49 protein-coding genes (1 of these 49 only partly in view) are annotated in these 57,671 nt (G+C 37.3%); 25 read left to right on the forward strand and 24 right to left on the reverse strand.

The genetic code is table 11. The annotated features are described in order from the left end of the window. Positions 1-331: 331 nt before the first annotated feature. From ABN217_RS02885 to ABN217_RS02905, 5 genes are all read left to right on the forward strand, one after another. On the forward strand, positions 332-1,405 hold the full coding sequence (locus ABN217_RS02885; RefSeq protein WP_340896575.1) for an HlyD family secretion protein: 1,074 nt from the start codon (positions 332-334) through the stop codon (positions 1,403-1,405). After that, positions 1,402-4,170, forward strand: coding sequence for a ribosome-associated ATPase/putative transporter RbbA (rbbA, locus tag ABN217_RS02890; protein WP_349438997.1), 2,769 nt, complete (start codon positions 1,402-1,404; stop codon positions 4,168-4,170). The genes ABN217_RS02885 and rbbA overlap by 4 nt, the downstream gene beginning before the upstream one ends. Continuing rightward, positions 4,171-5,298, forward strand: coding sequence for an ABC transporter permease (locus ABN217_RS02895; protein ID WP_196552983.1), 1,128 nt, complete (start codon positions 4,171-4,173; stop codon positions 5,296-5,298). Between the two features lie 818 nt (positions 5,299-6,116). After that, positions 6,117-7,421 carry an insecticidal delta-endotoxin domain-containing protein gene (locus tag ABN217_RS02900; RefSeq protein ID WP_349459034.1) on the forward strand — a complete coding sequence of 435 codons (1,305 nt, stop codon included), beginning with the start codon at positions 6,117-6,119 and terminating at the stop codon, positions 7,419-7,421. A gap of 11 nt (positions 7,422-7,432) precedes the next feature. Beyond that, positions 7,433-7,738 carry a hypothetical protein gene (locus ABN217_RS02905; protein WP_072068145.1) on the forward strand — a complete coding sequence of 102 codons (306 nt, stop codon included), beginning with the start codon at positions 7,433-7,435 and terminating at the stop codon, positions 7,736-7,738. 478 nt (positions 7,739-8,216) lie between these two features. Here ABN217_RS02905 and kdpE read toward each other — a convergent pair whose 3' ends face one another. The 6 genes from kdpE to ABN217_RS20620 are packed head-to-tail and all read right to left on the reverse strand — an operon-like array spanning position 8,217 to position 16,066. Then, a complete protein-coding gene (gene kdpE / locus ABN217_RS02910; RefSeq protein ID WP_349438995.1) occupies positions 8,217-8,900 on the reverse strand; it encodes a two-component system response regulator KdpE in 684 nt (227 codons plus the stop codon). Then, complete coding sequence (gene kdpD, locus ABN217_RS02915; RefSeq protein ID WP_349459035.1) at positions 8,897-11,599, reverse strand: two-component system sensor histidine kinase KdpD; 2,703 nt, start codon at positions 11,597-11,599, stop codon at positions 8,897-8,899. Before kdpD ends, kdpE begins: the two co-directional genes overlap by 4 nt. 1 nt (position 11,600) lies before the next feature. Then, on the reverse strand, positions 11,601-12,197 hold the full coding sequence (kdpC, locus tag ABN217_RS02920; RefSeq protein ID WP_340896570.1) for a potassium-transporting ATPase subunit KdpC: 597 nt from the start codon (positions 12,195-12,197) through the stop codon (positions 11,601-11,603). A 10-nt stretch (positions 12,198-12,207) separates the two neighbouring features. Further along, positions 12,208-14,265, reverse strand: coding sequence for a potassium-transporting ATPase subunit KdpB (kdpB, locus tag ABN217_RS02925; RefSeq protein ID WP_349459036.1), 2,058 nt, complete (start codon positions 14,263-14,265; stop codon positions 12,208-12,210). Positions 14,266-14,276: 11 nt separating this feature from the next. Then, positions 14,277-15,980, reverse strand: a complete 1,704-nt coding sequence (kdpA, locus tag ABN217_RS02930) for a potassium-transporting ATPase subunit KdpA (protein ID WP_349459037.1) — start codon at positions 15,978-15,980, stop codon at positions 14,277-14,279. Between the two features lie 2 nt (positions 15,981-15,982). After that, positions 15,983-16,066 carry a potassium-transporting ATPase subunit F gene (locus ABN217_RS20620; protein WP_115349781.1) on the reverse strand — a complete coding sequence of 28 codons (84 nt, stop codon included), beginning with the start codon at positions 16,064-16,066 and terminating at the stop codon, positions 15,983-15,985. A gap of 226 nt (positions 16,067-16,292) precedes the next feature. On the opposite strand from ABN217_RS20620, the gene ABN217_RS02935 reads away from it, so the two are divergent. Both ABN217_RS02935 and ABN217_RS02940 read left to right on the forward strand, forming a co-directional pair. Next, positions 16,293-16,979, forward strand: coding sequence for an ankyrin repeat domain-containing protein (locus ABN217_RS02935; RefSeq protein ID WP_349459038.1), 687 nt, complete (start codon positions 16,293-16,295; stop codon positions 16,977-16,979). Then, positions 16,979-17,440: a nucleoside deaminase gene (locus tag ABN217_RS02940; protein ID WP_072068138.1), complete on the forward strand. Its 462-nt coding sequence runs from the start codon at positions 16,979-16,981 to the stop codon at positions 17,438-17,440. Before ABN217_RS02935 ends, ABN217_RS02940 begins: the two co-directional genes overlap by 1 nt. Positions 17,441-17,541: 101 nt before the next feature. Here the strand turns inward: ABN217_RS02940 and dmsD are convergent, their stop codons facing one another. The 4 genes from dmsD to dmsA form a co-directional block, all read right to left on the reverse strand. Beyond that, on the reverse strand, positions 17,542-18,153 hold the full coding sequence (gene dmsD / locus ABN217_RS02945) for a Tat proofreading chaperone DmsD (RefSeq protein WP_340896566.1): 612 nt from the start codon (positions 18,151-18,153) through the stop codon (positions 17,542-17,544). 173 nt (positions 18,154-18,326) lie between these two features. Then, positions 18,327-19,184 carry a DmsC/YnfH family molybdoenzyme membrane anchor subunit gene (locus ABN217_RS02950; RefSeq protein ID WP_197269172.1) on the reverse strand — a complete coding sequence of 286 codons (858 nt, stop codon included), beginning with the start codon at positions 19,182-19,184 and terminating at the stop codon, positions 18,327-18,329. A 1-nt stretch (position 19,185) separates the two neighbouring features. Further along, a complete protein-coding gene (locus ABN217_RS02955) occupies positions 19,186-19,803 on the reverse strand; it encodes a DMSO/selenate family reductase complex B subunit (RefSeq protein ID WP_023582154.1) in 618 nt (205 codons plus the stop codon). An 11-nt stretch (positions 19,804-19,814) separates the two neighbouring features. Continuing rightward, positions 19,815-22,253, reverse strand: a complete 2,439-nt coding sequence (dmsA, locus tag ABN217_RS02960) for a dimethylsulfoxide reductase subunit A (RefSeq protein ID WP_196552993.1) — start codon at positions 22,251-22,253, stop codon at positions 19,815-19,817. A gap of 676 nt (positions 22,254-22,929) precedes the next feature. Between dmsA and ABN217_RS02965 the strand changes: the two genes are divergently transcribed. The 13 genes from ABN217_RS02965 (at position 22,930) to ABN217_RS03025 (ending at position 35,983) form a co-directional block, all read left to right on the forward strand. Further along, complete coding sequence (locus ABN217_RS02965) at positions 22,930-24,300, forward strand: sucrose-specific PTS transporter subunit IIBC (protein WP_196552994.1); 1,371 nt, start codon at positions 22,930-22,932, stop codon at positions 24,298-24,300. After that, a complete protein-coding gene (locus tag ABN217_RS02970; protein ID WP_349459039.1) occupies positions 24,301-25,707 on the forward strand; it encodes a sucrose-6-phosphate hydrolase in 1,407 nt (468 codons plus the stop codon). It abuts the gene before it with no gap. A gap of 44 nt (positions 25,708-25,751) precedes the next feature. Continuing rightward, the gene (locus tag ABN217_RS02975) at positions 25,752-26,762 is read left to right on the forward strand and encodes a LacI family DNA-binding transcriptional regulator (RefSeq protein ID WP_197269175.1); all 1,011 of its coding nucleotides are present in this window, start codon (positions 25,752-25,754) and stop codon (positions 26,760-26,762) included. Between the two features lie 88 nt (positions 26,763-26,850). Further along, on the forward strand, positions 26,851-27,702 hold the full coding sequence (locus tag ABN217_RS02980; protein ID WP_197269176.1) for an AraC family transcriptional regulator: 852 nt from the start codon (positions 26,851-26,853) through the stop codon (positions 27,700-27,702). A 98-nt stretch (positions 27,703-27,800) separates the two neighbouring features. Then, the gene (locus tag ABN217_RS02985; RefSeq protein ID WP_349459040.1) at positions 27,801-28,514 is read left to right on the forward strand and encodes an AzlC family ABC transporter permease; all 714 of its coding nucleotides are present in this window, start codon (positions 27,801-27,803) and stop codon (positions 28,512-28,514) included. Continuing rightward, positions 28,511-28,825 carry an AzlD domain-containing protein gene (locus ABN217_RS02990; RefSeq protein WP_072068130.1) on the forward strand — a complete coding sequence of 105 codons (315 nt, stop codon included), beginning with the start codon at positions 28,511-28,513 and terminating at the stop codon, positions 28,823-28,825. The genes ABN217_RS02985 and ABN217_RS02990 overlap by 4 nt, the downstream gene beginning before the upstream one ends. 314 nt (positions 28,826-29,139) lie before the next feature. Then, a complete protein-coding gene (locus tag ABN217_RS02995) occupies positions 29,140-30,384 on the forward strand; it encodes a PfkB family carbohydrate kinase (protein ID WP_196552998.1) in 1,245 nt (414 codons plus the stop codon). Then, positions 30,384-31,328: a tripartite tricarboxylate transporter substrate binding protein gene (locus ABN217_RS03000; RefSeq protein ID WP_072068128.1), complete on the forward strand. Its 945-nt coding sequence runs from the start codon at positions 30,384-30,386 to the stop codon at positions 31,326-31,328. The genes ABN217_RS02995 and ABN217_RS03000 overlap by 1 nt, the downstream gene beginning before the upstream one ends. 31 nt (positions 31,329-31,359) lie before the next feature. After that, positions 31,360-31,797, forward strand: coding sequence for a tripartite tricarboxylate transporter TctB family protein (locus ABN217_RS03005; RefSeq protein ID WP_196552999.1), 438 nt, complete (start codon positions 31,360-31,362; stop codon positions 31,795-31,797). Positions 31,798-31,812: 15 nt separating this feature from the next. Continuing rightward, the gene (locus ABN217_RS03010; protein WP_196553000.1) at positions 31,813-33,303 is read left to right on the forward strand and encodes a tripartite tricarboxylate transporter permease; all 1,491 of its coding nucleotides are present in this window, start codon (positions 31,813-31,815) and stop codon (positions 33,301-33,303) included. A gap of 146 nt (positions 33,304-33,449) precedes the next feature. Further along, complete coding sequence (locus ABN217_RS03015) at positions 33,450-34,445, forward strand: dihydroxyacetone kinase subunit DhaK (RefSeq protein ID WP_197269179.1); 996 nt, start codon at positions 33,450-33,452, stop codon at positions 34,443-34,445. A 2-nt stretch (positions 34,446-34,447) separates the two neighbouring features. Continuing rightward, positions 34,448-35,053 carry a dihydroxyacetone kinase subunit L gene (locus tag ABN217_RS03020; protein ID WP_340896547.1) on the forward strand — a complete coding sequence of 202 codons (606 nt, stop codon included), beginning with the start codon at positions 34,448-34,450 and terminating at the stop codon, positions 35,051-35,053. Positions 35,054-35,071: 18 nt separating this feature from the next. Continuing rightward, entirely contained in the window at positions 35,072-35,983 is a 912-nt protein-coding gene (locus tag ABN217_RS03025) for a dihydrodipicolinate synthase family protein (protein WP_349459041.1), read from the forward strand. Between the two features lie 124 nt (positions 35,984-36,107). Here the strand turns inward: ABN217_RS03025 and ABN217_RS03030 are convergent, their stop codons facing one another. From ABN217_RS03030 to ABN217_RS03045, 4 genes are all read right to left on the reverse strand, one after another. Next, positions 36,108-37,076, reverse strand: a complete 969-nt coding sequence (locus ABN217_RS03030; RefSeq protein WP_349459042.1) for a threo-3-hydroxy-L-aspartate ammonia-lyase — start codon at positions 37,074-37,076, stop codon at positions 36,108-36,110. 4 nt (positions 37,077-37,080) lie between these two features. Beyond that, positions 37,081-37,470 (reverse strand): RidA family protein, encoded by a 390-nt coding sequence (locus tag ABN217_RS03035; protein ID WP_349459043.1) that lies wholly within the window; start codon positions 37,468-37,470, stop codon positions 37,081-37,083. Between the two features lie 80 nt (positions 37,471-37,550). Beyond that, entirely contained in the window at positions 37,551-38,315 is a 765-nt protein-coding gene (locus ABN217_RS03040) for a type III secrection system effector, WxxxE family (RefSeq protein WP_196553004.1), read from the reverse strand. Between the two features lie 139 nt (positions 38,316-38,454). Next, positions 38,455-39,870 (reverse strand): MFS transporter, encoded by a 1,416-nt coding sequence (locus tag ABN217_RS03045; RefSeq protein WP_349459044.1) that lies wholly within the window; start codon positions 39,868-39,870, stop codon positions 38,455-38,457. A gap of 93 nt (positions 39,871-39,963) precedes the next feature. Between ABN217_RS03045 and ABN217_RS03050 the strand changes: the two genes are divergently transcribed. Then, positions 39,964-40,614: a helix-turn-helix transcriptional regulator gene (locus ABN217_RS03050; protein WP_196553006.1), complete on the forward strand. Its 651-nt coding sequence runs from the start codon at positions 39,964-39,966 to the stop codon at positions 40,612-40,614. Between the two features lie 80 nt (positions 40,615-40,694). Here ABN217_RS03050 and glgP read toward each other — a convergent pair whose 3' ends face one another. From glgP to ABN217_RS03080, 6 genes are all read right to left on the reverse strand, one after another. After that, positions 40,695-43,145, reverse strand: a complete 2,451-nt coding sequence (gene glgP / locus ABN217_RS03055) for a glycogen/starch/alpha-glucan family phosphorylase (RefSeq protein ID WP_196553007.1) — start codon at positions 43,143-43,145, stop codon at positions 40,695-40,697. 44 nt (positions 43,146-43,189) lie between these two features. Next, a complete protein-coding gene (gene glgA / locus ABN217_RS03060; protein WP_349459045.1) occupies positions 43,190-44,623 on the reverse strand; it encodes a glycogen synthase GlgA in 1,434 nt (477 codons plus the stop codon). Then, on the reverse strand, positions 44,620-45,969 hold the full coding sequence (gene glgC, locus ABN217_RS03065) for a glucose-1-phosphate adenylyltransferase (RefSeq protein ID WP_072068116.1): 1,350 nt from the start codon (positions 45,967-45,969) through the stop codon (positions 44,620-44,622). Before glgC ends, glgA begins: the two co-directional genes overlap by 4 nt. A gap of 21 nt (positions 45,970-45,990) precedes the next feature. Next, positions 45,991-48,060 carry a glycogen debranching protein GlgX gene (glgX, locus tag ABN217_RS03070; protein WP_349459046.1) on the reverse strand — a complete coding sequence of 690 codons (2,070 nt, stop codon included), beginning with the start codon at positions 48,058-48,060 and terminating at the stop codon, positions 45,991-45,993. A gap of 1 nt (position 48,061) precedes the next feature. Next, the gene (gene glgB / locus ABN217_RS03075; RefSeq protein ID WP_349459047.1) at positions 48,062-50,245 is read right to left on the reverse strand and encodes a 1,4-alpha-glucan branching protein GlgB; all 2,184 of its coding nucleotides are present in this window, start codon (positions 50,243-50,245) and stop codon (positions 48,062-48,064) included. A gap of 364 nt (positions 50,246-50,609) precedes the next feature. Next, positions 50,610-51,491, reverse strand: coding sequence for a LysR substrate-binding domain-containing protein (locus ABN217_RS03080; protein WP_231619295.1), 882 nt, complete (start codon positions 51,489-51,491; stop codon positions 50,610-50,612). Positions 51,492-51,635: 144 nt separating this feature from the next. Here ABN217_RS03080 and ABN217_RS03085 point away from each other — a divergent pair, with 144 nt between their 5' ends. Next, complete coding sequence (locus ABN217_RS03085; protein WP_231619296.1) at positions 51,636-52,361, forward strand: sulfite exporter TauE/SafE family protein; 726 nt, start codon at positions 51,636-51,638, stop codon at positions 52,359-52,361. Positions 52,362-52,387: 26 nt separating this feature from the next. Here ABN217_RS03085 and ABN217_RS03090 read toward each other — a convergent pair whose 3' ends face one another. Then, on the reverse strand, positions 52,388-53,011 hold the full coding sequence (locus tag ABN217_RS03090; protein ID WP_349459048.1) for a TetR/AcrR family transcriptional regulator: 624 nt from the start codon (positions 53,009-53,011) through the stop codon (positions 52,388-52,390). 85 nt (positions 53,012-53,096) lie between these two features. Between ABN217_RS03090 and ABN217_RS03095 the strand changes: the two genes are divergently transcribed. Continuing rightward, positions 53,097-53,855 (forward strand): DJ-1/PfpI family protein, encoded by a 759-nt coding sequence (locus tag ABN217_RS03095; protein ID WP_197269188.1) that lies wholly within the window; start codon positions 53,097-53,099, stop codon positions 53,853-53,855. An 80-nt stretch (positions 53,856-53,935) separates the two neighbouring features. Further along, on the forward strand, positions 53,936-54,532 hold the full coding sequence (locus tag ABN217_RS03100) for a maltose acetyltransferase domain-containing protein (RefSeq protein WP_196553014.1): 597 nt from the start codon (positions 53,936-53,938) through the stop codon (positions 54,530-54,532). A 47-nt stretch (positions 54,533-54,579) separates the two neighbouring features. Here ABN217_RS03100 and ABN217_RS03105 read toward each other — a convergent pair whose 3' ends face one another. Together ABN217_RS03105 and ABN217_RS03110 are read right to left on the reverse strand one after the other, a co-directional pair. Continuing rightward, complete coding sequence (locus ABN217_RS03105; RefSeq protein ID WP_349440347.1) at positions 54,580-55,347, reverse strand: GNAT family N-acetyltransferase; 768 nt, start codon at positions 55,345-55,347, stop codon at positions 54,580-54,582. A gap of 9 nt (positions 55,348-55,356) precedes the next feature. Continuing rightward, positions 55,357-55,902 carry an NAD(P)/FAD-dependent oxidoreductase gene (locus ABN217_RS03110; protein ID WP_331459176.1) on the reverse strand — a complete coding sequence of 182 codons (546 nt, stop codon included), beginning with the start codon at positions 55,900-55,902 and terminating at the stop codon, positions 55,357-55,359. A gap of 567 nt (positions 55,903-56,469) precedes the next feature. Between ABN217_RS03110 and leuE the strand changes: the two genes are divergently transcribed. After that, positions 56,470-57,117 carry a leucine efflux protein LeuE gene (gene leuE, locus ABN217_RS03115; protein WP_196553017.1) on the forward strand — a complete coding sequence of 216 codons (648 nt, stop codon included), beginning with the start codon at positions 56,470-56,472 and terminating at the stop codon, positions 57,115-57,117. A 71-nt stretch (positions 57,118-57,188) separates the two neighbouring features. On the opposite strand, the gene ABN217_RS03120 is transcribed toward leuE, so the two are convergent. After that, on the reverse strand, positions 57,189-57,671 hold the 3' end of the coding sequence (locus ABN217_RS03120; RefSeq protein ID WP_231619297.1) for a methyltransferase. 537 nt of this gene lie beyond the right edge of the window; only the last 483 of its 1,020 coding nucleotides appear in the window; its start codon lies off the right edge, out of view — the gene reads right to left on this strand; the stop codon is at positions 57,189-57,191.

Genomic DNA, 57,671 nt, shown 5'->3' on the forward strand with positions numbered 1-57,671 from the left:
TTAATGCAATAAAAGGGTGTTTTTATATACAATTTGTGTGCTTCTTCGAATAATCAAAAAGGGATAATGGATTCTGTGATAAATGCACTACATTAATTTGAGTTAAGGCTCTATTATTAATGACATAATATTTATAATTCATAAGGTTAGCTTTTAATATTTTATTTTTTTATTAGGCATAAGTTAGCTTTATTAATACAAATGAACTATTTTTAAATATAGATAAAATAAAAAATTAATCAGTTTTAACTATTTAACTATTTTCTGACATACAGCAGATAAACACATTTTGGGTATTATTTTATGGCTAAAGGAAGGTTAAATAATTTATATGAAAAATCAAAAAAATAGTCGTTTTTTTGTTTATGGTATTATTCTTGTCGCGATAATTGTTGCTGGTGTTTTTTGGTGGAAATCTCAAGCACCGGCACTTCCTTCTGGATTTGCTCAAAGTAATGGGAGAATAGAAGCAACCGAAATTGATATATCAACAAAAAGTCCAGGAAGAATAGACTCTATTTTAGTTCAAGAAGGTGATTTTGTTAAAGCGGGTGAAGTTTTAGCCAAGATGGATACTCGTACACTTAAAGAACAACTGCATGAAGTTCAAGCACAATTAAATCAAGCAAAAAGTAGTGTTGTTACTGCTCAATCTGCATTATCACAACGTAATAGTGAACAACTTGCTGCCCAAGCAGTGGTTCGTCAACGTATTGCCGAACTGGATGCAGCACAAAAAAGACTCAATCGTTCTCGTGCACTAGTAAAAACTAATGCTATTTCTATTCAACAATTAGATGATGATATCGCCAGAACTGAAGGAGCAAGAGCGGCCGTTGAAGCTGCCAAAGCGCAAGAAACGGCAACCATAGCTGCTATTGAATCTGCAAAAGCGGGTATTATTCAAGCAAATACAAAAGTAGATGCCGCAACAGCAACAGAAAGACGCATCATGGCTGAATTAGATGACAGTATTTTAAAAGCCCCTCGTAATGGTCGTGTTCAATATCGAGTTGCTGAGCCAGGCGAAGTTTTAGGCGCTGGTGGTCGTGTGTTAAATATGGTTGATCTAAGTGATGTTTATATGACCTTCTTTTTACCAACTGAAGCGGCAGGTCAAGCTGCTTTAGGCAGTGACGTTCATATTATTTTAGATGCAGCCCCTCATATTGTTATTCCTGCAAAAACGACTTATGTCGCTAGTGTTGCCCAATTTACGCCTAAAACGGTTGAAACAGATAATGAAAGGCTGAAATTGATGTTTCGTGTAAGAGCAAGAATTTCACCTGAGTTACTCGAAAAACATCTTGAATATGTAAAAACTGGATTGCCTGGTCGTGCTTATATTCGATTAGATAACAATCAATCTTGGCCAACTGATTTAGAGGTGAAATTACCACAATGAGTCAAACAATGAGAACGCAAAGTCATTCTCATATCATTGAATTGACTCATGTATCCCAACATTATGGTGATACCAAAGCACTTGATGATGTGACATTGACTATTCCAGCAGGAAAAATGGTCGGCCTAATAGGCCCTGACGGTGTAGGTAAATCGAGTTTAATTTCTCTTATTTCAGGAGCAAGAGAAATTCAAACAGGGCAAGTGATTGTTTTAAATGGTGATATGACCGATGTTGAACATCGAAGGGCTGTTTGTCCTCGTATTGCTTATATGCCACAAGGATTAGGTAAAAATCTTTATCACACACTTTCTGTTTTTGAAAACGTTGATTTTTTTGGCCGTCTGTTTGGTCAATCAAAACAAGAACGAGCAGAACGTATAAACGACTTACTTGAAAGCACCGGGTTAGCGCCGTTTCGTGACAGACCTGCAGGCAAACTTTCTGGTGGGATGAAACAGAAATTGGGTTTATGTTGTGCATTAATTCATGATCCTGAATTACTTATTCTAGATGAACCGACAACAGGGGTTGACCCTTTATCACGTGCTCAATTTTGGGATTTAATTAATCGTATTCGTAAACGTCAAACAAACATGAGCGTGTTAGTTGCGACTGCTTACATGGAAGAAGCCGAGCGTTTTGATTGGCTGGTTGCTATGGATGCCGGTAAAGTTTTAGCAACGGGTCATGCCAATGAGTTAAAAGTACAAACTCAGACGAATGAATTAGAAGCCGCTTTTATCGAGTTGTTACCTGAAGAAAAGAAAAAGAATCATCAAAAAGTTATTATTCCTCCTAGAGATAAAAGTGACGATGACGTGATTGCCATTGAAGCTAAAGATCTAACCATGCGTTTTGGTCAATTTGTTGCGGTTGATCATGTGAGCTTTCGCATTCCTAAAGGTGAAATTTTTGGTTTCTTGGGATCAAATGGCTGTGGTAAATCAACCACAATGAAAATGCTGACGGGATTATTAGAAGCCAGTGAAGGGCGAGCTTGGTTATTTGGTCAAGAAGTTGATCCTAAAGATATCGAAACTCGTCGTCGGGTGGGATATATGTCGCAAGCTTTTTCACTTTATAGTGAATTAACAGTACGACAAAATCTAGAATTACATGCCAAACTTTTCCATATTCCTGAAGAAGAAATTCCTCAGCGAGTCAAGGCGATGAGTGAACGTTTTAATTTAACCGATGTTGAAGATGTCCTTCCTGATGGTTTGCCATTAGGTATTCGCCAACGTTTATCCCTTGCAGTTGCAGTTATTCATAAACCCGAAATGCTGATACTGGATGAACCAACTTCAGGTGTTGACCCAATTGCACGAGATATGTTCTGGAACTTGATGGTTGACTTATCAAGACGTGACGGTGTCACTATTTTTATTTCAACCCATTTTATGAATGAAGCCGCACGCTGTGATCGAATGTCACTTATGCATGCGGGTAAAGTTTTAGTCACTGATACCCCAAGTAATTTAGTCAAAAATAGTCAATTTGATACCCTTGAAGAAGTCTTTATTGATTATCTTAAGAAGGCATCAGGTGAACAAGAAAACTCTGAACTTAATGAAAAAACACTACAACTTCCCGCATCTAGCGATGAAAGTGCAGAAAAAGCCTTAAAGCAAAGATTTAGTCTGCGACGTTTATTTAGCTATAGTATTCGTGAAGGCATGGAGTTGCGCCGTGATCCTGTGCGTCTAACATTGGCGTTATTAGGAACTGTTATTCTCATGTTTATTATGGGATATGGAATTAGCATGGACGTTGAAAACTTACGCTTTGGTATTATGGATAGAGACCAAACGGGTTTAAGTCAAGCATATAGCCAAAATCTATCAGGCTCTCGTTATTTTATTGAAAAAGCACCAATCACTGATTATGACCAACTTGAACGTCGGCTACGTAGTGGAGATATCACAGTTGCAATTGAAATTCCGCCTAACTTTGCCCGTGATGTTGCTAAGGGAAATACTGTAAAAATAGGAGTTTGGATAGATGGAGCTATGCCAAATCGAGCTGAAACAGTACGTGGTTATATTCAGGCGATGCACTTAACATGGATGCTTGATATGGCAATGCGTCAACCAACAAATGTAGTTGATAAATTATCACCGATTAATATCGAAACACGTTATCGTTATAATCCTGATGTAAAAAGTTTACCTGCTATTGTGCCTGCTGTTATCCCACTTTTATTAATGATGATCCCTGCGATGTTAAGTGCATTGAGTGTGGTACGTGAAAAGGAGCTGGGTTCTATTATTAACCTTTATGTTACACCTGTTACCAAGGCTGAATTTTTATTAGGTAAACAATTTCCTTATATTTTATTGGGAATGTTTAACTTTTTTATGCTCTGTGCGCTTTCGGTCTTTGTATTTGGTGTCAGTTTTAAAGGCAGTATGCTTACGCTCTCTTTAGGGGCATTGCTCTATATTACGATCGCAACAGGAATGGGGTTATTAATTTCTTGCTTTATGAAAAGTCAGATTGCCGCTATTTTTGGTACTTCAATTATTACCTTAATCCCAGCAACACAATTTTCAGGAATGATTGACCCTGTTTCATCACTAGAGGGCATTGGTAAATGGATAGGGCATATTTATCCTACTTCTCATTTCTTAACTATTGCAAGAGGGACTTTTTCAAAAGGATTAAATCTTTTTGATTTACCTTGGTCTTTTATTCCTTTGCTTATTACCATCCCTATTGTAATTGGGCTAAGTGTCTTTTTCTTGAAAAAGCAGGAGGCTTAAATGTGGCACACAATGCAAAATGTATTTAACTTAGGTATAAAAGAGCTACGAAGCCTCTCACGAGATAAGGCAATGCTGGCATTAATTGTGTTTGCTTTTACCGTATCGATTTACTCATCAGCAACGGTAACTCCGGGTTCATTGCACCATGCACCGATTGCGGTTGCTGATCAGGATAAATCACAATTATCTGCACGTATTGTAAATAGTTTTTATATGCCTTATTTTTTGCCACCTGCAGATATCACTCCTGAGCAAATAGATGGTTTGTTAGATAGAGGCGCTTATACGTTTGCATTAGATATCCCACCTAATTTTCAGCGTGATCTTTTAGCGGGTCGTAAACCGGAAATACAAGTTAATATCGATGCAACACGAATGAGCCAAGCTTTTTTAGGTAATAGTTATATACAAAACATTGTAATGGGAGAGGCGAAAACCTTTTTAGCCAAAAACAGAACCAACGACCCATTACCTGTTGATTTAGAAGTAAGAATGAGCTTTAACCCTAACTTAACACAATCTTGGTTTGGTTCCGTGATGGCAATTATCAACAATATCACTATGTTATCGATAGTATTAACAGGAGCCGCATTAATAAGAGAGCGAGAGCACGGAACCATTGAACATTTACTGGTTATGCCTGTAACTCCCTTTGAAATCATGCTTTCTAAGATATGGTCAATGGGGTTGGTTGTACTATTGGCATCGGTAATGTCATTAGTTTTAGTGGTAAAAACCTTGCTTAATGTACCTATTGAAGGCTCGGTTTTACTGTTTATGTGTGGTGTTGCTTTAAGCTTATTTGCGACAACTTCTATTGGTATTTTCTTAGGTACAATGGCGCGTTCAATGCCACAATTTGGTTTATTGATGATTATGGTTTTACTACCATTAAATATGCTATCTGGCGGTATGACGTCACGAGAAAGTATGCCTCAGTTTGTACAAGATGTAATGCAAACAATGCCAACGACACACTTCGTGAGTTTAGCTCAGGCCATTTTATATCGTGGTGCTGATTTCTCTATTGTATGGCCTCAATTTATTGTCTTAATTATTATTGGTTCTGTATTTTTCTCATTAGCCTTATTACGTTTTAGAAAAACAATTTCAGCTATGGCCTAATAAATTTTAAATATTAATCGATAAATTAACCTATTCTCTTCTATTATTAAATATAGAAGGAATAGGTTTTTTATTGATTCAATATATCTAATGTTGGTGTTTTTAATTAATGATAAGGTTTCAATAAATAATATTCACGAAGGTAAATAATCTATTTAAGGTAAGGCGTTAAATAAAATTCATTAATGAAGGGTTTTATTCATCACTTGAATAACATAGTTTATATATTTTTATTGATTGAGCTAAATTTATTTTTAATAAGGCTAATTTTATGAGAGTAATGAAGATATTAAAAAAAGTAACAATAGAAAGGAAAATTAATAAAGAATAAAAAATTGGCATGGATATAATGGATATTAAACCAATTAGAGATAAATTATAATTTGTTATTTTGGCATCAACATTCTTTAGATAATAATATTGGTTTAACAATAGATAGAGGTAAACAGCATTTTGTTTTTAATCCTGATGGTGTTTTACCAAATAATAGACATACAGTCGGATATACATGCTTAGAATCATAACTTAATGGTGATGACACCTTAATGCTAAGAGACTGTCTGAACAAAGCATAGACTATTTTTAGGAAAAGTCACTGAAACATAAGAAGATAATAGAAATAACTTGCGAAACCTTGCCTTGCGTTAGATTTATTACATTTCCCTTTGAAAAGTTATATACATCTGTACTATAAAATATAAGATTTTCTTATTGGTTTTTAATTTATTAGTTTCTGGCAAGGGCGGAAACTAATCGAGAGAAACACATTAAGTCACTCATTCTGTTTTTTATCATTGCTATAATTTAAGAGGCTAAATATGTCATCTACACTTAAGCTTAATGATGGTTTATCTGATATCGGAGCGATAATACATTATGGTATCAGTCAGATCCCAGTGGTCGGAGGTGTACTAAGCACCATTTTTGGCCTTTTATGGCCAACAGATAAGGAAGATATATGGAGCACGATTAAACAGGAAGTGCAAAGCCTTATTAATGAAGATATTCAAGAGGACGACTGGGATCGCCTTGTGGCCGCAGTAAGCGAGCTTCAGGATAAAGTATCATTTATCAATGACCAGTTAATTAATGCCCAGTATGATACCGCTGGCCCTGAACTGATGACAGTGGTTGTAGATCTCGTTGGAATTGAAGAAAACTTCAAAATAGAAGGGACTAATTTCAAATACGCATTTGCTCCACTTTTTGTCGCCGCTGTAAATTTAAAAATTGCCTTATATCTTGAAGGGATTAAATACTCTAATGAATTAGGATTAAGTCAGGATCAAGTTAATCAATTAAAGTCATTGCTTCAATCTGATATTCAGAACTCCAAGAGTTATTTATCTCCAATAAATTCGGCAATAGGCAGTACTTATCTTAACAACATACAGACCTACTTTAGTGTGAAGTTATATTATGGAACAAGTGTGTCTTTATTTAATGAACTATGGTCAGGGGATTATGAAGACTATAATGCTCCTGCACCGCTGGAAAATTACTACGTTCCAGTCATGGCTGCGGGATCTTTCTTTAAGCTTATAAGCCTAGATGGGCAAAATTACTCAGTGCCTATGGCATTTGCTGAAGTCGCTGAAAACTCAATGATGCCTTCTACAAACATCCTAGGATCTTTATATCAAGAGCCAACATCTTATCCAGATGGCTATATTAATTTTATCGATGTTTATACAGACCTGTCAGTGTCACATCGAACTACTGGGTTAATGTTTACCTGTAGTGGGTCTGATGAACAATATGAAATGGGTATGACGCCAAATAACAATTACTCATTCAATGTTGGACAAAACACCATGAGTATTAATGTTGATGGTGGTGAGTTCATTAATCAGGTGTCCGTGAGAGCAGAATCTTTTGTTTCACAAATTGAGTTCACTACTAATCTTAATAATACAATGGTAGCAGGTCAGCATCCTGATGATGACCCTGTGCAAGAAGTCACTTTAGTCAGCCCATTTTCAATTAACTCCATGTATGTGGTCTCTGATGTTGCAGGATATATACAATCATCTGGCCATCAAATGTGTGGGATAGCGATTTCAGCAATATATAATAATGAACTTGCGATGCAATATGTCAGCAGTCTATATAAAAACAGTTAAGGAGGTGTGTTATGTCGACTACTAATTATGTTATTCAACCCTTGGAAACTGTTACAGTATGGGACGATGCTGAGCCTATCATTCCAACAGTTACTAAAAGTGTAATTGTTACTAATAATGGTGAAACGAAATTAGAAGTTGTGAATTACTGGGCACCGCCATCACATGTTTTTTATCCCGATACCACATATTGGGTTGAACCCTATGACACGATTATCGTTCAAGCCCCCCAACGATCATTTTACTACTACAGAGTTAATGTAACTAACTCGGATGATACCAAGGTGGGTGCGGCTATCGTTGAAATTTTAGATTAACATTTACTTGATGGTCAGGAGATTCAATTACCTTTTTTGAATCTCCTGCCATAAGTAGTGGCGAGAGCTGATCCGGCGGCGACAATTCTTTAATGGCTACAATATCGACTATTGCAAAAAACATCACATTTCCGTCAAAATGTTTGTATCCGTTCGATGAATCCCACCTAGCTTTTAAAATCCCAAGGGAGTAAACGGTCGATGTTGGGTGTGGGGTGACATAATTCATTCAAGCTTTCGAAGCCTTAATAGCTCAGATCTCTCATCAGAATTAAAACTACTACCTGATTGCTCAGAGTCGAACAGTTATAAAGTAATTTATCGGTGGTCCCCAGCAGTCAGAAAAGAAAGCGATAATGGTATGTTTTATGGTTTTTGGCCAGGTGAGATCTTACGAGGATTAGGTATGTATATTTTATATAAACAAGAAAACTGATTAATTAATAGATTAACTTTGCCTATCCTCAAATAGCCACAGTTAAGGCATAAATCGATAACCGATCCCGGTTTCTGTTATTAAGTGTACAGGACATGTGGGATCGACTTCTAATTTTTGGCGCAGATGCCCCATATAAATACGTAAATAATGGCTATGTTCGACAAAATTAGGCCCCCAAACATGTTGCATTAAATGCCGTTGAGTAAGCACTTTACCACTGTTATTAACCAATTCACTTAGTAAGCGAAATTCTGTTGGTGTTAAATGAACCTGTTCATTTTGGCGAGTGACAATGCGATTAACCCAATCAATAGTAATATCACCAAAGGTAAATTGTGTGTTTTCAGTTTCTTGCTTTACAAAACGACGTAGTGAAGCCCTTACTCTGGCAAGTAGTTCACTAATACCAAAAGGTTTCGTTAGATAATCATCAGCTCCCGCATCAAGTGCGTTTACTTTATCTTGTTCACCATCTCTTGCAGAAAGGACGATTACAGGAGTACTACTCCATTGGCGATAATCTTGAATAAAACAGAGTCCATCTTTATCAGGTAAGCCGAGATCAAGAATAACCAAATCGGGTTTTCTTGATGCGGCTTCAATTAACCCTCGTTGACATTCAGAGGCCTCATAAACACGAAAACCTTCGTTCTCTAATGCTAGCCGAACAAATCGTAAGATCTCTTTTTCATCTTCAATAATTAAAATGTTATATGGAGTCACTGTTTTATTTCAATCTCATCAATATCAGGGAGTGATTTTAAAGGTAAAACAAAGTGGAAACTTGCTCCACCTTTTTTATTGTTTTCAGCCCAAATTTCACCTTCATGCAAGCGAATAATCGCATTGCAAATCGCTAAACCTAATCCTACACCAGGAATAGCCGACTCTTTTACTGCGCGTGAAAATTTATTGAAAATATGCTGTAGCTGATCACAAGGGATACCATGACCTTCATCCCAAATTTCAACATGAATTTTTGTTTCTTCTGTGTAGGCTTTTATGCCTAACTTGGTGTTTGATGCCGTGTACTTAACCGCATTTTCAAGTAGGTTCGTGATAACCCGTTCAATTAAATTACCATCACAATAAAGCAGTAAATCAGCCGGAATATCAATTTGTAATGGATGTTTATCAAGTAAATAAGAGAGTGACCGAATAGCACTTCCTGTAATTTCTTGCAACGAATTCCATTGTAAATTCACTTGAATACCACCTGATTGTATCCGTGCCATATCCAGTAAGTTATTGACTAAACGTGAAGTTGTGAGAATTTGTTGTCGAATTTGGTTCACTTGCTCAGTATGTGAAGAACCTTCGGCACTTAAATTCAGAAGTAATATCTCAGATTGACCAAAAAGCACAGTAAGAGGGGTTTTTAAATCATGAGAAAGAGCCGCTAAGAGTGCATTGCGTAATTGTTCTCGTTCTATATTAATTCGTGATTGTTCGGCCATTTCTGCCTGTTGTAATCGCTCAAGCGCATTGGCAATCAGACCATTAAACGTTTGTAATAATTGTTGTTGTTCAGGAATAAGTAATTGGCGAAGATTATTGGGTTCAATGGCTAAAATAGCCAAAACTTGTTGAGATGCACTAATAGGGTGTAATTGATAAGGCACACTTGGAAGCGTATCAGTGCCCGCGCCTGCAATTTGGTCTTTGTCATAACACCAACGTGCAATTGCATTATCAAGAGGTAAATGTCCCATTCCTTGAGCATGAAAAGGAGTTAACTTCTCTTGTTTATTGGGGATAAGCAAACAAACTTTGGCATCAAATGCACTTGATAGAAAATGATAACTTGTTTGAGCAATCTCTTGTAAATTTACCGCTCGACTAAGTTCTCGGGTCATCTCAAATAAATGGCGAGTACGTTGCTCTCGATAACGTGCAACCCGTGTTTGATAACGCATGCCTGCGGTTAAATTCCCTACTACTAGCCCAACAATAAGCATTACAGTAAATGTAATTAAATACTGCATATCTAAGACAGCGAGAGAAAAGTGAGGCTGTACAAAAAATAGATCAAAGCTAATAACATTAATTAATGCGGCAAAAATGGAAGGGCGACGGCCAAAAAAGAGAGCGATTAATACAACCCCCAATAAATAGAGTGTGACTAAATTGGCCTTATCAAGTGCTAATAGGAATGTACGAGAAAATAAGGTTATTGCTAAACATAATCCAATGGCTGTGAGATAACCTTTTATATTTTGTCGCCATTTATCATTTTGCAGTTGCGGTACTTTGGTTTTATAACGAAACTCCTCATCATTCAGAGCAACACTGATAACATGGAGATCAGGTGCATATCGCGCTAGTTTTTCAGCAAAACGCATACGTATCCAACGTTTTAGCCACTGCCACTTTTGATAAGTGCGCTGTCCAATAATCACTTTTCCTAAATTATGCTCTCTGGCATAACGGATCACTGCTTTTTCTGCATAATTGTCGGAGAGGATCGCAGTTCTAGCACCAAGATGTTTCGCCAGCTTTAATGAATGTAAAATTGCTCGGCGTTTATGTTCTCCAATTTGGTGAAGTTTAGGTGTTTCAACATAAATAGCATGCCATTGGCAACCAAAAGCAGCAGCATAACGCGCTGCTGTACGAACTAATTTATCGTTGCCACCATGAGCACCAAGGCAAACCATCAAGCTATCTGTTGTGTGCCAAACTGGGGCTGTTCCTTGACTATCGCGGAACTCTTTAACTTGTGTATCAACACGATCGGCCATACGACGTAAAGCTAATTCACGCAAGGCAATTAAATTACCTTTACGAAAAAAGTGTTCTATTGCACGCTCGGCTTGTCCTGCAATATACACTTTGCCTTCGTGTAATCGCTGTTGTAAATCGTCAGGTGGCAAATCCACCATAACTACTTCATCAGCACTATCAAAAATATAATCTGGAATTGTTTCTTGAACTCGAACACCTGTAATACTACCGACAATATCATTAAGACTTTCAATATGTTGTACATTTATCGTGGCAAGAACATCAATACCCGCATCCAATAGCTCTTCAATATCTTGCCAGCGTTTAGGATGTCGGCATTTATGGGGATTACTAAATGCCAATTCATCCATTAAGATCACCGCAGGGTGCCTTGCTAAAGCAGCATCTAAATCAAATGCTGTTAATTTTCTACCGTGATAATGAATACGTTGTGGTGGCAATACTGGCAATCCACTTAATAATGCCGCCGTTTCTTGGCGTTGATGTGTTTCAACCACGCCCACAAGAATGTCGATACCTTGCTGGTGGAGACGTTGAGCTTCTTGCAACATGGCGTAGGTTTTCCCTACGCCAGCACAAGCACCAAAAAATATTTTTAAACGCCCTCGAGTTGTTATTCGCGTTGAAGCGAGTAAATCATCAGGAGAAGGGCGTTGCCATTGTTGATCATGTTCCATTCTATTGAATACTCGCTTTCTGTTGTATTTCAGCACTTAATTTATCAAGTGCTTGATTCAGCATAAATACATTCACCACAGGCTCTCCCATAAATGACATTAATGGAGATATCGTGTTATTTTTTATTAATTGTTCTATTTCATTTTTTGGAAGCTGGCGTAACTGTGCAATATTTTCAACTTGGTAATAGGCTGCTTGTAATGAAATATGAGGATCAAGCCCACTTCCTGATGCAGTGACCAAATCCACAGGTACTATATGATGATTACCAACATTTTTTTGCCATGTTTGAACTCGTTTTACAACTTCATTTAGTAACAATGGATTAGAAGTCGCCAATTGGCTAGCACCTGAAGCCATACTGTTATAAGGCATTTCTGTCGTCATCGAAGGCCGACTTTTAAAATAATCGGCTCGATTAAATTGTTGGCCAATTAATTCAGAACCAATGAGCGTGTTATCTTGATAAATAAGAGAACCTTTCGCTTGCCATGGGAATATTAAGTTAGCTAATCCTGTTACTAAAAGAGGATAGGCTAGCCCAGTTATTAGTGTAAGTAATAATAACATTACTAATGATGAACGAAATAGAGGCATATATAACTCCTTAAAACCCAATAAGCGCTAAAATCATATCGATAACTTTAATGCCAATAAATGGTATTAATAGCCCGCTGATCCCATATAACGAAAGATTACGACGAAGTAATACATGTGCTGATACAGGGCGATAATTTACACCTTTAAGTGCAAGTGGGATCAAGAAAACAATAATTAAGGCATTAAAAATAACTGCAGATAGCATGGCCGATGCTGGTGAATGTAAGTCCATTACATTAAGCATATTGAGTTGAGGATAAGTGACGGCAAAGGCGGCTGGAATAATGGCAAAATATTTAGCAATATCATTGGAAATACTAAAAGTAGTTAACGCACCACGTGTCATTAGCATTTGTTTACCGATGTGTACAACTTCGATTAACTTTGTTGGATTAGAGTCTAAATCAACCATATTACCGGCTTCTTTGGCAGCTTGAGTACCTGAATTCATCGCAACAGCAACATCGGCTTGTGCTAATGCAGGAGCATCATTAGTGCCATCACCCGTCATTGCGACTAATCGACCTTCTGATTGATATTGACGAATTAATGCTAATTTTGCCTCAGGTGTTGCTTCTGCAAGGAAGTCATCAACACCAGACTCTGCTGCGATAGCTGCCGCCGTAAGATGATTATCACCGGTGATCATGACGGTTTTTATCCCCATTTGGCGAAGTTGAGCAAAACGTTCTTTAATACCTCCTTTCACAATATCTTTAAGTTCAACAACCCCTAAAATTTTCTGATTTTCAACGACCACCAGCGGTGTTCCACCTGCTCTTGCTACTTGCTCAACTATAGCGGTGACTTCATCAGGAAAATGACCGTGACTGACTTCAATATGACGACGAATAGCATCAACAGAACCTTTGCGGATCAATCGCTCTCCAATATTGACCCCACTCATTCGAGTCATTGCAGAAAAAGGAATAAAAGAAGCCCCCATTGATGCTAAATCACGCTCACGCAAATTAAAGCGTTGTTTAGCAAGGATCACAATGCTTCTGCCTTCGGGTGTTTCATCTGCAAGAGAACTTAACTGTGCGGCATCAGCAAGTTGTTTTTCGCTGATCCCTGAAAGGGGTATAAAACGTGATGCTTGGCGATTGCCTAATGTAATGGTACCTGTTTTATCAAGCAGTAAAACATCAACATCACCAGCGGCTTCAACTGCACGACCACTAGTTGCGATAACATTCGCATCTAACATTCGGCTCATACCTGCAACACCAATCGATGAAAGCAACCCACCGATTGTGGTAGGGATCAGACATACTAACAAAGCAATTAAGGTTACGACTGAAATAACGTCGCCATAGCCTTGAAACTCGACAGCAAAAACACTGAACGGGTAAAGGGTGATGCAGGCTAATAAGAAAATAAGTGTGAGCGCTGTTAATAAGATAGTTAATGCCACTTCATTTGGTGTTTTTCTGCGTTTAGCTCCTTCCACCATTCCAATCATACGATCGAGAAATGAATTACCCGCTTCAGCAGTACAACGAATAATCAACCAATCAGATAACACACGAGTACCACCAGTGACAGAAGAAAAATCACCACCTGATTCACGGATCACGGGTGCGGATTCACCCGTAATAGCACTTTCATCAACTGAAGCACCACCTTCAATAACTTCACCATCACAAGGAATAACTTCACCCGCGTTGACTAAAACGATATCACCTTTATGTAATGAGAAAGAGTCAACGGTTTCTTTTGGTGCATTGATGTCAGCGTGATGTAAACGTACTGCTTTGGATTGTTGTTTAGCACCACGTAAACTAGCTGCTTGTGCTTTGCTTCGGCTTTCTGCTAATGACTCAGCAAAATTGGCAAATAACAATGTCACCCATAACCAAAACATCACTTGTGAAGTAAAGTGATTATCATTAGGGAGATACCCTAATAGCGAAGCAATCCAAATACCGGTAGTTAAAAGCGCACCAACATAAACAATAAACATAACGGGGTTACGCCATTGTGCCTGAGGTGTACATTTTCTTATCGCATCAAAGAAAGCCGACATTATTGTTTTGCTGTCAAAAAGTTGGGTTGTTTTCATGATAGGTTTCCTTATTTAGCCCAAAACAGCTGTAAGTGTTCTGCAATAGGGCCAAGTGCTAATGCCGGAACAAAAGTCAAAGCACCGATCAATAATACCGTGAGGATCAATAAAAAAATAAACAGTGGTGAAATGGTAGAGAGTGTCGCTAAGCTTTCTGGTTGACGTTTTTTCACCGCTAAACTACCGGCAATAGCGAAAACAGGTAACATGACACCAAAGCGGCCAATGAGCATTGCGATACCCAATAACAGATTATAAAAAGGTGAATTGACATTGAGTCCAGCAAAGGCACTACCGTTATTATTCGCAGCAGAAGTAAATGCATATAACACTTCGCTAAAACCATGAGGGCCAGGGTTTAAAATGGCTTCACGACCAACATCAGTAAATAAAGCGAGGGTTGTACCTAATAAAACAATGGTTGGAGAGACTAAAATAGCAACGGCTACCCATTTCATCTCAGCAACACCTATCTTTTTACCGAGATATTCCGGCGCACGACCAACCATTAATCCAGCGATAAATACAGCTAATAACACATAGAGGATCATGCCATAAAATCCTGAACCTACACCGCCAAAAACCACTTCACCTGTTTGCATTAACCACATTGGTACCATGCCACCTAATGCCGTTAATGAATCGTGCATTGCATTAACGGCACCACAAGATGCTACCGTTGTGACAGCAACAAAAATGGCGCTACCCATTATTCCAAACCGTGTTTCTTTGCCTTCGAAATTCAGTGAGCTATTGGTACCTGCGAGCATAAATTCTGGATTTCCGTGCCATTCAGCCCAAGTAATAACACCTACGGCAACAATAAAAATCAGCGTCATTGCCCAAAGTAAAGTGTAGCCTTGGCGCTGAGTTCCACTTAAACGACCAAAGGCAAAACACAAGGCAGTAGGGATAAGAAAAATAGCGAGTATTTGTAAGAAGTTGCTTAATGAAGTTGGATTTTCATAAGGATGTGCAGAGTTTGCTGCAAAATAACCACCGCCATTTGTACCTAATAACTTAATTGCTTCTTGAGAAGCAACTGGCCCCATTGGCAGCCATTGGTGTTGACCATCAAGACCTTGGCTCAATAGCGCAGGATGAAAGTTTTGTATCACTCCTTGGCTGACAAATAATAACGACCAGATAATAGCTAAAGGGAGTAAGACATATATTGTAATACGGCCAATATCGACCCAAGCATTTCCTAAAGAAGTACAAGAAGATTGTGTTAATGCCCTAATTAAAACAAAAGCTACCGCAATTCCAGTTGTGGCAGATAAAAAGTTTTGTACTGCAAGCCCCATCATTTGACTCAAATAACTGACGGCAGTTTCACCGCTATAAGCTTGCCAGTTAGTATTTGTAATAAAGCTAATAGTTGTATTTAGCGCTAAATCCCAATTCATATTAGGGGCAAATTGGGGATTTAAAGGTAAATAGCCTTGGTTAAGCAGTATGACAAATAATAAAATTGCCCCCATTAAATTAAAAATAAGCAGAGCGAACATATACTGATATCCGCACATAGGCTGAATGGACTTACCTGCGGGTTTAAAACCACAGCAACGCCAAATGACATGTTCAGTTTGAGTAACCCAATGAGGTAAATCGCCTTCAATCAGGCGAGCCAAATAATGTCCAAGCATTTTTCCTATTACAAAGAGTGTAATAAGAAAAACAGCAATATATATCAACGCTGTTGTTGCCATTTTTAAAATGCCTCTGCGTGAAATAACACATAAATAAGATAAGCAGTGAGCAAAACAACTAATGCCACAGCACCGAATATCACCATCAGAACGATCCTTTTACTATTTAGATTAAGAAAGCGTACTTAAAGGTCTGTAAAGATGTTGATAAAAGAGATAGGTGAAGTGTAAAAAAAGTATAAAAATGGCTAATAGGTGTGCATAGACTCCTTGATTGGTTGAAATAAGGTCATGCCTTTGTTAGATCTAAGTTAGGTTAAAATAATATGCTAATTAAGTGGATAGAAATTAGCACTCTCTAGAGGATATTGAATGAATACTCGCTATCTAAAGGCCAAATGGTTTTTATACTTCTTAAGCTTATTAATAATTTCATCTATATTCATGGTCAAAGCGATGGCAAATTCTGATAAAGCATATTTAGTTACACTGGCACAAGAGGGGAATTTATCTGAATTAAAACGTCAGATAGAACAAGGTGCAAATATTGAACAACGTGATCTAAAATTACGTACACCGCTAATGGCGGCTACACATACCAACCAAATTGAGGTTGCAAAATATCTGATTGAGCATGGTGCAGATGTTAATGCCCGTGATGCTATTCATGATTCACCCTATCTTTATTCGGGCGCTAGAGGTTTACAGGAGATCTTAGAATTAACGTTATCCCATGGTGCCTCACTTAAAAGCGTTAATCGTTATGGTGGAACAGCATTAATTCCTGCTTCAGAGCGGGGTCATGTAAAAACAGTAAAAACATTGATTGATGCTGGTGTGGATGTTGATCATATTAATCGTTTAGGTTGGACTGCTTTAATTGAAGCTATTATTTTAGGTGATGGTAGCCAAAAATATGAAGAGATTGTGACTTTACTTATTGAAGGTGGAGCTAACGTTAACCTCGCCGATGGCTCTGGCCACACACCATTAACCTTAGCTAAAGATAAAGGCTATACAAACATCGTTAATATACTTGAACAAGCGGGGGCGAAATAATGTCAGATAATCAGTTTATACAACAAGCTATATCGCTTGCCATAGATAATGTAAAAGTAGGGGGAAGGCCTTTTGGCGCGGTCATTGTGAATAATGGTCAAGTGATTGCAAGTGCTGTTAATCAAATAATAACGACAAATGATCCCACTGCCCACGCTGAATTATTAGCATTACGGGAAGCCGGAAAAGTATTAGGGCGAACAAAATTAGATGATTGTATAGTTTATGCCAGTGGACAACCTTGTCCAATGTGCCTTGCCGCAATGCGTATGGCGGGGATCTCTAAAATTTTTTATGCCTATTCTAATGAGGATGCAGAGCCTTACGGACTATCGACAGCCAGTATTGCTAAAGCATTAAGAAAGGTACCAGAGCAACAAGAAGGCCTCCAATTTGTACAGCTAAAAACGGAGGGGGAAATACAACCCAAGCTTTACCAGTATTGGTCACAGCAACCTTAGGTGTTCATTTTTCTATAAATAAAAGTCCTAAAAGCGAGATTAAAATAACAGCATAAGATCAGATACTTTTAGGACTTTTTATTTTTACTATTGATGATTAATCAACAAAACAATTGTTTTTCAGCAGGGGTCACATTTAACTGCGATTGCCAACTTTTGAGCGTTAATGTCGCCAACATGGCTAAACCTTCGTAATAAGGGAATGCCCCTTGCAAAGATAACTTCTCTAAATAGCGATAAGCCCATGGCAGAAGATGTTCTGCTAATAGCTCATTGAGCTTTTCAGGGCGAGTTTCTGCAATCCATGCCACCATCATTACCATTAATCCAAAGTGATCTTCAGGTTCATTTTGGGTTAATGCAATATCAATGCCATTTTCTAGCATCCATTCACGTAAATCTAATGTTGAATTACCAAATAATACATTTTCATGATCAAGATAGACCGAGCCCCAAGGCGGTGCTGGAAGTGCGTAAGGTCCGACAAATAGGCGCTGATAAGCTTGTGCTAAAGTTTCTTCATTTAATGAGGTTTGTGAAAGCAGACTTGCAATACGTTGCTTTTCTTCTTCGCTGCCATACGGCCATTCTTCAATCCACTTTTGACTCGACAGCAGTTCGACAATGTCACTTTTTTCAGTGGGTGAATAATAAAACGCCGCACCTAAAATACGGGCAGTAAGAGAAATATCAGTAATAAGTTGTTGTTCCATAATATTTTTATAATCCGCTTAGATTTATTGTCTTTACTATATGCGATTTTCTATCTAAACATAATGACTAAGATTAAAAAAGAGTGATACCGCATTATAAAAGGAAAACCGCCATAACAGATAAAAGAGTGGACTTTTTAACTATTACAGCGGTTTAAAGGCTGAGTATTTAATTAACCAACTACCGCCATACCGACAGTCATATGTAAACCATAGAACACACCACGTCCAATAAATTCACCGGTAAACACTAAAATAAAGCCCAATGCTAATAAAGCAACAGAAGGGTTATTTTTACGTAGAAGTGGTGTAATCCAGCAACTTAATCCTAAAACTAAAGCTACTAATTTAATTCCCATCAAAGCACCATAGTTAGGGACTAAATCTACCGCTTTTTGTACAGAGGTTTGAATAGAACCTAATTCAAAGCCTTGAGATGTTGCCACAATAGCACTCACAATAATTGCGATAACACTCAATAATGGCAATGTACTGGCGCAATTGAGGTTAAAACCTGCAATACGCAGTAAAAGTGCCGCTAAAATAGGGCCACCGATAAAGGCAGTTAGCACAAAATTAAATGTGGTGTAGCTGTTATACCATGTTGGAACGGTATCAATTTGGTATACGCGAGATATTGCCGTAATAAATAATGCGGCTAATACTATAACCAGTGCGACCCATAATTTGCCTAATGCAGCCGGCATTTTATTAAGTACAGCCAATAGCCAATAAATCCCCCCTAGGGCAAAGAAAATTGAACCACTGGCAATTTCATTACTTAATGATGAGTGACCCAGACGAAGTAATGAGTTAAATGCGCGTAATGGGGTTCCCATATGCATCATAGATAATAAGAAACCAATTCCCATTAATGCCCAAAGACCAAACATGCTGTAATGTACTTTTCTGTTCATTTCAGGAGAAAGCTTACCCGAAAGAATAGCGCATCCCATGATAATAAAAGCGCCAGCAACACTTTGACCGATAACAGTAAAGAACATCAGTGGCCATTCATGCAATCCCACCATCTTACACCTCCTCTGGGTTTGCCAGATGACCGGTGGTATCACCCACAGGACGGCTATTGGCATTTAATTTAAGGACAATATTTGGCTTGGTGTATTTTGCTGAAGGAAGTGGGGCGATTTCAGCTAAATCACCGTATTTTGCGCGTAATTCTTCAATAGGTGCCATATCTAATGCGCGTAGTGGACAAGACTCAACACAAATTGGTTTTTTGCCTTCAGCTACACGCTCATAGCAACCGTCACACTTGGTCATATGACCTTTGACTTCATCAAATTGCGGTGCACCATAAGGGCATGCCATATGGCAATAGCGACAACCGATACAAATATCTTCATTAACAACAACAAAGCCATCTTCACGTTTATGCATTGCACCGCTTGGGCAAACTTTTGCACAAGCAGGATCGTCACAGTGGTTACACGAAATAGATAAGTAATAGGCAAAAACATTTTGTGTATAAACGCCATCTTGTTCTGTCCAATCGCCACCTGCATATTCATAGATACGGCGGAAATTGACTTCAGGGGATAAATTTTTAAAATCCTTGCACGCCAGTTCACAGGTTTTGCAGCCGGTGCAACGACTTGAATCAATGTAAAAACCATATTGCGTTGACATAACCAGACTCCTTACGCCTTGACGACTTCAACAAGATTACTGTGAGAAGGATTACCCTTGGCAAGTGGCGAAGGGCGTTGTGTCGTTAACACGTTAATGCTACCTGCGTGATCAATGCGGTTACTATCTGGGTTATACCAAGCACCTTCACTTAAACCGACTACACCAGGTAAGATACGAGGTGTCACTTTTGCGTTGATCCTAACTTCACCACGATCGTTATAAATACGCACTAAATCACCGTGTTTAATGCCTCGTTTTGATGCATCAACAGGGTTTATCCATATTTCTTGTGGGCATGCGGCTTTTAAAACATCTACGTTGCCATAAGTTGAGTGAGTACGTGATTTATAATGGAAACCCGTCATTTGTAATGGATATTTTTCCATTGCCGGATCACCATAGCTTTCAAAACCAGCAGAATAAATCGGCAGTGGATCAATAACATCGTCAGATGCAAGCTCCCATGTCGCTTTAATGTCAGCAAGTTGAGAAGAATAAATCTCAATTTTTCCTGATGGTGTCGTTAATGGGTTATTTTCAGGATCTTCACGGAATTTGCGATAAGCAACATGATGACCCTCAGGATCGCGTTTTTTGAAGATCCCTTGAGCACGGAACTCTTCAAAAGTTGGAAGTTCAGGTAAGTTGTGACGAGATTGTTCGTAAAGATGACGTAACCATTCTTCTTGAGTTCGGTTCTCAGTGAATTTTTCACCCACCCCCATGCGTTTTGCAATTTCGCTGGTCATTTCATAGATATTACGGCTTTCAAAGCGAGGTTTAATTGCTTGATCTGCAAAAATTACATACGCCATATTACCCGCAGATGCATCCATACAGAAATCCATCTGTTCTGATGCAGTGCAATCAGGAAGTAGAATATCGGCATATTTTGCGGATGATGTCATATGATTATCGATCACCACAATCATTTCGCATTTTTTATCGTCTTGCAAAATGTCGTGAGTACGATTGATTTCAGAATGCTGGTTGACTAAACAGTTACCTGCGTAGTTCCAAACCATTTTAATAGGCACATCCAATTTGTCTTTACCACGAACACCATCACGTGTTGCCGTCATTTCTGGACCACGTAAGATTGCATCCGTCCACATAAACATGGAAATGCTGGTGGTTACAGGGTTAGTGAACGTAGGCATACGAACAAAAGGAATGCTGTAAGAGCCTTCGCGAGCACCAGTATTGCCGCCGTTAATTCCCACATTACCGGTTAAAATAGAGAGCATTGCAATCGCACGAGAGGCTAATTCACCATTAGAGCGACGCTGAGGTCCCCAACCTTGAGTGATATACGCCGGTTTTGCCGTCGCAATTTCCCGTGCTAATTTCACAATTCGTGAAGCGGGAATACCTGTAATTTGTGCTGCCCATTCTGGCGTTTTAGGCTGACCGTCTGCGCCATCACCTAAAATATAGGCCTTATAGTGACCATTTTTTGGCGCACCTTCTGGCAGGGTGGTTTCATCATAACCTACACAATATTTATCAAGGAAAGGCTTATCAACTAAGTCTTCTTTGATCATGACATATGCTAATGCATTGACTAATGCGGCATCAGTTCCTGGACGAATAGGTATCCACTCATCTTCACGGCCTGCACCTGTATCGGTATAGCGTGGATCGATAATAATCATTCGAGCATCAGATTTCTCACGGGCTTGCTCAACGTAATAAGTGACACCACCACCACTCATCCGTGTTTCACCAGGGTTATTACCAAACATCACAACAAGTTTTGTATTTTCAATGTCTGAAGGGCTATTACCATCCGCCCAACCACCATAGGTGTAGTTTAAGCCAGCTGCAATTTGTGCCGTACTGTAATCACCGTAGTGATTGAGATAACCACCACAACAATTCATTAAACGAGCAATCAATGTTGCACCCGGTGGCCATGATTTCGTCATCGTGCCACCTAAAGTACCTGTGCCGTAGTTCAAATAAATAGATTCATTACCATAATCTTTAATCAAACGTTTCATGGTATCTGAAATCGTATCAAAGGCTTCATCCCATGAAATACGTTCAAATTTGCCTTCACCACGTTTACCCACACGTTTCATTGGATAGCGCAAACGATCAGGGTTGTAAACACGACGACGCATTGAGCGACCACGTAAACAGGCACGAACTTGGTGTAATTCTTCGTAGACATCATTACCTGTGTTGTCAGTTTCTACATATTTAATTTCACCATCAACAACATGCATACGTAATGGGCACCGACTACCACAGTTTACTGTACAGGCACTCCACACCACTTTTTCGCTATTTGTTGTCGGTTTTGTTTCTGTGGCGATGGCTTGATTAAAGGGGAGAGATAATCCCCCAGCAGTTATTGCTAAACCACCCGCTGCACCTGTTTTTACAAAACGACGGCGAGATAAGGGAGTGGAAAGTAACGCCATCTCTTTGATGTTTTTCATACATTACTCACTTGATTATTTATATTTTTAAGAAAAAAGAAGCCAACAAGCTTATAGAGAAATAATTATTGTTATTGTTGTTAAAAAATAAGCACTTTAACGTAGGCAATAAAACCCAACTGTTAATGTGGATACTACGTATTTTCTAAAAGTTGTAGTTGCTTTACATCAAAGAAAAGTGATTTATTACAAGCGTTACCAGTTTTTAAGGTTAATCTAAGTTTTTGTATTTGTTAAATTTAATCAGATGATTAATATTGTTGTATAATAAAATATATAACGATTGATGAAGTATTATAATGTTACTGATAACAAGGAGTGGGTGAAATAATAATATGCTATCTGTCAGATTTAACTGGATAATTTGCCAATAAAATTAATGTATGGAATATTTTTTTCTAAAATAAAATTATTTAACATTATATTAATTTATTTAGCTAAATAAAAAATAATTTGTTTAGCTTTTGGGTTGTTTTGCCTTCATTTTAATTATCTAAAAAAGACTAATGATATGTCTTTTTTGTCGTTTAGATCACAAATAAAGCGCTTTTATCCGCATATTCATTGCCATTTAAGATAGGTTTTTATTTAATCATGTTATTAGCTAAACCGTTTTAGTTTTTATGATTACTATTAATGATCGCTTATAAACGAAGTAAGACTTACCGAGGCTATGATGAATATTGAGAATATTGCTCGCCAACTAGTGCCTTTATTGGGAGGTGCTGAAAATATTGCCAGTGCGGCGCATTGCGCTACTCGTTTAAGACTTGTATTAGTCGATGACACTAAGGCTGATAAAGAGGCAATCAATAAATTAGAAGGTGTAAAAGGGTGTTTTAGTAATGCGGGACAAATTCAGGTAATTTTTGGTACTGGCTTAGTCAACAAAGTGCATGCGGCCTTTATTGCTGCGGCGGGTATTGGCGAATCAAGTAAATCTGAAGCGGCAAATATCGCGGCCAAAAAGCTCAACCCATTTCAGCGAATAGCTAGACTGCTTTCTAATATCTTTGTGCCTATTATTCCTGCCATTGTGGCGTCAGGTTTATTAATGGGGCTACTTGGGTTAATGAAAACTAACCAGTGGGTGAGTCCTGATAATGCACTCTATATCATGTTAGATATGTGTAGCTCTGCGGCATTTATTATTTTACCTATTTTGATTGGTTTTACGGCGGCCAAGGAGTTTGGCGGAAATCCTTATCTTGGTGCTACATTAGGTGGAATTTTAACGCATCCTGCATTAACTAACGCATGGGGCGTTGCTGCTGGTTTTAACACCATGAATTTCTTTGGGTTAGAAGTGGCAATGATTGGTTATCAAGGTACTGTCTTTCCCGTCTTGCTTGCTGTTTGGTTTATGAGTGTGTTGGAAAAACAATTACGCAAAGTTGTTCCTAATGCTCTTGATTTAATTATCACGCCATTTTTAACCGTTATTATTTCGGGCTTTGTCGCGTTATTAGTCATAGGGCCAGTCGGTCGTCTTTTAGGTGATGGTATTTCATTACTATTAAGCACCTTAATTACACAAGCGGGTTGGATAGCAGGGCTAATTTTTGGTGGGCTTTATTCTGTAATTGTTATTACGGGTATTCACCACAGTTTTCATGCTGTCGAAGCAGGTCTATTAGGCAACCCTAATATTGGGGTTAACTTTTTATTGCCGATTTGGGCAATGGCGAATATAGCTCAAGGTGGTGCTTGTATTGCTGTTTGGTTTAAAACCAAGGATGCAAAAATTAAAGCAATCACAATCCCATCGGGTTTCTCTGCTATGTTAGGAATTACTGAAGCGGCCATTTTCGGGATTAATTTACGTTATGGAAAACCATTTATTGCGGCTTTAATTGGTGGTGCTGCTGGTGGTGCTTGGGTTGTAGGCTCACATGTTTATATGACGGCCGTAGGGCTGACTGCTATTCCTGGTATTGCAATCGTGCAAGCAGGTTCAATTATGAATTATATTATTGGCCTTGTGATTGCCTTTGTGACTGCGTTTGTTATCTCTCTTTTGCTGAAATACAAAGTGGAGTCTGCATAAATGAACAAAAACGAAGGGTTATCTGCGATTTTACAATCGGTCATGCGTAATAGCGCTAAAACCATAAAAGATAAATATTATCCACATTGGCATTTAGCGCCAGTAACTGGGTTATTAAATGATCCTAATGGATTTTGTTTTGATGGTGAATATTATCATCTGTTTTATCAATGGAACCCTTTTTCTTGTGAGCATAAACATAAATGTTGGGGTCATTGGCGCTCAAAGGATTTGATTACTTGGCAGCATCAACCTATTGCTTTACTGCCTAATGAATTTTATGACAAAGATGGCTGTTATTCCGGTAGTGCAGTGATCTATCAAGGGAAATTAACCCTTTGTTATACTGGTAATGTTAAATTTGAGGATGGCTCTCGTACGGCATGGCAATGTTTAGCCGTTGAAAATCAACAGGGAGGTTTTGATAAGTTAGGGCCTGTCTTGGGGCTTCCTGAAGGTTATAGTGGCCATGTCCGTGATCCAAAGATTTGGCAATATAATGATGTGTGGTACATGGTATTAGGCGCACAAAATTTAGATAAACAGGGTAAAGTTTTACTCTATCGTGCATCTCACTTATATCAATGGCAATTAGTCGGCGAATTAGCTGGAAGTTATTTAGGCGGGTTGGCTGATGCGGGTTATATGTGGGAATGCCCAGATCTCTTTGAACTAGATGAACGCTTTATTTTATTAATATGTCCTCAAGGTATAAAAAGAGAACAACAACGATTTTTAAATTCACATTCTAGTGCCTACTTAATAGGAAATTTTGATTATTCAACATTGCAATTTCAGCATGGTGATTTAATCGAACTAGATGCAGGTTTTGAGTTTTACGCACCTCAAACAACATTTGCGAATGGCAGACGTTTATTATTTGGTTGGATGGGAGTTCCTGATGGTGAAGAAATGTATCAACCGACCATTGCTAATGGCTGGATACACCAAATGACTTGCCCTCGCGAATTACATATAAAAGAAGGGAAGCTTTATCAACAACCCGTAAAAGAATTACAGCAACTCAGGCAAAATCCAGCATATTGGCAGGGAATTGCAGATGATGCTCCTACAATTAATGAATTCTCAATTGAGCTAGAATTGCAACTATTTGGCTCTCTTGCCATTCATTTTTCTGATACTCTTTCGTTAATTATTGAAAATGACCAAGCACTATTAAAACGCCGTAGCGCTAAGAATGGAGAGTGGCAATCACGTTTCTGGTCTGGTGATATAAAACATCTTCAAATATTATGTGATAGTTCTAGTGTAGAGATTTTCTTTAATCACGGCATGGGTGTGATGAGCAGTCGTTTTTTTCCTTTAGAAAAACAAATAATCACATTTTCAGGAAAAGATGTAATAAAACTAACAACTTGGCAATTAACAGATGCATTACCAAGTTGAATAAGATTATATAAATAATTTAAGCTTAGCAAATTAGAATAACAGTGAAAAAACAAAAACGTCTTACCATTACAGATATTGCAAAAATAGCGGGTGTATCCAAAACAACGGCAAGTTTGGTGTTAAATGGCCGTGGTAAAGAGATGCGTGTTTCTGATGATACTATTGCGCGTATTACGGCTATTGCTGAACAATATCAGTATCAGCCTAATATTCATGCCCGATCTTTACGTGATAACCGTAGTTATGCATTAGGGTTGGTTATTCCTGATATTACTAACTACGGTTTTGCTTCTGTGGCGTACGAACTAGAAATATTATGCAGGGAAGCAGGTATTCAATTACTTATTTCCTGTACTGATGAAAATGCGGCTCAAGAAACACTGGCAATAGAACATCTATTATCACGTCAAATCGATGGTTTGATTGTAGCTTCTTGTTTACAAAGTGATTTTGAATATCAACGTTTAAGCAAACAAATACCTGTTGTGTTATTTGACCGGTATTTTGAAGGAACAACATTACCTTTTGTGGTCACCGATTCAATAACGGCAACACAACAACTAATTGCAAAAATTGCTTCGACAAAAGGTATTGATGAATTTTACTTCTTAGGTGGACAGTCAACACTTTCACCGACTAAAGATCGTCTTTTAGGTTTTACGCAAGGGCTTTCACAAGCACAAATCAATTTAAAATCAGAATGGATCATACATGGGCATTATCACCCAAGTTCAGGTTATGAAATGTTCGGCTCGTTATGTGCATCTTTAGGGCGCCCGCCAAAATTTGTTTTTACTTCTGCTTGTGGCTTATTAGATGGCGTATTGCGCTATCTAAGTCAAAATAAAATTATGCAAGATAATGTTTATTTAGCGGGTTTTGATGATCACTATTTGTATGATTCATTATCAATACCAATAGATACTGTCGCACAAAATAATCCTGAATTAGCATCACACTGTTTCCGACTGGTTATGGGATTAATTAACCAGACAAACTTAGAAACTCATCAAATTTTTATTCCAGCAAAAATTCATCAACGACATGAGTAAGGTTAAGGTTGAGCAATTTCATACAATCATCAGTATCATGTTTATGATAAAAGCTGATTATTTTTACCGTTGATGGAGTCAATCTTTGATGCGACAAGAGCAGGCTAAACTTATTCACCTTCCTGAGCTTAATAGTCTTGCTTATCTGCAAGCCGAATATTTACATCAAACTTTTTCACGTCATACCCACGAAGGCTTTTGTATTGGTGTGATTGATGATGGCGCACAACAGTTTTATCGCACAGGAAGCGAACATATCGCTCCTAAAGGAGACATCATTATTGTTAATGCTGATGAAGTCCACACTGGCTCCTCTGCGGTTGAATCTGGTTGGGCTTATCAAGCTATTTATCCCACACCAGAATATCTGCAAACATTAACGCGTGATCTACAACAAGAGCAGGGTGCAACGCCTTGGTTTCCTGATGCTGTTATTCACGATCCGGGTTTAAGTCAGCAACTTTTATTACTTTTTTCATTACTAGAGCAGCCCAATAATTACCTTTTAAAAGAGTCTCTATTGCTTTCAACAATGGCAATGTTGATTTTGCGTTATAGCAAAACAAGAACTCAAGAAAAACCATTAAGTGCTATAGGACAACGGTTACAGTGGGTGAGTGAATTAATGAATGACACTCCTGAAAATGATTTTTCACTCAACATGTTAGCTGAAATGGTGAATTTAAGCCCATGGCATTTTTTACGTCAGTTTAAAAAAGAAATAGGCATGACACCTCATGCTTGGCTTATTCAAGCCCGAATTCGTAAAGCAAGGCAGTTACTCTCTTTAGGCCATACACTTACTGATGTAACACAACGTTGTGGTTTTTCAGATCAAAGCCATTTCCATCGCCATTTTAAAAATGCCATTGGTGTTACGCCTGGAAACTATTTAAAAGGGCTTCGGTTATCTTCTTCTCTAACTTTTCCTTTGTTGTAATAAAAAATTAAAAGAGCAATTTTATACAATCTCATTTATCTTTACTGACTGATAATCATTCTCTATAGAATTAATGTATTAGACGTGAAGACAGGTAAATGGAAAAAATCAAAAATAACACTGAAGATAAGCAAACTATGCGTGCCTTTGGTTTAGGCGCTTTGCATGTTTTGCCTTTATGCCTTGCAGTGATCCCTTGGGGAATACTCGCTGGTTCAATGGCCGTTGATGCAGGGTTAACCTTTACTCAAAGTGTCGGAATGTCTGCGATTATTTTTGCAGGTGCGGCGCAATTAGTAACATTAGGATTAGTGGTTTCTGGTGCAGGAATGCTGACCATTATTGTTTCTGTCTTTTTTATTACCGCCCAACATCTTTTATATGGTTTAACCTTACGCCCCCATGTTGCTCATTTAAAATGGTATCAACGTATTACAATAGGCTTTTTATTAACAGATGAGCTTTTTGCCGTTTCAGCACAACCTAAAGTAAAACTCACCCCCGCTTATATGATAGGTGCAGGATTATGTTTTTATTTAGCGTGGGTGGCGGTCAGTATTGTTGGTATTATTATGGCGAGCCAAGTTTCTGATTTATCTCGTTATCATCTTGATTTTTCTATTGTTGCTACGTTATTAGCTATTGTTATTCCATTGATAAAAACGTTTAGTACGTTAGTGGGCGTTATTGTCTCTTTTTGTCTCTCTATTCTTTTTAGTTGGTTAAATATAGAAGGTGGTGTAGTTATTGGTGGGCTAACAGGCATGTTTATCGCGGTTTGTGTTGCAAGAATAAGAGGAGAACAAAAATGACATGGTCGTTATTATTAATTTTGGCACTCGTCATTTTTATGTTGCGTTATTTCTTTCTTGAGCCGGCGATCCCCGTTAAATTACCATCAGTGATCAGACAAGCCCTAGGATATTCTGCACCCTGTTTATTAACTGCGATCTGTGCACCAATCGTACTGTTAGAAAAAAGCGAATTTAAAGGTATTTTAGATAATCCTTATCTTTGGGGAACCTTATTATGTGTAGGATTAGCGCTTAAAATACGCAATACATTAATGGTGGTTTTACTGACCTTGGTTGGTTTTTATCTGCTTAATGCCTTGTTAAACTAAATACCAAGGGTAATTTTATTTAACGTAATATTTACATTTAAAAATAATCATTTTTGTATTAATGTAGCTCGTTATTTTATCAGCCGTCTTTGAACGGCTGATCCTACCTCTCTTTTCTGTATTGTCATTCATTATCCGACTCGTTTCACCTCTCATTTTTAACGTATGCTAATTGATGTTGTGTTAAAAAAATGTGATCTAAATTGCTTCGATTTGGTTTTGCTTCTGCTTTTGGTTTTTTGTTTTGAATACCATCGCAGAATCACAGGCCTGATCTCCTTATTCTCGTTATCAATGATACGGAGGCACTTTATATGTTTTCAGAAGAACGGCGACAGGAAATTTACACCATCATCAGGGAACAAAAAAAAGTTAAAGTGGCTCAGCTTGCGGAAAAATTCAGTGTCACATTGGAGACTATTCGCAGTGATTTGAAATACCTTGAAGGAGAAGGGTTGATCAAACGTTGTCATGGTGGCGCCATACTAGGGAAACAAGAAATTAAAAAAATAAGTAAATTCAGTGATAGTTTTGATATTTCATGTTTATTGCACGACTTATTAATTGTTAGAGAACGTAAAGATAGAAAACCGGAAGGTAAAGTCTGTGTTTTAGGATCGTTTGTAGTGGATATTATCGCCAATGTCGAATCTTTTCCGAAAGTCGGTGAATTAGTTAATTCAAAAAGCAATTCAATAGGCCCTGGTGGTAAAGGGACAAATCAGGCAATGGCAGCAAGCTTTTCTGATGCTAAAGTCCATTTAATAACGAAAGTCGGTGAAGATCATTTTAGTAAATACGCTTATAAATATTTACAAGAAAGTGGCATTGATTCTTTCACTATTTTTCAAACAGAAACCGAGCCAACAGGCAGTTCGATTAGTTATTTAGCTGACAAAACACAAAATAATATTACAGCCACTTATTTAGGTGCAAATAACACCTTTTCTGAACAAGAAATTGATATTTCATTGCCTTATGTAAGTGAAGCCGATGTGTTATTGCTCCAAGGCGAAATTAATATAGAAGCTAATATTAAAGTCGCTTTATTTGCTAAGTCGGTTAATAAGATCATCATACTGAATGTTGCTCCTTATAACGAAAACCTAAAACAACTTTATTTATATCTTGATTTTATTACTTTAAATGCGAATCAAGCATCTCATTGGGCTGACTTTGAAATAAACGATATTAATGATGCAAAGCAGGCGATCAGTATTATTTCCGGTAACGAAAGTAAGAAAGTGATTATTTATATGGATGAGCTTGGTGTGGTTTATTTTGATGGTCGAGCCACATTTCATATTCCACCTATGCCATCGTTACGTGTGGATACGATGGCAGCAACAGATGCGTTTAATGGCGCATTTGCATCAAAGATAGCAGCAGGAGGCACGATGCATGAGAGTGTATTATTTGCCAGTGCTTTCCTCTCTGCATTTATAGAACAAAAAGGCGTAACAGCAATGCCTGTCCTTTCCCAAGTTCAGGCTCGCCTTAAATCAAGGCTTGAAGATATTCGGCCACAAATAATCTGCAATGAGAAAAGGTGCATATAATGAAAAAAACACTTCTGGCATTTACCCTATGCAGTTCCATTTTTACACTTCCGGCTTTTGCTCAATACCCTGAAAAGCCGATCACTATTGTTGTTCCTTGGGCTGCTGGCGGTAATACTGATACCGTTGCACGTCTAGCAGCAAAAGGACTACAAGAAGAGTTGGGCGTTACTGTTAATGTGGTCAACAAAACAGGTGGTAGTGGTGTTGTGGGTCATGATGCCATTAAAAATGCAAAACCTGATGGTTACACATTAGGGATTGCAACGGTTGAAATTACCATGATGCATCATCAAGGGATGACCAATTTAACTTATCAAGATTACACACCTATTACGCGTCTTGCTGTTATTTATGGTGGATTACAAGTTGGAAAATCTTCACCATTTAAAAATGCACAGGAAATTATTGATTACGCGAAAGCAAATCCAGGCAAGTTAAAAGCATCAGGTAGTGGCTTAAATTCAATTTGGCATCTAAATACTATTGGTATGTTGCGTGCCGCAGGATTACCAGATAATGCTATTCGTTTTATTCCATCTCAAGGTGCTAGTGCAGCATTACAAGAGCTTGCTTCTGGTGGTGTTGATATTGTGACATCTTCATTAGGTGAAGCCGACAGTATGGTGAAAGCGGGTTTAGTAAAACATATGGCTATTATGTCCAATGAGAAATCTGCTTTTTATCCTGATGTACCGTTATTCAAAGAAGCCACACCTTATAACTGGGATTTGCAAGCGTGGAATATGCTAGTTGCGCCCAAAGGGCTAGACAAAGAAGTACAAGATAAACTCACCGCAGCCATGAAAAAAGTATATGCCTCTGGTGAATTAGCCGAATTTGCAAATAAACAAGGCTTTGAAGTTATCGAATTATATGGCGATGATGCCACTCAATTTATGGCCAATGAAGATAAAAAGTTTGGCGAAATTATAAAGAAATAACTGAGGGAACGGCTGAATAACAGCCGTTTTTATGCCTATGGTCAATCGTCATATTCTATCGCTCATATTTTGTTGCTTTGGTTTATTCCTTATTGTTTATAGTGCATATTCATTAGGCGATTTTAGTGAATATGGTGCCGCATTTATGCCTTCTATTATTGGCGGTGGCATGATTATATTTTCATTAATAGATATTTTTTCACGTAAACAAGAAAGTGATATTCCATTAGTGACATGGCATGAAATAAAATTTGTCTTATTAATTATCAGTATTATTCTTTTTTATGTGCTGGCCTCTGATTATTTAGGGTTTATTTTAACCGGATTAATTATTACTGCACCATTAATGATGAAATATGCAACAACAAAACCTATATATAGTTTTATTATTTCAACTGGAGTGGTGTTAGGTGTGTATTACTTATTTACTGCTGTACTGTTAGTACCGCTACCTCAGCTATTTTCATAAATAGAGAAAAACAGTATGGATATATTAATTAGCGCACTTGCATATATTGATTACACAACAATTCTTGTCGTTATTGGTGCTTGTTTATTTGGCTTATTTGTTGGTGCAATTCCTGGGTTAACATCAACAATGGCTATTGCATTAATGGTGCCGTTTACTTTTTTTCTTGATCCTATTCCTGCTTTAGCCTTAATGATCTCCGTCGGAGCATCATCTATATTTGCAGGGGATATTCCCGGAGCCTTATTAAATATACCAGGGACACCTGCATCCGCAGCTTATACTAATGATGCACACTCTTTAGTAAAAGAAGGCAAAACAAATCGTGTATTGGGTATGTCATTAACGAGCTCTGTGATTGGTGGCGTAATTGGTACGATTATATTAGCCTCAACCGCACCAATATTAGCTGAGTTTGCTTTAAAATTTAGCTCTTATGAATATATGTGGTTGTCTTTAATTGGTTTAAGTTGTGCAACTATTGTTTCAGGCACTCATATTAGAAAAAGCTTATTAGCACTGTTCTTTGGTATTGCATTAGCCACCATTGGTTATGATGAGTTTACAGGTCAAGCCCGCTTTACTTTTGGTGAAGTTTCTTTAATGCAAGGAGTTAGCTTTATTCCGGCAATGATAGGACTATTTGCTATTTCTGGTGCTATTAAATATTACGTTGAACGTTGGAAAGAAAAGCAAATTACATTAACAGAAATGAATGTGGAAAATAATTCTTACAACATCTTTAAAGGTGTGGGGAGTGTTGTTCGCCAACGTAAGGGCGGTATTTTCCGTAGCGGAATAATAGGGACATTAATTGGTGCTTTACCCGGTGCAGGAGCCGATATTGCAGCATGGATCTCTTATGCAGTTTCAAAGAAACTATCTAAAAAACCAGAGAAATATGGTCATGGTTCTGAGGAAGGTATTGTTGATGCTTCAGCGAGTAATAATGCAAGCTTAGCCGGAAGTTGGATCCCATCTCTAGTTTTTGGTATCCCAGGTGATTCTGCTGCGGCAATTATTATTGGTGTACTGTATATGAAAGATATGCAACCGGGGCCAACGCTGTTCTTATTTAATCCCGATAAATTATATGCTGTCTTTATTATCTTTTTTATTGCTAATCTTATTTTACTGCCGATTGCTTTTATTGTTGTCAATTTATTGAAAAAGATTGTTGCTATTGACAATGCGATTATTTACCCAGCAATCATTCTATTTAGTATCGTTGGTTCATATGCAATTACAAATACGATGTCCTCTATTGTGGTTATGTTAGTTATGGGCGTTATCGGCTATTTTCTTCAAGAACGAAAGTTCCCGATATCACCGATTATTTTGGGCATGATATTAGGCCCTATGTTAGAAAAGAATTTACTTTCATCATTAATGAAATCTGATGGTGATTTAATTAGTTTTGTTAACAGACCTATTTCGATGGTATTAGCAAGTGTATTTCTACTTATTGTAGTAATGCAAATTAGAGGTGCATTTAAAGCTAGATAAATAACCCATTTATTACTCATTATTTATTACTAAAAATTCAATCATAGAGAGATACTTTTTTAGTATCAGGGAAAACAAACCTTAAATAAATTAGTTTATTTAAGGTGTCAAAAATCAGCAGATAAATAAAAATATCGGGTGATCACATGAAAAAAATATTAAATAAGCCAGAAAATTATGTCGATGAAACATTAGCAGGTTTATGCCTTGCGCATAGCCATATTTATCGTCAGCCACAGCCAAGATTGATTGCTCGTTCAAAAAAAACAGATAAGCCGAAAGTTGGCATTGTAACCGGCGGAGGCTCTGGTCATTTACCTGTATTTACCGGATATGTCGGTGAGGGGCTACTCGATGCCGCCGCTGTAGGTGATGTTTTTGCTTCACCTTCAGCAGATTTAATGGCAGATGCTATTCGTGAGGCCAACAACGGGTTAGGCGTATTGCTACTTTATGGCAACTACGGTGGCGATATTATGAATTTTGATATGGCGACTGAAACAGTTGATTTTGAAGACGATATTCGTTGCACAACGGTATTAGCTGCGGATGATGTCGCTTCAGCAAAACCAGAGGAAGCGCATAAACGCCGTGGTGTAGCTGGGATGATTTATGGTTTTAAAATGGCGGGCGCCAAAGCAGAAGAAGGTGCATCACTTGATGAAGTGACACGTATTGCTCAAAAAACCATGGAAAATACCCGAACAATTGGTTGTGCGTTAACATCTTGCACCTTACCCGCAGTAGGTCATCCTACCTTTGAAATTGGTGAAGATGAGATGGAAATGGGGATGGGCATTCACGGAGAGCCGGGAATTTGGCGTGATAAATTACGCAGTGCAGATGATATTGCACAAGAGATGTTTGAGCGTCTACAAGCAGAATTATCATTAAAAACAGGAGATAAAGTCTCTGTATTAGTTAACTCTTTAGGCGCAACACCATTAGAAGAGCTTTATATTCTGTATAACAAAATTGCACAACTGATTAATAAAACAGGTGCGACTATTGTGCACCCATTGGTCGGCCGTTATGCCACATCTATGGAAATGACAGGAGCAAGCTTAACATTGTGCAAGTTAGATGATGAGCTAGAAGCCTTGATGAATGCACCTGCTCATTGTGCATTCTGGAGAGTATAACGATGAATATTACACTTGAAATGCTCAAGCAAGCGGTTGTGCGTATCGCCATCGCTTGTGAGCAATCTCAATCTATGCTTTGTGAAGCAGATAGCCGCCTTGGTGATGGTGATTTAGGGATCACCATGCAAAAAGGATGGCGTCAAATTTCAGATGATGCACAAGATTGGCCTGATGATTTAAGTAAATCACTTTTTCAATGCAGTAAATCATTACAAAAAGCCTGCGCTTCTTCTTTTGGTACATTGCAAGCAACCGCTTTTATGGCAATGGCGAAATATTGCAAAGAAAATCAACTGCAAGAAATAGCCCCCGCCGATATTTCACCACTTTTAACTGTTGCATATCAAAGCATGATGGCAAGAGGAAAAGGGGAGTTAGGGCAAAAATCGGTGCTTGATATCATTTACCAATTATCTGAAGCGCTAAAACCCGTTTTATCTCGATCGGAATTAAAAGCGGTAGCTTTACAGAGTATTGATAATACGCTTAATGAATTTCGTCAAAAACCTAATTTATTAGGTCGAGCGCGTATGTTCCCAGAAAAATCTATTGGTTTAGATGATCCTGGCATGTTGGCAATTAAAGTTATTGTTAAAGCAATCTGATTTAATAAAGGTCTTAATATGAAAAAATTATTTGGCGTTACAGTGGCAATGGTTACTCCGTTTGATTCGAACGATCAAGTGGATACTAATGCGTTATCTACATTAACTGATATGTTAGTCACTCAAGGTGTTGATTGCCTCTATCCTTGTGGCACTACGGGAGAGATGCTACGTTTATCAGCATCAGAGCGTAAAAATGTTGCAAAAACCGTTGTCGAAACAGCCAATAAACGCTTACCTGTTTTTATTCATGTTGGTGCAATGACATTAGCCGAAACCATTGAATTAGCGAAACATGCCGTTGAAATTGGAGCTGATGGTATTGGTGTGGTGACACCACAATTTTTTGGTGCGACAGACAGAGAATTAGAAAACTATTTTGTAACAGTGGCAAACAGTGTGCCGGATAATTTCCCTGTTTATTTGTATAATATTCCACAATGTGCGGCAAATAATATCAAGCCTGAGTTAGCTGCAAAAGTACAACAACAGTGTAAAAATGTAATTGGGATTAAATACAGTTTTGCTGATAACAATACAACATTAAGTTACCTTGCTGTAGCCGATAATTTTTCAGTGCTTCATGGCTACGATAAATTATTCCTAGGTCTGTTAGATGCAGGTTGTGATGGTACCGTTTCAGGTTGTGCTTGTGTATTCCCTGAGCCATTTGTGAATATGTATAAAGCCTATATTGCAGGTAATCATCAAGAAGCAAAACACTGGCAACAATTTTGTGTAAAATTTAGTGATGCACTTAAATCAGGTGCAAATATGGCAATATTTAAATCAGCATTAACCATGCGTGGTTTAGACGGCGGTCATATGCGTTTGCCACAACTCGATTTATTGCCTGAAGAAAATCAACAATTAAAAGAGAATTTAACGAAGTTGTGTAAAGAAGCAGGGATCACTTTTTCACTTAATTAAAAGAGACTAAGCAGAAAACACTTTCGTTATTTTAATTGAGTAGCAATATATTCATGATTTTAAGCAGTATGAAAAACAATCCATACTGCTTTTTTTATGGTTAATCACATCTTTTTATTGATTTTTATTGTGCTAAAAAATGACCATATTGTGCGATATCAACATTACCACCGCTGATTATAATACCGATTTTCTTACCTTTTAATTTATCACCAAATTGACGAGCTGCCGCCAAACTTAAGCAACCAGTTGGCTCTACAATAATCTTCATTCGCTGGGCATAAAACTGTATGGTGGAAATTAATTCTTCATCTGTTGCAGTTAAAATATCATCCACATTGTTACGAATAATCTCAAAGGTATAATTGCCTAGATGCTGTGTTTGTGCGCCATCTGCAATTGTTTTTGGGGTATCAATATGCGTGATTTCGCCTTTACGTAATGATTGTTGTCCATCATTGCCCGTTAAAGGCTCAACACCGTATATTTTACATTGCGGTGAAAGGGCTTTGGTTGATAATAAAGAGCCAGAAAGTAAACCACCACCACCTAATGGAACAAATAGCATATCTAATTCACCAACTTCATCGAACAACTCTTTTGCAGCAGTACCTTGGCCCGCAATAATATGAGGATGATCGTAAGGTGGAATTAACGTTAATCCTTCTTTTTGTGCTAGTTGTTGGCCAATTTTTTCACGATCTTCTGTATAACGGTTATAGGTGATCACACGGCCACCATAGCCTTTTGTCGCGTCCATTTTAGCCTTTGGTGCATCGTCAGGCATGATAATTGTTGCAGGAATACCTAATAGTTTTGCTGATAAAGCAATAGCTTGTGCATGATTACCTGATGAGAAAGTCACGACACCCATTTTACGTTGTTCTGTGGTAAATTGTGATAACGCATTTATTGCACCTCGAAATTTAAATGCTCCCATACGCTGAAAGTTTTCACACTTAAAATAAAACTGTGCCCCTGTTAGCTCATTAATCGTACGAGAGGTTAAAACAGGTGTTTTATTAAGATAAGGCAGAATGCGTTGATGAGCTTCAGTAACATCTTTATAAGTAGGAGTAGGTAACTTATTCATAAGATTATTCCTTTATAACAACAGCTTCAATTTCAATTTTGCTTCCAAAATGCAGTTCTTTTACACCTGCGACTAATCTTGCTGCTCTGTGTTCACCAATCCATTTTGCATATAGCTCATTAACGATAGGCCACTCATTAATATCTGTCACATAGACTTTGACTTGAGCAATATCGGTTTTTTTTGCATTTATTCCGAGAAGACAAGCATTTAAATTTTCAAGTACTTGTGTGATTTGAACTTCAACAGGTTTATCCACTAATGGGTTGCCTTGTTTATCCAAGGGTAATAGCCCAGAAACAAACGACATTTTATTTGCAGTAACAACGTGAGAATAATGCCCACCAGGGGATGAGAGGGCATCGATATTTTGTAGTGTAAGATGTGAGGACATTGTGGTTTCCTATTTCACTTAAGTTAGACAAAATGTATACTCAGTTATACACAACGTCTAATCCAAGATCAATAGTTTACTTAATCAAAAAATGCTAGAGTATATTTCGAATAAAGCGGAGGATGAGTTAATTTATTTTCAGAAGTACCAAATTTTCTTTGTGCTACTTCTTTAATCGCATCTTTTATTTTAGAAAAATCAACTTTGTTTTCATTACCGGATAAAAAATTGTAGATATTTTCAGCCAATAAACAATAAACTTCGTATTTTAAATGTGAATTATCAGAAATTCCCAAGTCATCTATTGCTTTTACGACTTCAGGGATATCTTGCAAATTCTGGATCATTGTACTTTGAGCTGCATTCTTATTTAAACCTAACTTAAATTTATTAGAGATTAAAAAAAATAAAGTTTGTTTATCATTCGGTTTCAGGGAAATTTCTTCATCAATATATAAATTGTCAATTGTCCGATGAATTATTGAAGAAGGGAGAACTTCCTTTTCATCTTCCCACCACTCTAAAATAGCACTATCTATTACTTTATAAGCATTATTTAAAAACTCCATTGATTTTTCTTTATTCTTTATATCAACCCTATAAGAAGATATTTTTTTTGATGTATAAAGCTCTCGTATTTTTGATATTAACTCTTTACTGAGTTTTGCAACATCAACGGTAATCTCTTTCCTTTTATCACAATTACCTATGGAGATATCTAAATAGGTATTTTTAATATTTTTGATATTATTTAAAAAAATCCCATAAGTGTTTAATGGTTCTTTATTAACAACTGTATTCTGATCATTATTTACAATTGAAATTTTCGATAAAATGCTTTTCATAAGAATTCCTTTTGTCATTAAAAGGAATTTTGACAGAATAAAAAATAAGTTCTTTCATAAATGAAACCGATAACTTTACTAAAAAAGAGGTGAAAACATATCACCTCTTTTGTTTCTTATATGACATTAAAAATAAGGTTTAATAAGAACAACGTGTTATTTTCCATGCTGTATAAATCGCTATTAATGGTGCAAATGCTAAAAATAAGAATAGGGCAGATGCAGAAGAAGAGAACCCTTCAGGGGTACCACTATTAAAGCCATTTAAGTTAACTATCATACCCGCAAGTGCAGAGCCTAGCGCGGTTGCAAATAATTGTACGGTTGTAATAGAGGCACCTGCAATATCTTTATCTTGTTCTGATGCGGCTTGCAATATACGTGTTAATAGGTGTGGCCAACCAAAACCAATGCCATATCCCACTAAGAACAAAGCGAATAATATAATAGAAAGACTAACCGCATTTTCTGATTGCAGTAGTGGGTTTGGAATAACAAAAGCCAACACAAGCAAGCCAATAAAAACGATAATAGGGCCACTTAAAATACTAAAACGCATTTTAGCACCTTGCCAACTTGCGCTAATCACTTCAGCAACTGTCCAGCCTAATGCCATTAATGCACTCATGTAACCTGAAGCTAAAGGTGTTTGCATATGTAAGCTTTGTAGATAATAAGGGACAAAAATCTCACATGTCATGCCAATGGCTAATAACGAAATAGTCAGATATAAAAGTGCATGTAAAGAAAGACCTTTAAAGGTATTTGAGGGTAATAACCGAACAGAAAGGTGTTTCTCACAAAAAATAAGCATGCCAATTAAACCAAATACCACCACAATACTGAGTAAGTTGATGATGAGTGAAGAAGAAAGGCTACCAGATGAAATAAGCAGAACGGCAGCTGTTAAAATTATTAGCTGAAGATAAGGCAGGCTTTGTGATGATGATTTTGAAGCGTTATTGTCATTTTTTGGTAAGATAAGCCACAGATAAATACCATAAAAAAGCATGATAGGTAACATAATACCAAAGGCATAACGCCAAGCATCTAATTGAGCAAAAATTCCACCAATAGCTGGGCCAATTAATGTAGCAACACCCCACATTCCGGAAATTAAAGCCATTGCTCTTGGCCATAATGCTTGATCATAAACGATATTTACCATGGCGTAGGAAAGCGCAAATAAAAGCCCTCCACCAAGGCCTTGAATAAATCGGCCAATTAGCATGACTTCCATTTTAGGTGCAATTGCACACAATAAACTGCCAATAAAAAAAAGCACCGTTGCTATCAGATAAGCACCTTTAGCACCTAATAAACTTAATAAGCGTGCAGATAATACTGAACCAATAATAGAGGCGGCAACAAATAGCGTGGTGTTCCATGCATATAATCCCATTCCGCCAATATCGGTTACAACTGAGGGTAAAATCGTGGTCGCCATTAAAATATTAATTGCGTGGATCACGACACCAAAAGAAAGTGCAAATGAAATTGCCCCATTTCTCCCTGAGAAAAGATCACGCCATTGGCTATTGTTATCTGGGATCATTAGAAAAAATATCCTTCTTTTATTGCTATTACGACATAGCTTCGTTAAATTACCAAGGTAAAACTTGGATTAATAAATACTGAGACGTCTAATATGTCAAGAAAAAACTTGGAATATAATTATCCTGCGCAACGTAGTGTTGGCGATAAAATTCTATTTTTAATTAAAAAACATGGGCCAATGCAAGCAAATGACGTTGGTCAACGTCTTGGTACAAGTAGCGAAGCGGCAAGGCAACAATTTGTCAAGCTTGCCAGCGCAGGATTGGTTGAAGCAATAACTGAGCCAAGAGGGGTTGGACGACCTATTCAATATTGGCACTTAACAGAATTAGGGCAAAAACAATTTCCAGATACTCATGCTGAATTAACAGCACAAATTTTGATGACTATTCGTGAAGAATTGGGTGAAGATGCAATTGAGAAAATTATTCTTGCACGAAAAAAGCAGAGTTATGAACGCTATACTCAAGCAATAAAAGAAGCCGATGAACTAACGGAACGCTTAGATATTTTAGCCTCTTTGCGTAGTCAAGAAGGCTATATGGCACATTGGGAGCAAGTAAAAGATAACGAATACCTATTTATTGAAGATCATTGCCCAATATGTGCAGCAGCTAAAGTTTGCCAAGGTTTTTGTAATACAGAAAAAGAGCTATTTTCTGAAACACTAGGAGTAGAACTACAACGTGTTGAATATATCTTAGAAGGCGCAAGACGTTGTGCCTACCGTATTAAAATCTAACTTTATTAAGCCTTAAATAAAAGCAAAAACCGCGCAATAAAGCGCGGTTACGTTCTGTCCTTAGAAAATTAGCTTAGTTTTTACAATGTAATCGCAGAAGCTTTCCAAATTCTTTGCATATATTCAGTTACCGCGCGATCCGCAGAAAAATAACCCATTTGGCAGATATTTAATGCGGATTTTTTCAACCACGCGTCTTCATCTTGATAGAGAATATCAACACTATCTTGAGTATCAACATAGCTACGATAATCGGCTAATACCTGATAATGATCGCCAAACTCAATTAAGCTATCGAAAATTGATTTATATCTATCAGGGTAAGTTGGATTAAAGAAGCCATTAGCGATTTGATTGAGCGCTGTATGTAGCTCAACATCTTCATCGTAATAGCGACGTGGAGAATAACGCTGTCTTAACTCAGCGACTTCTTGTGCGTTATGACCAAAGATAAACATATTTTCAAAACCAACATGCTCACCAATTTCAATATTAGCACCATCCAGAGTTCCGATAGTTAGTGCACCATTTAACGCAAATTTCATATTACCTGTACCAGAAGCTTCTGTACCGGCTAAAGATATTTGCTCAGATAAATCCGCAGCAGGAATAATATGTTGCGCTAAGCTCACGCCATAATTAGGAATAAAGATCACTTTCAATTTATCATTAATGCGCTCATCATTATTAATCTTTGCTGCAATATCGTTGATAAGATTGATAATTTTTTTAGCATTATAATAAGCGGAGGCTGCTTTACCACCAAAAATAAACACACGAGGAACCCAGTTTTTTTCTGGATTTTGTAAAATGCGATTATAGCGCGTGATAATCCCTAACACATTGAGAAGTTGACGTTTATATTCATGAATACGTTTAATTTGAACATCAAATAACGCATCAGGATTAATTGTGATATTTAAGTCTTGCTGAATAATGTTAGCTAAATTTTGTTTATTCAGCCGCTTTGAGTCTCTTAATTGGTGTAAGAAATTTTTGTCTTTCACCAGTGGCATTAATTCACCTAATTGCTCTAAATTGGTTCGCCAATTAGTTCCAATCTGCTTATCAATCACTTGAGAAAGAGAAGGGTTAGCTAATGCCAGCCAGCGACGTGGTGTAATACCATTGGTAATATTGCAGAATTTCTTGGGATAAATCATCGCAAAATCGGCAAATAAGGATTGCACCATTAATTGGCTATGGAGTTCAGAAACCCCATTAACTTGCTGGCTAATAATTACCGCAAGCCAAGCCATACGGACATTGCGACCATTTTCTTCATCAATAATAGAAACGCGACGTAATAAGTCGTTATCATTAGGATATTGTTCTCTAACTTGCTTTAAGAATTTATCATTGATTTGGAAAATAATTTGTAAATGGCGAGGAAGTGAGCGTCCTATCATATCAACAGGCCATGTTTCTAATGCTTCCCCCATTAACGTATGATTGGTGTATGAGAATATACAGATTGTTTGTTCCCATGCTTCATCCCAGCTAAATCCATGATTATCAATTAGCTGACGCATTAACTCAGGAATGGCAAGAACAGGGTGAGTATCATTAAGATGAATTGCAATAAAATCTTTTAGATTATCAAAGCGTTGATGCAGATGATAATGGCGTTGCAAAATATCTTGAACAGAAGCACTTACTAAGAAATATTCTTGTTGTAAACGCAACATTTTACCTGATGTTGTTGAATCATCAGGGTAGAGAATACGAGAGATATTTTCAGAGCGATCTTTTGCTTCTGTTGCCTCTAGGTATTCACCTTTATTAAATTTACCTAAGTTAAACGCCACATTTGATTTAGCTGACCATAAACGAATGGTATCTGTCGCTTGTGTGTTATAACCCGGAACAATAGAATCATAAGGTTGTGCCATCACATTGAAGGTATCAACCCAATAATTTTTCTCGCCTTCTTGCTGTAAACGCCCGCCAAAATCTACTTCAAATTGCAAATCATGACGAGGAAATTCCCAAGGATTACCTTTTTCAAGCCAGTTATCCGCAACTTCATGTTGTTCGCCATTTTGAATTTGTTGGCGGAACATTCCGTATTCATAACGGATGCCATAACCTGTAACGGGATAACCTAATGTGGCACAAGAATCAAGGAAGCAAGCAGCCAAACGGCCTAAACCACCATTACCTAAACCAGGATCTGGCTCAAGTTCGATTTGTTTTTCAAGATCAAGACCTAACTCTTTTAATGCCTCTTTAACTTCGTGATAAACACCTAAAGAGAGCATGGCATTGGTTAAAAAACGCCCCATAAGAAATTCCATCGAAATGTAATAAACCTGTTTTACTTTCGGTGAAAGCTCCGCTTTGGTTGATTTTAACCAGCGTTCAACTAAACGGTCTCTAATGGCGTAAGAGGTTGCATTTAACCAATCTGTTGGTGTGGCGTATTTAGGGAAAGTACCAACAATAAACATTAGTTTATAAACAATAGAACGCTTTAACGATTCAACATCCTTATCTGGTGATAAATAATCAAATTCACATAACTTTTTCATTATAAATCTCTTTTGGTGATCCACAGGTCAAATAGACATCATGTCTATAAACGGTGATACAGCGTTGCATATGTCTTAGCCGCTGTTTCCCAACTAAAAATAGTTTGGTTCATGGCATCTGTTTGAACTTGTTGCCATTGTTTTGGCATACCCCATAAAGTAAAGGCTCGATTGATAGCAAGACGCAAATCATCAGGTGTTGCTTCATGGAAAACAAAACCTGTAGCTTGATGATGGGCTAGATTTTCTAATGAACAATCATTCACCGTATCAGCTAATCCACCGGTGTGCCTCACTAAAGGAAGTGTGCCGTATTTCAAACCATATAACTGAGTTAACCCACAAGGTTCAAAACGACTAGGCACCATAATCACATCAGCACCCGCGACGACTTGGTGTGAAAAACGTTCGTCATAACCAATATGAACTGCTACATTTTGCGGATATTGTTGTTGAGCATGTAAAAATGCGGATTCAAGATGACTATCACCTGTACCTAACAACACAAATTGGCCACCTTGATCAACAATATCAGGTAATACGTCAATCACTAAATCAAGCCCTTTTTGTGATGTTAAACGGCTCACAACAGCAAAAAGAGGAGCTTTATTATTAACAGGTAAACCGCATTTTTTCTGTAAGGCTGTTTTATTTTCTAGGCGTTTATTGAAGCTGTTTATATCATAGCGACGTGTAATTAAGTTATCCGTTGCAGGCTCCCAAATCGCTTCATCTATGCCATTTAATATGCCACTTAATCGCTGTTCATCCGTACGTTGACGCAATAAACCTTCAAGTCCATAACCAAATTCAGGGCGCGTTATCTCTTTGGCATACGTTGGGCTAACCGTCGTAATATGATTTGCATAAAACAAGCCCGCTTTTAAGAATGAAATTTGTCCGTAATATTCCAGTCCATTAATTGAAAAACTGTAATCAGGTAATTCAAGTTGATGCAGATGATAAGGTGAGAACTCACCTTTATAAGCCAGATTATGAACGGTAAAAACAGATTTTGCTGAATAATGTTTAACTGCTAAATAAGCACAAGCAAGTCCAGCATGCCAATCATGGGCGTGAACAACATCAGCTCGCCATAAAGGATCTAACCCCGCTGATAATTCGCTTGCTACCCAACCTAATAAGGCAAAACGAAAAACATTATCACTATAAGCATGTTGATATTCATCGTGATAAGGGCTACCAGTACGTTGATAAAGATGAGGTGCATCAATAAGATAAATATCAACACCTTGGTATTGTCCATAAAGCAGAGAAACATTACCGGCAAAGGTGTCGATCTTAGTGACTAATTTGAGATCAGGAATATTATCTTTGATAGCAGGAAACGCAGGTATAACAACCCGCGCATCTAAACCTATCTTTTTCTGAGCTAAAGGCAAAGAGCCCATAACATCAGCTAATCCCCCTGTTTTTAGCAGAGGGAATAATTCAGAACAACAGTGAAGGACATTCACGAAAATGCCTCCTCATTTTGAGGTTTTTGTTCTTCGTTTTTCTCAATTGAGTTTTCTTTTTTTTGATGTGCTAATTGTTCAAGCATTTCTCTTGTCACTAGCACAATACCTTCTTCAGTACGATGAAAACGAGCCGCATCATCTTCTGCATTCATACCAATGACTGTCCCTTCGGGGATAGTACAACTGCGCTCAATAATACAACGTTTTAAGTAGCAATGATGACTCACGGTAACATCCGGTAAAATGACAGAATCTTCAATGTGGCAGAAAGATTCAACGCGAACCAATGGGAATAAAATAGAAGAATAGAGGGTTGAACCATTGATAATACAGCCATCTGCAATCAAAGAGTTCATCATTTGCCCATGTTCACCATGATTATCTTGTACAAATTTTGCAGGGGGTAGCGGGGTCATAAAGGTACGAATTGGCCAATCTTTGGCATACATATCAAGCTCTGGTGTCACCGAGGCTAAATCAAGGTTTGCTGACCAATACGCTTCAATGGTTCCTACATCACGCCAATAAGGTGCTACAGACGGATCAGAACTAACGCAAGATAGTTCAAATGGGTGAGCCAACACATCACCACGTTCAGTGATTTTAGGAATAATATCTTGGCCAAAATCATGATGTGAATCAGGATCACGACTATCTTCTTCTAATAAATCAAATAGATAATCTCTATCAACCACATAAATCCCCATGCTAGCTAATGAATGATCTGGATCATCAGGAATGCACGGTGGGTTTGATGGCTTTTCTAGGAAATTTAGTACTCGACGATTTTCATCGATATCCATAATACCAAACTGGAATGCATCTTCTTTAGGTACTCGAATACAGGCAACGGTAAATTTTGATTTATTTTCTACATGATCAAGCAATAAACGCGCATAGTTCATTTTGTAAATATGATCACCCGCTAAAATCACCACATATTTAGCTTTGTAGCTACGAAGAATATCAAGGTTTTGATATATCGCATCAGCCGTACCCATATACCAATGATCAGTATTACGACGTTGTTGAGCCGGTAATAAGTCAACAAATTCATTCATGTCTTCATTAAAAAATGACCAACCACGTTGAATGTGTTGAACGAGGGAGTGCGATTGATACTGGGTTATTACGCCAATACGACGGATCCCTGAATTAAGACAGTTTGATAGCGTAAAGTCGATAATTCGAAATTTCCCACCAAAGAAAACCGCCGGTTTTGCACGTTTCGCCGTCAATGCTTTTAAACGTGTGCCACGACCTCCAGCTAAAACGAGTGCAATTGCCTCTTTAGGAAGTTGTTGTGCCAACATTAATTTTTGGCCTTGTTCTGTTGTCATCATAGTTATAGCACTCCAATCAAATTACTTAACTTGGGAGGAAATATTGGGTAATTTTTCAGTAGAAGACTGAGTATAAAAAACGCTATTTCGCCAAAGGGTGATACTGTTAGGTTGTACTTCACAATGCTGAGATTGTGTTGGGTGACAAAGAGGCCAGCTAGCCGTATCAAGCAAGCAAGACCAAGACCCTTCAGGTAAAGAAAAGACAGCGCTGTTTCTTAATGGGTTAATCATTAAAATCCATTGTTGCGCTAAAAAAAGTTGTAATGGTGAGGGAGGAAGTTGTTGCCAATCTTCATGGCTCATAGGTTGAGCATCTTGATTGAGCCAAATAACATTTTCACTATCTTCTTCCCACCATTTAAGAGAACTTAAAGGTGTAATTTGGTGACGTAATTCAATAAGGTGGCGAATGTAATCAGTTAAGTCATAAGGTTGATGAAACCATTTGATCCAACTGACTTTATTATCCTGACAATAAGCGTTGTTATTACCATATTGCGTATTACCCACTTCATCACCGGCGAGTAAATGAGGTGTTCCTCTAGAAAGCAGTAAGGTTGCCAGCATATTCCTTGTCGCAAGCAATCTGTATTGACCTATTTTTTCGTTAACTATCAAACCCTCTTCACCAAAATTCACACTGTAATTGGTGTTATGTCCATCTAGGTTTGATTCTCCATTCTCCTCGTTATGCTTATTCTGATAACTCACTAAATCCCGCAGTGTAAAGCCATCATGGCTCGTTATCATATTGATACTAGAATAGGGAGGCCGACCGTTTTTATGGTATAGCTTTGCAGAGCCAGTAATGTTGTCTGCAAATGTTGCAATAGATACATCTCGCCATAACCAAAAACGACGAATAACATCACGGTAGCCATCATTCCATTCTGTAAATGGAACTGGGAAATTACCGACTTGATAACCATCAGAGCCTAAATCCCATGGCTCTGCGATAAGTTTAATGCGTGAAAGAAGCGGATCTTGGCGAATAGCCGTTAATAATGGTGATCGTGTATCAAAATAAGGAACGCGGCCAAGACTGGTTGCCAAATCAAAGCGGAAGCCATCAATATGAAATTCGGTAACCCAATAACGTAGGCAATCCATTACCCACTGCACTGTTTCAGGGCGACTTAAATTGAGAGTATTGCCACATCCTGTCCAATTTTGAGCTTTGTTTTCATCGTTTAGCCAATAATAGCTTTGGTTATCAATACCACGTTGAGAAACAATATAACCTTCATATTGGTCACTTAATTCCGCAGTATGATTGAATACCACATCTAGAATGACTTCAATATTGGCTTTATGTAGGCATCTTACGGCTTCTCGAAATTCATCAATAATATTCCGACCTGTGTTGGAATAATATTGTGTAGATAAAGCAAAAGGCGCTAATACGTTATAACCCCAATAATTTTTTAATCCGATTTTATGAAGATGTGGTTCTGTTAAATGATATTGAATAGGCAATAATTCCAATGCCGTAATACCTAGTTTTTTCAGATGAGAAATAAAAGCAGGGTGACCTAATGCTGCATAAGTTCCTGCAATTGTTTCAGGTATATCTGGATGAAGTTTTGTTAGTCCTTTGACATGTCCTTCATAAATAATAGTTTCTGACCAAGGTGTGTTTAAGCGTTGATAAGTGCCTTTTTCTTTATAATAGTGACAAAAACAACCACTATCATCCGTGATAACTGCTTTAGGTGTTATTGCGCTATCATCATGTTCTAATGCATTAAAAACAGGAGATGTATAAGGCAAGGTGTTATCCACGATACCTGTAACTTGTCTCGCATAAGGATCTAATAACAACTGTTGAGGTTGATAGAATAATCCTTGTTCTGGGTTCCATTCACCTTCTACACGATAGCCATAATGCAAACCGGGCCCTGCACCGGGTAAGTATCCATGCCAAATAGCTCCCGTTTTGCCAGGTAATGGATAGCGGATCTCTTTGCCTGCTTTATCAAACAGGCAAAGTATGACTTTAGTGGCATTTTCACTAAAGAGTGTAAAATTTACTCCATAGCCATCATAATGACTGCCCATAGGGAAAGGGCGACCATAATCTAAAGACATATTAATCCTTCAATTTTAAATACAGTGTTGCAAGTGGCGGTAGCGTCAATGACAAAGAGTAGGCTTTACCATTAAATTCACTTGCTATTGCCTCTATTTCACCTAGATTTCCCACATTACTTCCGTTGTAAAATTCAGAATCACTATTGAGTATTTCCTGATAAGCGCCGGCTTTATTCACACCCACGACATAGTTGTGATGAACAACGGGAGTAAAATTGCTTATCACAATAATTTCATTGCCTTGTACATCTTTACGGCAGAAAGCGAAAACAGAATTGTCATGATCATCAACGGTGAGCCATTCAAAGCCTTCTCGTTCAAAGTCACATTCATAAAGAGGAGTATTCGCTTGATAGGAAAGATTCAAATCTCGCACAAAGTGCTGAACACCTTGGTGTGGGCTATTTGGTGTTTCAAGAAGATGCCAATCTAAGCTATTGTCGTGATCCCATTCACGCCATTGTGCAAATTCGCATCCCATAAATAGTAGCTTTTTGCCCGGATAAGCCCACATAAAACCTAAATAAGCACGTAAATTAGCAAATTTTTGCCAATCATCACCCACCATACGACCAATCAACGAACCTTTACCATGCACAAACTCATCGTGAGAAAGAGGCAGAACAAAGTTTTCGTTATAGGCATAGAGCATGCCAAAGGTCATTTGATTGTGGTGATATTTACGATAGATAGGATCACGTTGCATATATGCCAACGTGTCATGCATCCATCCCATATTCCATTTGTAGTTAAAACCTAAACCTCCATCATCTGGCGGTAAGGTAACACCGGGGAAATCAGTTGATTCTTCAGCAATCGTGATGGTGCCAGGGCAAGTTGTACCCAATAATTTATTGGTATAACGAAGAAAATCAATGGCTTCTAAGTTTTCTCGTCCACCATGTTTATTCGGGATCCATTCACCTTCTTTTCGGCTATAGTCACGATAAAGCATGGAAGCAACAGCATCGAAACGGAAACCATCAAGTGCAAAATGTTCATGCCAATACAATAAATTGCCTGAAAGGTAATTCAGTACCTCATTACGACCATAGTTATAAATTAAGGTGTTCCAATCTGGATGAAAGCCTTCTCGTCTATCAGCATATTCATAGAGCGATGTGCCATCAAAATTACGTAAACCGTAGTCATCTTCAGGGAAATGGCCGGGAACCCAATCTAAAATAACGCTAATTTCAGCCTGATGAGCTGCTTCAATAAAATCACGGAAATCCATAGGTGAACCAAAGCGACGAGTTGGTGAATATAACCCTAAAGGTTGATATCCCCATGAACCATCAAAGGGATGCTCATTAATAGGCAATAGTTCGATATGGGTAAAGCCCATTTCTTTAACGTAGGGAATTAACTGTTCGGCTAATTCACGATAACTTAACCAACTTTGATCGTCAGTATGTCGGCGCCATGAGCCTAAATGAACTTCATAAATAGAGATAGGCGCATTACGTTGATTTGCTTGCTGACGTGACAATGGCATTGGTTTAACGGAAGGTAATGTATTAATAATTGATGCGGTTTCAGGGCGTATCTGTGTTTCAAAAGCATAAGGATCTGCTTTTAATCGACGTTCTCCATTGGCATCTAAAATAGCGAATTTATAGCAATCACCAAGATGGGCTTGTGGAATAAAAAGCTCCCAAATTCCACTTTCACGACGTAATCGCATAGGAAAACGCCTTTCATCCCAAAATGAGAAATCGCCAACCACACTCACACTTTGTGCATTTGGTGCCCATACAGCAAAAGTAATACCATCAATATCACCTAATTTAGCGGGGTGAGCGCCTAAACATTGATAAGGGCGAGAATGATGACCTTGTGCTAAAAACCAAATATCCATTTCTTGCAGTAAAATACCGAACTGATAAGGATCATCAACAATCCCTTGTGCATTTTCCCAAGTAACATCTAAACAATAACTAAAACGACGTTTACGTCGGGAGATTGCACCACAGAAAAAACCACTAGGATGTTTGCGTTCTAACGTCGCGACTTTTCTGCCATTCTTTCTATCGATGACACTGACTGAAACAGCATCAGGTAAAAATGCACGAACTTCTAAACCTGCCGATGTTTCATGCATACCAAGAAGTGCAAAAGGATCAGACTCATACCCATTGATTAGTTTTTCTATTGCTTTTTTTGTCACAGCTACAGACATCGTATCGTCCTTCGTTGCCAGCAAATAAATTAATAAATTTTATATATAAATGTCAGCATAGAACGTTAATTTAAGTTAAACAATAAGTGTTTTTAACAGATTATTTAAAAATATAATAATCATCATGGGTTAATATACTTAAAATTTGCCTTTAATTTATTGAATGTAAATGGGTTTGATATAAGGAGCAGAGTAAGGTAGCGAATTATAAATACAGCACAAATAGCGTTTTTACCTAATCTAAAAAAGAGAATGATATTAAATATTTTTAATTAAACACTTAAGATAGAGTTTTAAAAAGTATAAGTAATAAGAGTAAAATCGTCATTTTTATGAAAAAAAAACACTTATTTCATTAGCAAAATTAACTTTTTTGTTGTGTGAGCCATTGCTCAAAATCAAGGTGTGTTTTGGTTTTTTGTACACCTAATGGTGTTAATGCATAGTAATAAAGAGGGGCTATTTGAATGTTAGGAAATAAGATTTTTAAAGTCCCTCGATTTATCTCATTCGATAAAATTGAGATTGGACCAATGCCTATTCCTAAACCTTCGATAATTGCTTGAAGTGAAATATGAAAGTGATCAAAACGATACTGACGCAAAAATGATCGCTGAGTATTAAGCTGAGCCGCAATTAGCCATTGTTGCCAATGGCCAGGGCGAGTGAGTGTATCGATGGCAGGGCAATTAAAAATGTCTTCTAAATTGGTGACACTGTAACGTTTAAGTAGTTTTTCAGAGGCAACTAAACAATGCACATCCTTTAGAAAAACAATAGATGAATATTCTTGTTGCTGAGGTTGAGGACGAATAATTAAATCATCATGGCTGATTAAATGAAATCGCTCACTATTTGCTGAGGCAATTTGAATGTTGGCATTAGGATATTGAAGATAAAAATCCTCCATTCTTGGAATAAGCCATTTTAAACATAATGTTGTAGGAACACTGATATTTAAAATATCGTTTTTACCACCATTACCATAACGAACACCAATGTCATTAAGCTTATCAAAAACATCACTTAATTCTTGTGCCAATGTTAATGCATAGGGAGTTGGTACACGACGTAAACCTTGTTTGTTAAATAACGTAACACCAAACCATTTTTCAACAACTTGAATATGTCTGCTAATTGCACCATGAGTTACACATAGTGTTTGTGCGGCTTCTGTATAACTTTGGCTATGACAAGCAACTAAGAAAGCACGTAATGACGGTAATGGAGGAAGGTTTCTCATCATAATTTTCTCATCATAGTTTACTTATCATCAAGAAAGCAGTCTTTCTGATTAAAACTCACAGTACAGTGATATTTTATCACAGGTAAAAATAAAGAAGGCAGGTATGATACAGCGTCTTTAACTTATTGAACTTAAAGGATGATAATGAGTTTTATCGCGGTTATTTTATTAGCAGTACTTTCTGGTGTCATCAGCGGAGTAGTTGGAACAGGTTCTTCTATTTTACTTATTCCCGCATTAACTTATGTATTTGGCGCTAAAGAGGCGGTGCCTATTATGGCTCTTGCCTCAGTAATGGGAAATTTATCTCGCATTTATTTATGGCGCCATAGTATCCGTTTTAAGCCACTTTTTTATTATTTATTAGCTGGTATTCCCGCGGTTATTTTAGGTGCAAATACATTATGGGTTATGTCTGAAAAATGGCTCAATATCGGGATGGGACTGTTCTTTATTTTGATGATCCCAATTATTCATTTATTACGCCAACATCAAATTAAAATAAAACCTTACCAAGTTATTATTGCTGGTGCAGTTATCGGCTATTTAACCGGGGTTGTTTTTTCTACTGGGCCATTAACTATTCCAATATTTTCTGCATATGGGCTAACTCTAGGGCCATTACTAGCAACAGAAGCGGCTGCTTCGTTTATTATTTATCTCACCAAAGCCCTAACCTTTAGTCAACTTGGAGCAGTTAATAGCTTTATCCTAATTAGTGGAATGTTAGTGGGTTGTGGCTTAACCATGGGAAATTTCCTTGGCAAAAAGCTAGTATTAAAACTGACACCTAAGCTATTCCAAGGGCTATTAGATGTCATGTTAATTTTTGCTGGTGGATCATTACTTTTTAATGGTTTTCTCTCTTAACTAACTAATGTAATTACTTATTTTCTTTATTCATCATAATAATCTGATAAATAAGGCGCTAATATAATCAATGAGAGATCAGCGAGTGGCAACAATTCATCAATTGTAGCGCCTGATCTTGCTCTTAAGGAAATGGAATGTAATAACGCGATCATCCCCAATGCAATGGTGTGAATATCGGTTCCTTCTTTTAGTTCACCCACTTCTAATGCTTCTTGCAAGGCATCTTCAACTTGCTGAGTTTGTGCATTAATAACCTGATTTAGCATATTCTTGATTGCAGGATCGGCAATTTCAGTCACTGCGGTTGAAAGCACCATACAACCGGTTAATCCATCATTATCTGTATAAAAATGGATAGCCGAATTCAGATAACGTTTTACTCTTGCGGTAATTTTATCTTTCGGTGACTGTTTTTCTAATTCATGGCGATAACGTGTAGAAGCAATATGATTAAAGCGTTCAATGGCTTTTTCATACAATGCGGCTTTATTACCAAATGCAGCATAAAGACTTGGCTTATTCATCTGAGTTTCAATGACCAAGTCATCCATAGATGTTGCAGTAAATCCTTTTCGCCAAAATAATGCCATTATTTTTTCAAGAGCAGCATCGCTATCATAACGACGAGGGCGACCTTTTTTTTGCATTTTATACCAGTTAGTAAGAAATTCATTTACTCAGTATAAAACAAATGCCATTATTTTACTAACCAGTACAAAATAGGAAAGTAAAATGAATCACAATGAAATGCTGTATGGAAAAAATATGCCCTCTATTATCAGGCTCGTTGAAGAAGGGCGTAAGCAACAATTAAGGCCATTGAAAATAGGTATTTTTGTTTGTCCAGGCTTTATGCCCATGGATATTAACGGTGCTCAATCAGTCTTTACAATTGCGAGTGCTGAAATTTATTTTATCTGGAAAAAGAAAGAATTAGTTGAAGGCTATATTGGTTGGCCAACAATGCCCACTATGACTTTTGATGAATGCCCTGAAGATCTTGATGTACTAGTCGTAGGAATGGTACCACCAGAAATTGTTGAAGATGAAGAGACACTGACATTTTTTGCTAACATGGGTAATAAAGCACGTTATGTTATTGGTACATGTTACGGCTCTTTAGTTTTAGGTGCAGCAGGATTATTAAAAGGTAAAAAAGCAACCAGTAATTCAAATGTCGTTCCGATGTTACCTGATATGGGGGCCATAGCTGTAGAGGGAAGTGATGTTGTTATTGATGGCAATATTTATACTTCGGGGCCAGCAACAGGCTCGTTCGATGCCTCATTATTAGTATTAGAACAATTACTCGGCACGCCTTTTGCTCAATTGGTAGAGCTTGCTATTGAGTATGATCCACGTCCGCCTTTTGGTACAGGTTCACCTGCATTAGCAGGCACAGAAATGACGGCAATTTCACAAAGCTTAACCGCTAATTTAAATGCTCAATTTCATCAAGCTGCACGTAATGGTCTTAAAAAGTGCCGTTAATTTAGATTAATTCACGTTAGAATGAGGTGATAAATATTGAAGTTTACCTAAACTGTTTTATTCAATTTCGGAGCATCACAATGACAGAATATGAAAAAATGGTATCAGGTCATCTTTATCATGCAAATAAAGATGACAGCTTGAAGCCCTTAAGAACAAAAGCACGCGAAATTGTTTATGATTTTAATATAACGCGGCCGTCTGAAGTTGAAAAAAGAAAAGCTTATTTAAAGAAACTATTCGGTAAAACAGGTGAAAATTTTTCTATTGAACCTCCATTTCATTGTGACTATGGGCAATTAATTGAAATTGGAGAGGGATTTTATGCCAATTTCAATTTAACGATATTAGATTGTGCACCTGTGAAAATTGGAAACAATGTAATGTGTGCACCGAATGTTAGCATTTTAACTGCAACTCATCCTATTGATCCTGAAATACGCAGCAGTGAACTTGAATATGCATTACCTATTACTATTGGCAATTCAGTATGGTTAGGTGCTGGGTGCATTATTTTACCCGGCGTAACTATTGGTGATAATTGTGTTATTGGTGCGGGCAGTGTAGTAACAAAATCTATTCCAGCTAATTGTGTTGCTGTTGGCAATCCCTGTCGTGTAATAAGACAAATCAGTGATAAAGATAAAACAGATGCAGAAAGAAGGTTGAAACTTTAATTACTAAAAATCAAGGCTCAATAAGTTTATTGAGCCTTATGATAAAGTTACTCTTTAATAAAACTTAAATAGTTAAAGAGGGATTTAAAACCAAATTTACGGTATAGCGCCAAACCATCTGCGGATGCATCTAAAAAACAACGCTCTACACCTTGCTCACGGCAAAACTCTAAAACATGTTTAATTAAATGAGTCGCATAGCCATTGCCTTGATAAGCAACATCTGTCCCAATATCGTCAAAACGCGCTAATTTATCATGTAACGTCAGCGTTAATGACGATACGGGCTGACCTTCAACTAACAGAGCATAATGGAAAATAGTCGCGCCATTATCTAATGCTTTTTGATGATAACGAATATACTCATTAACAATCGTATCATCACTGTCATCTCCCACAGGAAACGCTGTTTTTAGCGGATGTGCCCATTGTTCTAGGTTATGATTGGTGAGAATAATATCGCATGGATTATTTCGATAAGAAGGGTAAACCGCTTCTGACAACGTTAAATACATTGCTGTTGTCATACCGTCACCAGTATAGCCCGCATTTTTTATAATGCCTTCAAATTCAGGTAATAATGATTCAGGTAAAACCAAAATATGGTCTTTTTGTTGCGAAGAGAAAAGGGTACTTGCCTGCTGAAATGAGCCTTCTGTTGCGCCTTGACGTAAATAAATAAAGTTAAAAATTGGCGCGTCCATTGGTGTCATAAAGCAATGAGTATGATCACCAATACGAATATTATTTTCACAAATTTCTGACCAAAAAGCTTTTTCTACTACTTTAAATTCTTTATACAGTTGTGCATCCATAATGGTTCTCTAGCTAAATCGTGATAAGCGATAAGGAGTTAATAGAGGATTCGCTTTTTCGTAAATCAGTTCTTGTGCAACCAATTTACACAATAAAGGTGACAACGTCACGGCGGCGTGCATAGTAACAAGATATAGTCCCTGATAAGGAGATATTTCTCCAATAATTGGCATTTCATCTTTAGGCATGGGTCTTTCACCAACAATAACTTGTTCAATCGTTAGTTTACCTGTTTGCGTAAAATTATCATAAAAAGTCGCTTGTGCATGGAATGCAATGTGCTCAGGGTGATGTTCATCACTATTATCAATGTAATCTTCAGCTGCAATAATCTCATTTTGAGCAAAGTGACGTAACTCCATTTCTGGCGTTGAGATAATGCAAGGTAAAAACGGCGTTTCTGCATCTGTTGTTAATTTGAGTAAAATACTGGGTGATGCATATAAAGGTAAATCAATACTTTTTTCAGACAATAACGCTAAAGCGCCCACTCCTGCGGTTAAAATAACATGATCAGCATGCATTTTAATATTTTCTGTTTCTACACCAATAATGCGATGAGGTGCTTATATCCATTTTATTCTCTTAACGGTAATAGGAGGTAAGGTGATTTTTATGCTAAATGTAAAAAACAAACAGAATAATGGTTTTGAGAAAAATAATCTTATTTATCCTCTCACTTTTTGTGCTAATACATTTAATAACATGTTTATAAAAATCATTATTTTTCATAAGCATAGTTACTATGCTTACTGTTATTTTGATAATATTGAGTAGATATAAATCACAAAAAGAATAAAAAACCATAACACAAAACAAACAATAGGATATTACATCTAATATTTATCTAATTTGCAGTTTATAAGACTGATATTGTTTTTTATTTTGAACTTTATCGCTGTATAAATTTTAATTTCAGCATCATACTATAACGCACATTTAAACTGGTTTTTTAATCTAAATAAAACAATTAAAGAAGACTTACAAACTGCCTTTTGTTAATCAAAGTAGATTAATTGACTTATTTTTAGATTATATAAAGATTATTGTTTTACAAAAATATTATTATCGATATGATAGCTCACATATTCAGCATATTATTTTTTTAAAAAAGGCGTCGTATGTTAGAAAGTATCGGTATTTCAAATATTTGGACATACCTTTTAGGCGTTATTTTTATTACCTTAGTACCAGGTCCAAACTCGATTTTCGTCCTTACTTCCAGTGCGAAGCATGGGGTAAAAGGGGGGTATAAAGCCGCTCTTGGTGTTTTTACGGGTGATGCATTATTAATCTTTTTGGCATTTTTGGGGGTTGCTTCATTAGTCAAGACTTCACCCGTTTTCTTTATTGTTATTAAATATGCAGGTGCACTTTATTTAACCTATTTGGGTTTAAAGACATTATATGCAACGTTTCACAAGAAAAAAGAAACAACTGAACAATTATCAGAAGTGGCAATCAAAGCAAAAGATGGCCTTTATGTTAAGGCTCTATTTTTAAGTATGCTTAATCCTAAAATGATCATTTTTTATGTCTCTTTCTTTATTCAGTTTATTGATCCTAAATATGAAAATGCGGGTGTTCCATTTTTTGTATTAGGTGCAATTTTAGAAACATGTAGCATGATTTATTTATCAATTCTTATTTTTGGCGGAGTGGCTATTACTAATAAAGTAAAACATAACAAACGATTAGCATCATTATCAAATAGTTGTATAGGTGCGGTGTTCTTACTTTTTGGTGCAAAACTGGCGTTAACTGCATAATCTTTTTTCAATTTAAAAAGCCACTTTGAAAGTGGCTTTTTTTGTTACAAATAGACGATCTTTTCAATAAATTATTTAATAACAACTTCTAATATTGAATTATATGTTTCTGTTTTAATCACTTTATTAATTTTCAAATCTGATTGATCTAATAAAGCAATAAATTCATCTTCTGTGCGTTCGCCCGATTCAGGAAATGCACTCATACAAATCATATCCATATATTTAGCGACATCCGGTATATTTTTTTTAAAAATAACCGGTTCAATAATAAGTACTTTTGAATCCGCCTTCATTATTTTGCGTAAATTTTTAAAAATATTAATAACTTTTTCATTATTCCAATTGTGAACAATATATTTCATTAAATAAATATCAGATTCAGGATAATCTCCAAATAGATCACCTGGTATTAATTTCCAACGGCTATCATCACTTAATTCAACTAATTTTGTTCTTTCTAATACATGTGGGTGATCAAATAACTGTCCTTTTAATGTAGGATTTTCTTTTAAAATTTCTAATAATAATCCACCTAACCCTCCTGCAATATC

It is taken from the genome of Proteus sp. fly-1067 (assembly GCF_040139345.1).
GTDB classification, from domain to species: domain Bacteria; phylum Pseudomonadota; class Gammaproteobacteria; order Enterobacterales; family Enterobacteriaceae; genus Proteus; species Proteus vulgaris_B.

Bases quoted from the DNA above. Each gene is read 5' to 3' on its own strand.
- ABN217_RS02885 (WP_340896575.1), top strand. From the start codon at position 332: ATGAAAAATCAAAAAAATAGTCGTTTTTTTGTTTATGGTATTATTCTT.
- rbbA (WP_349438997.1), top strand. From the start codon at position 1,402: ATGAGTCAAACAATGAGAACGCAAAGTCATTCTCATATCATTGAATTG.
- ABN217_RS02895 (WP_196552983.1), top strand. From the start codon at position 4,171: ATGTGGCACACAATGCAAAATGTATTTAACTTAGGTATAAAAGAGCTA.
- ABN217_RS02900 (WP_349459034.1), top strand. From the start codon at position 6,117: ATGTCATCTACACTTAAGCTTAATGATGGTTTATCTGATATCGGAGCG.
- ABN217_RS02905 (WP_072068145.1), top strand. From the start codon at position 7,433: ATGTCGACTACTAATTATGTTATTCAACCCTTGGAAACTGTTACAGTA.
- kdpD (WP_349459035.1), bottom strand. From the start codon at position 11,599: ATGGAACATGATCAACAATGGCAACGCCCTTCTCCTGATGATTTACTC.
- kdpC (WP_340896570.1), bottom strand. From the start codon at position 12,197: ATGCCTCTATTTCGTTCATCATTAGTAATGTTATTATTACTTACACTA.
- kdpB (WP_349459036.1), bottom strand. From the start codon at position 14,265: ATGAAAACAACCCAACTTTTTGACAGCAAAACAATAATGTCGGCTTTC.
- kdpA (WP_349459037.1), bottom strand. From the start codon at position 15,980: ATGGCAACAACAGCGTTGATATATATTGCTGTTTTTCTTATTACACTC.
- ABN217_RS20620 (WP_115349781.1), bottom strand. From the start codon at position 16,066: ATGGTGATATTCGGTGCTGTGGCATTAGTTGTTTTGCTCACTGCTTAT.
- ABN217_RS02935 (WP_349459038.1), top strand. From the start codon at position 16,293: ATGAATACTCGCTATCTAAAGGCCAAATGGTTTTTATACTTCTTAAGC.
- ABN217_RS02940 (WP_072068138.1), top strand. From the start codon at position 16,979: ATGTCAGATAATCAGTTTATACAACAAGCTATATCGCTTGCCATAGAT.
- dmsD (WP_340896566.1), bottom strand. From the start codon at position 18,153: ATGGAACAACAACTTATTACTGATATTTCTCTTACTGCCCGTATTTTA.
- ABN217_RS02950 (WP_197269172.1), bottom strand. From the start codon at position 19,184: ATGGTGGGATTGCATGAATGGCCACTGATGTTCTTTACTGTTATCGGT.
- ABN217_RS02955 (WP_023582154.1), bottom strand. From the start codon at position 19,803: ATGTCAACGCAATATGGTTTTTACATTGATTCAAGTCGTTGCACCGGC.
- dmsA (WP_196552993.1), bottom strand. From the start codon at position 22,253: ATGAAAAACATCAAAGAGATGGCGTTACTTTCCACTCCCTTATCTCGC.
- ABN217_RS02965 (WP_196552994.1), top strand. From the start codon at position 22,930: ATGAATATTGAGAATATTGCTCGCCAACTAGTGCCTTTATTGGGAGGT.
- ABN217_RS02970 (WP_349459039.1), top strand. From the start codon at position 24,301: ATGAACAAAAACGAAGGGTTATCTGCGATTTTACAATCGGTCATGCGT.
- ABN217_RS02980 (WP_197269176.1), top strand. From the start codon at position 26,851: ATGCGACAAGAGCAGGCTAAACTTATTCACCTTCCTGAGCTTAATAGT.
- ABN217_RS02985 (WP_349459040.1), top strand. From the start codon at position 27,801: ATGGAAAAAATCAAAAATAACACTGAAGATAAGCAAACTATGCGTGCC.
- ABN217_RS02990 (WP_072068130.1), top strand. From the start codon at position 28,511: ATGACATGGTCGTTATTATTAATTTTGGCACTCGTCATTTTTATGTTG.
- ABN217_RS02995 (WP_196552998.1), top strand. From the start codon at position 29,140: ATGTTTTCAGAAGAACGGCGACAGGAAATTTACACCATCATCAGGGAA.
- ABN217_RS03000 (WP_072068128.1), top strand. From the start codon at position 30,384: ATGAAAAAAACACTTCTGGCATTTACCCTATGCAGTTCCATTTTTACA.
- ABN217_RS03005 (WP_196552999.1), top strand. From the start codon at position 31,360: ATGCCTATGGTCAATCGTCATATTCTATCGCTCATATTTTGTTGCTTT.
- ABN217_RS03010 (WP_196553000.1), top strand. From the start codon at position 31,813: ATGGATATATTAATTAGCGCACTTGCATATATTGATTACACAACAATT.
- ABN217_RS03015 (WP_197269179.1), top strand. From the start codon at position 33,450: ATGAAAAAAATATTAAATAAGCCAGAAAATTATGTCGATGAAACATTA.
- ABN217_RS03020 (WP_340896547.1), top strand. From the start codon at position 34,448: ATGAATATTACACTTGAAATGCTCAAGCAAGCGGTTGTGCGTATCGCC.
- ABN217_RS03025 (WP_349459041.1), top strand. From the start codon at position 35,072: ATGAAAAAATTATTTGGCGTTACAGTGGCAATGGTTACTCCGTTTGAT.
- ABN217_RS03030 (WP_349459042.1), bottom strand. From the start codon at position 37,076: ATGAATAAGTTACCTACTCCTACTTATAAAGATGTTACTGAAGCTCAT.
- ABN217_RS03035 (WP_349459043.1), bottom strand. From the start codon at position 37,470: ATGTCCTCACATCTTACACTACAAAATATCGATGCCCTCTCATCCCCT.
- ABN217_RS03040 (WP_196553004.1), bottom strand. From the start codon at position 38,315: ATGAAAAGCATTTTATCGAAAATTTCAATTGTAAATAATGATCAGAAT.
- ABN217_RS03045 (WP_349459044.1), bottom strand. From the start codon at position 39,870: ATGATCCCAGATAACAATAGCCAATGGCGTGATCTTTTCTCAGGGAGA.
- ABN217_RS03050 (WP_196553006.1), top strand. From the start codon at position 39,964: ATGTCAAGAAAAAACTTGGAATATAATTATCCTGCGCAACGTAGTGTT.
- glgP (WP_196553007.1), bottom strand. From the start codon at position 43,145: ATGAAAAAGTTATGTGAATTTGATTATTTATCACCAGATAAGGATGTT.
- glgC (WP_072068116.1), bottom strand. From the start codon at position 45,969: ATGATGACAACAGAACAAGGCCAAAAATTAATGTTGGCACAACAACTT.
- glgX (WP_349459046.1), bottom strand. From the start codon at position 48,060: ATGTCTTTAGATTATGGTCGCCCTTTCCCTATGGGCAGTCATTATGAT.
- glgB (WP_349459047.1), bottom strand. From the start codon at position 50,245: ATGTCTGTAGCTGTGACAAAAAAAGCAATAGAAAAACTAATCAATGGG.
- ABN217_RS03080 (WP_231619295.1), bottom strand. From the start codon at position 51,491: ATGATGAGAAACCTTCCTCCATTACCGTCATTACGTGCTTTCTTAGTT.
- ABN217_RS03085 (WP_231619296.1), top strand. From the start codon at position 51,636: ATGAGTTTTATCGCGGTTATTTTATTAGCAGTACTTTCTGGTGTCATC.
- ABN217_RS03090 (WP_349459048.1), bottom strand. From the start codon at position 53,011: ATGCAAAAAAAAGGTCGCCCTCGTCGTTATGATAGCGATGCTGCTCTT.
- ABN217_RS03095 (WP_197269188.1), top strand. From the start codon at position 53,097: ATGAATCACAATGAAATGCTGTATGGAAAAAATATGCCCTCTATTATC.
- ABN217_RS03100 (WP_196553014.1), top strand. From the start codon at position 53,936: ATGACAGAATATGAAAAAATGGTATCAGGTCATCTTTATCATGCAAAT.
- ABN217_RS03105 (WP_349440347.1), bottom strand. From the start codon at position 55,347: ATGGATGCACAACTGTATAAAGAATTTAAAGTAGTAGAAAAAGCTTTT.
- leuE (WP_196553017.1), top strand. From the start codon at position 56,470: ATGTTAGAAAGTATCGGTATTTCAAATATTTGGACATACCTTTTAGGC.